At 73.0% G+C, this 57,671-nt stretch carries 44 protein-coding genes and 1 other RNA gene (1 of these 45 running past the window's edge); 12 read left to right on the top strand and 33 right to left on the bottom strand.

Annotation, left to right across the window (positions count from 1 at the left end; translation table 11 throughout):
* Positions 1-370, top strand: partial view of a UDP-N-acetylglucosamine 1-carboxyvinyltransferase gene (gene murA / locus ACIO5D_RS19915; RefSeq protein WP_363611649.1) — the 3' end only. The gene continues 971 nt to the left of window position 1, outside the view; 370 of the gene's 1,341 nt are visible here — the last part of the coding sequence; the start codon falls outside the window, past its left edge; its stop codon occupies positions 368-370.
* A 73-nt stretch (positions 371-443) separates the two neighbouring features.
* Here murA and ACIO5D_RS19910 read toward each other — a convergent pair whose 3' ends face one another.
* From ACIO5D_RS19910 to ftsE, 8 genes are all read right to left on the bottom strand, one after another.
* Positions 444-725: an HU family DNA-binding protein gene (locus ACIO5D_RS19910; RefSeq protein WP_030059737.1), complete on the bottom strand. Its 282-nt coding sequence runs from the start codon at positions 723-725 to the stop codon at positions 444-446.
* A 512-nt stretch (positions 726-1,237) separates the two neighbouring features.
* Entirely contained in the window at positions 1,238-2,710 is a 1,473-nt protein-coding gene (locus tag ACIO5D_RS19905; RefSeq protein ID WP_363611647.1) for an NAD-dependent malic enzyme, read from the bottom strand.
* Between the two features lie 413 nt (positions 2,711-3,123).
* Complete coding sequence (locus ACIO5D_RS19900) at positions 3,124-5,442, bottom strand: UvrD-helicase domain-containing protein (protein ID WP_363611645.1); 2,319 nt, start codon at positions 5,440-5,442, stop codon at positions 3,124-3,126.
* A gap of 269 nt (positions 5,443-5,711) precedes the next feature.
* Positions 5,712-6,093, bottom strand: a transfer-messenger RNA (tmRNA) gene (gene ssrA / locus ACIO5D_RS19895).
* Positions 6,094-6,189: 96 nt separating this feature from the next.
* Complete coding sequence (gene smpB / locus ACIO5D_RS19890) at positions 6,190-6,666, bottom strand: SsrA-binding protein SmpB (RefSeq protein ID WP_363611643.1); 477 nt, start codon at positions 6,664-6,666, stop codon at positions 6,190-6,192.
* 45 nt (positions 6,667-6,711) lie between these two features.
* Positions 6,712-7,848 (bottom strand): S41 family peptidase, encoded by a 1,137-nt coding sequence (locus ACIO5D_RS19885; protein WP_400658936.1) that lies wholly within the window; start codon positions 7,846-7,848, stop codon positions 6,712-6,714.
* A gap of 124 nt (positions 7,849-7,972) precedes the next feature.
* Positions 7,973-8,884 carry a permease-like cell division protein FtsX gene (gene ftsX / locus ACIO5D_RS19880; protein ID WP_363611639.1) on the bottom strand — a complete coding sequence of 304 codons (912 nt, stop codon included), beginning with the start codon at positions 8,882-8,884 and terminating at the stop codon, positions 7,973-7,975.
* A gap of 74 nt (positions 8,885-8,958) precedes the next feature.
* Positions 8,959-9,648, bottom strand: a complete 690-nt coding sequence (ftsE, locus tag ACIO5D_RS19875) for a cell division ATP-binding protein FtsE (protein WP_030394280.1) — start codon at positions 9,646-9,648, stop codon at positions 8,959-8,961.
* Between the two features lie 348 nt (positions 9,649-9,996).
* Here ftsE and ACIO5D_RS19870 point away from each other — a divergent pair, with 348 nt between their 5' ends.
* Complete coding sequence (locus ACIO5D_RS19870) at positions 9,997-10,191, top strand: hypothetical protein (RefSeq protein ID WP_363611637.1); 195 nt, start codon at positions 9,997-9,999, stop codon at positions 10,189-10,191.
* A gap of 69 nt (positions 10,192-10,260) precedes the next feature.
* Here the strand turns inward: ACIO5D_RS19870 and prfB are convergent, their stop codons facing one another.
* The 3 genes from prfB to ACIO5D_RS19855 form a co-directional block, all read right to left on the bottom strand.
* Positions 10,261-11,373, bottom strand: coding sequence for a peptide chain release factor 2 (gene prfB, locus ACIO5D_RS19865; RefSeq protein ID WP_363611635.1), 1,113 nt, complete (start codon positions 11,371-11,373; stop codon positions 10,261-10,263).
* A gap of 57 nt (positions 11,374-11,430) precedes the next feature.
* Positions 11,431-12,690: a serine/threonine-protein kinase gene (locus ACIO5D_RS19860; protein ID WP_363611633.1), complete on the bottom strand. Its 1,260-nt coding sequence runs from the start codon at positions 12,688-12,690 to the stop codon at positions 11,431-11,433.
* 252 nt (positions 12,691-12,942) lie between these two features.
* On the bottom strand, positions 12,943-14,883 hold the full coding sequence (locus ACIO5D_RS19855; RefSeq protein WP_400796720.1) for a protein kinase: 1,941 nt from the start codon (positions 14,881-14,883) through the stop codon (positions 12,943-12,945).
* Positions 14,884-15,393: 510 nt separating this feature from the next.
* Here ACIO5D_RS19855 and ACIO5D_RS19850 point away from each other — a divergent pair.
* Positions 15,394-18,228 (top strand): FtsK/SpoIIIE domain-containing protein, encoded by a 2,835-nt coding sequence (locus ACIO5D_RS19850; RefSeq protein ID WP_400796717.1) that lies wholly within the window; start codon positions 15,394-15,396, stop codon positions 18,226-18,228.
* Between the two features lie 52 nt (positions 18,229-18,280).
* Here the strand turns inward: ACIO5D_RS19850 and ACIO5D_RS19845 are convergent, their stop codons facing one another.
* The 15 genes from ACIO5D_RS19845 to ACIO5D_RS19775 all read right to left on the bottom strand — a co-directional run bounded on the left by ACIO5D_RS19845 (position 18,281) and on the right by ACIO5D_RS19775 (position 37,705).
* Positions 18,281-19,342 (bottom strand): CU044_5270 family protein, encoded by a 1,062-nt coding sequence (locus tag ACIO5D_RS19845; protein ID WP_400796714.1) that lies wholly within the window; start codon positions 19,340-19,342, stop codon positions 18,281-18,283.
* Entirely contained in the window at positions 19,339-19,956 is a 618-nt protein-coding gene (locus tag ACIO5D_RS19840) for an RNA polymerase sigma factor (protein WP_400658983.1), read from the bottom strand. Before ACIO5D_RS19840 ends, ACIO5D_RS19845 begins: the two co-directional genes overlap by 4 nt.
* Before the next feature lie 120 nt (positions 19,957-20,076).
* Positions 20,077-20,871, bottom strand: coding sequence for a hypothetical protein (locus tag ACIO5D_RS19835; protein ID WP_400796711.1), 795 nt, complete (start codon positions 20,869-20,871; stop codon positions 20,077-20,079).
* Between the two features lie 428 nt (positions 20,872-21,299).
* Positions 21,300-22,190, bottom strand: coding sequence for an enoyl-CoA hydratase/isomerase family protein (locus ACIO5D_RS19830; RefSeq protein ID WP_363611621.1), 891 nt, complete (start codon positions 22,188-22,190; stop codon positions 21,300-21,302).
* Positions 22,187-23,320 carry a cytochrome P450 gene (locus tag ACIO5D_RS19825; RefSeq protein ID WP_363611667.1) on the bottom strand — a complete coding sequence of 378 codons (1,134 nt, stop codon included), beginning with the start codon at positions 23,318-23,320 and terminating at the stop codon, positions 22,187-22,189. The genes ACIO5D_RS19830 and ACIO5D_RS19825 overlap by 4 nt, the downstream gene beginning before the upstream one ends.
* A gap of 295 nt (positions 23,321-23,615) precedes the next feature.
* Positions 23,616-25,010 (bottom strand): cytochrome P450, encoded by a 1,395-nt coding sequence (locus ACIO5D_RS19820; protein ID WP_400762131.1) that lies wholly within the window; start codon positions 25,008-25,010, stop codon positions 23,616-23,618.
* A 65-nt stretch (positions 25,011-25,075) separates the two neighbouring features.
* The gene (locus ACIO5D_RS19815; RefSeq protein WP_363611617.1) at positions 25,076-25,666 is read right to left on the bottom strand and encodes an ATP/GTP-binding protein; all 591 of its coding nucleotides are present in this window, start codon (positions 25,664-25,666) and stop codon (positions 25,076-25,078) included.
* Positions 25,641-26,015, bottom strand: coding sequence for a DUF742 domain-containing protein (locus ACIO5D_RS19810; protein ID WP_363611615.1), 375 nt, complete (start codon positions 26,013-26,015; stop codon positions 25,641-25,643). Before ACIO5D_RS19810 ends, ACIO5D_RS19815 begins: the two co-directional genes overlap by 26 nt.
* Positions 26,012-26,413 carry a roadblock/LC7 domain-containing protein gene (locus ACIO5D_RS19805; protein WP_363611613.1) on the bottom strand — a complete coding sequence of 134 codons (402 nt, stop codon included), beginning with the start codon at positions 26,411-26,413 and terminating at the stop codon, positions 26,012-26,014. Before ACIO5D_RS19805 ends, ACIO5D_RS19810 begins: the two co-directional genes overlap by 4 nt.
* Positions 26,410-27,705 carry an ATP-binding protein gene (locus tag ACIO5D_RS19800; protein ID WP_363611611.1) on the bottom strand — a complete coding sequence of 432 codons (1,296 nt, stop codon included), beginning with the start codon at positions 27,703-27,705 and terminating at the stop codon, positions 26,410-26,412. The genes ACIO5D_RS19805 and ACIO5D_RS19800 overlap by 4 nt, the downstream gene beginning before the upstream one ends.
* Positions 27,706-28,136: 431 nt before the next feature.
* Entirely contained in the window at positions 28,137-33,086 is a 4,950-nt protein-coding gene (locus ACIO5D_RS19795; RefSeq protein ID WP_400796708.1) for an NAD-glutamate dehydrogenase, read from the bottom strand.
* Between the two features lie 287 nt (positions 33,087-33,373).
* Complete coding sequence (pruA, locus tag ACIO5D_RS19790) at positions 33,374-34,999, bottom strand: L-glutamate gamma-semialdehyde dehydrogenase (RefSeq protein WP_363611665.1); 1,626 nt, start codon at positions 34,997-34,999, stop codon at positions 33,374-33,376.
* A gap of 151 nt (positions 35,000-35,150) precedes the next feature.
* Complete coding sequence (locus ACIO5D_RS19785) at positions 35,151-35,807, bottom strand: HAD family hydrolase (RefSeq protein ID WP_363611607.1); 657 nt, start codon at positions 35,805-35,807, stop codon at positions 35,151-35,153.
* 82 nt (positions 35,808-35,889) lie between these two features.
* Positions 35,890-36,399 (bottom strand): DUF6912 family protein, encoded by a 510-nt coding sequence (locus ACIO5D_RS19780; RefSeq protein ID WP_363611606.1) that lies wholly within the window; start codon positions 36,397-36,399, stop codon positions 35,890-35,892.
* 121 nt (positions 36,400-36,520) lie between these two features.
* Entirely contained in the window at positions 36,521-37,705 is a 1,185-nt protein-coding gene (locus ACIO5D_RS19775) for a patatin-like phospholipase family protein (RefSeq protein ID WP_400796705.1), read from the bottom strand.
* Positions 37,706-38,055: 350 nt separating this feature from the next.
* On the opposite strand from ACIO5D_RS19775, the gene ACIO5D_RS19770 reads away from it, so the two are divergent.
* Positions 38,056-38,646 (top strand): Rv3235 family protein, encoded by a 591-nt coding sequence (locus ACIO5D_RS19770; RefSeq protein ID WP_400796702.1) that lies wholly within the window; start codon positions 38,056-38,058, stop codon positions 38,644-38,646.
* 92 nt (positions 38,647-38,738) lie between these two features.
* Here ACIO5D_RS19770 and secA read toward each other — a convergent pair whose 3' ends face one another.
* On the bottom strand, positions 38,739-41,501 hold the full coding sequence (secA, locus tag ACIO5D_RS19765; protein ID WP_363611600.1) for a preprotein translocase subunit SecA: 2,763 nt from the start codon (positions 41,499-41,501) through the stop codon (positions 38,739-38,741).
* A gap of 242 nt (positions 41,502-41,743) precedes the next feature.
* On the opposite strand from secA, the gene ACIO5D_RS19760 reads away from it, so the two are divergent.
* Together ACIO5D_RS19760 and ACIO5D_RS19755 are read left to right on the top strand one after the other, a co-directional pair.
* Entirely contained in the window at positions 41,744-42,325 is a 582-nt protein-coding gene (locus tag ACIO5D_RS19760; RefSeq protein WP_363611598.1) for a GNAT family N-acetyltransferase, read from the top strand.
* Positions 42,326-42,377: 52 nt separating this feature from the next.
* Entirely contained in the window at positions 42,378-43,559 is a 1,182-nt protein-coding gene (locus ACIO5D_RS19755; protein ID WP_400796700.1) for a winged helix-turn-helix domain-containing protein, read from the top strand.
* Between the two features lie 37 nt (positions 43,560-43,596).
* Here ACIO5D_RS19755 and ACIO5D_RS19750 read toward each other — a convergent pair whose 3' ends face one another.
* Both ACIO5D_RS19750 and hpf read right to left on the bottom strand, forming a co-directional pair.
* Positions 43,597-44,355: a response regulator gene (locus ACIO5D_RS19750; RefSeq protein ID WP_400796697.1), complete on the bottom strand. Its 759-nt coding sequence runs from the start codon at positions 44,353-44,355 to the stop codon at positions 43,597-43,599.
* 216 nt (positions 44,356-44,571) lie between these two features.
* On the bottom strand, positions 44,572-45,264 hold the full coding sequence (hpf, locus tag ACIO5D_RS19745) for a ribosome hibernation-promoting factor, HPF/YfiA family (RefSeq protein WP_363611592.1): 693 nt from the start codon (positions 45,262-45,264) through the stop codon (positions 44,572-44,574).
* Positions 45,265-45,711: 447 nt separating this feature from the next.
* Between hpf and ACIO5D_RS19740 the strand changes: the two genes are divergently transcribed.
* Positions 45,712-46,386, top strand: a complete 675-nt coding sequence (locus ACIO5D_RS19740; RefSeq protein WP_363611664.1) for a ComF family protein — start codon at positions 45,712-45,714, stop codon at positions 46,384-46,386.
* On the opposite strand, the gene ACIO5D_RS19735 is transcribed toward ACIO5D_RS19740, so the two are convergent.
* Genes ACIO5D_RS19735 through mtrA form a run of 3 tightly spaced genes read right to left on the bottom strand, consistent with a single transcriptional unit; the run spans position 46,370 to position 51,054 of the window.
* Entirely contained in the window at positions 46,370-48,247 is a 1,878-nt protein-coding gene (locus tag ACIO5D_RS19735) for an LpqB family beta-propeller domain-containing protein (RefSeq protein WP_363611590.1), read from the bottom strand. The two genes, ACIO5D_RS19740 and ACIO5D_RS19735, sit on opposite strands and share 17 nt — an antisense overlap.
* The gene (gene mtrB / locus ACIO5D_RS19730) at positions 48,222-50,318 is read right to left on the bottom strand and encodes an MtrAB system histidine kinase MtrB (protein WP_400762117.1); all 2,097 of its coding nucleotides are present in this window, start codon (positions 50,316-50,318) and stop codon (positions 48,222-48,224) included. Before mtrB ends, ACIO5D_RS19735 begins: the two co-directional genes overlap by 26 nt.
* Positions 50,319-50,376: 58 nt before the next feature.
* Positions 50,377-51,054, bottom strand: a complete 678-nt coding sequence (gene mtrA / locus ACIO5D_RS19725) for an MtrAB system response regulator MtrA (protein WP_030247322.1) — start codon at positions 51,052-51,054, stop codon at positions 50,377-50,379.
* 287 nt (positions 51,055-51,341) lie between these two features.
* Here mtrA and ACIO5D_RS19720 point away from each other — a divergent pair, with 287 nt between their 5' ends.
* The 5 genes from ACIO5D_RS19720 (at position 51,342) to ACIO5D_RS19700 (ending at position 56,859) form a co-directional block, all read left to right on the top strand.
* Positions 51,342-52,553, top strand: a complete 1,212-nt coding sequence (locus ACIO5D_RS19720) for a hypothetical protein (RefSeq protein WP_400796694.1) — start codon at positions 51,342-51,344, stop codon at positions 52,551-52,553.
* A 5-nt stretch (positions 52,554-52,558) separates the two neighbouring features.
* Complete coding sequence (locus tag ACIO5D_RS19715) at positions 52,559-53,230, top strand: DUF4129 domain-containing protein (protein ID WP_400796691.1); 672 nt, start codon at positions 52,559-52,561, stop codon at positions 53,228-53,230.
* Positions 53,227-54,489: a DUF4350 domain-containing protein gene (locus ACIO5D_RS19710; protein ID WP_400796688.1), complete on the top strand. Its 1,263-nt coding sequence runs from the start codon at positions 53,227-53,229 to the stop codon at positions 54,487-54,489. Before ACIO5D_RS19715 ends, ACIO5D_RS19710 begins: the two co-directional genes overlap by 4 nt.
* 101 nt (positions 54,490-54,590) lie before the next feature.
* Positions 54,591-55,511 carry a MoxR family ATPase gene (locus ACIO5D_RS19705; RefSeq protein ID WP_363611662.1) on the top strand — a complete coding sequence of 307 codons (921 nt, stop codon included), beginning with the start codon at positions 54,591-54,593 and terminating at the stop codon, positions 55,509-55,511.
* Between the two features lie 37 nt (positions 55,512-55,548).
* Positions 55,549-56,859: a DUF58 domain-containing protein gene (locus ACIO5D_RS19700; protein WP_400796685.1), complete on the top strand. Its 1,311-nt coding sequence runs from the start codon at positions 55,549-55,551 to the stop codon at positions 56,857-56,859.
* Between the two features lie 42 nt (positions 56,860-56,901).
* On the opposite strand, the gene ACIO5D_RS19695 is transcribed toward ACIO5D_RS19700, so the two are convergent.
* Positions 56,902-57,558, bottom strand: a complete 657-nt coding sequence (locus tag ACIO5D_RS19695; protein WP_400658979.1) for a transposase — start codon at positions 57,556-57,558, stop codon at positions 56,902-56,904.
* Positions 57,559-57,671 lie beyond the last annotated feature (113 nt).

Here is a 57,671-nt window from a genome sequence, read left to right as displayed (position 1 = left end):
GGCCGGCCTGTCCATCGTGCACGAGACGGTGTACGAGTCGCGGCTCGGCTTCACCGGCGCGCTCAACCAGATGGGCGCCCACATCCAGCTCTACCGCGAGTGCCTGGGCGCCACCCCGTGCCGCTTCGGCGCCCGCAACTTCCTGCACTCCGCGGTCGTCTCCGGCCCGTCCAAGCTGATCGGCGCCGAGCTGGTCATCCCGGACCTGCGCGGCGGCTTCTCGTACCTGATCGCGGCGCTGGCGGCCCAGGGCACCTCGACGGTGCACGGCATCGACCTGATCAACCGCGGCTACGAGAACTTCATGGAGAAGCTGCGCGACCTCGGCGCCCACGTCGAGCTGCCCAACGAGCAGCTGGTCGACGCCTGACCGGCCCGCACCACGGCGAGAGGCCGGGCCCCCCTCACGGGGAGCCCGGCCTCTCGGGCGTTCAAGGGGTTGCTCAGGCGCCCTTGGCGGCTTCCTTGAGCTTGGAGCCCGCGCTCACCTTGGCGCTGTAGCCGGCCGCGATCTGGATCGGCTCACCGGTCTGCGGGTTGCGGGCGGTGCGGGCAGCGCGGTGGGTGCGCTCGAAGGTCAGGAAACCGGGGATGGTGACCTTCTCGTCGCCCTTGGCGACGACCTCGCCGACGATCTCGGCGAAGGCGGCCAGAACGGCGTCGGCGTCCTTGCGGGTCACCTCGGCGCGCTCGGACAGCGCGGCCACCAGCTCACTGCGGTTCATGTGTACTCCTGTGGTCTGTTCGCTTGCGGTGTGCGGGGGCCCACACGGTGCTCCCTCCGGGGGCATCCGGATGGGCCGCAGGTCCGCACACTGTGCTCATTCAGGCAATGCGTGGTCGCAGGCCGGGTTCGTACCCCGTGCCGCGCGCCGGTGCCGTCGAAAAGGCCCGCCTGCCTGCCTGGATACGAATCCTGCCCCGACCTGCCCCGAGAAAGCCAATCGGGCCCCCGGCTCCACCGCCCGAACAACGCCCGCCCGCCGGAGGTATGACGCTCCGTCGGCTCCGGCGGACCGGGCGCGGGCGGCGGTCGGGACGACGCGCCGGAAGACCAGGGGGACGTTCCGTACTTGTCGGACACGCCTGCCCCGTGCAGGGCTACCGTACGCCCTAGGCACGACAAGCCCAAACACACCCCTCGCCCTTGTGTCGCAAGGGTTCGGGGCGGGCTTGGGTGGGTAAGGCCGCTAATCGGTCATTTGACCGATCCGCGACACCTCCGGCGCGCTCCCGGTCAGAGCTTGACGACCGGGAAGGACGCGGTGTCCAGCGTGCCGACGATGCCCGGGGTGGGACGGGACGGCGCTGGGTCCTCCTGGGCCCCGGCCAGCGCGGCGTCGCGCACGGCGGCGGCGACCGTCTTGGCGACGTCCTTGTGGAAGACGCTCGGGATGATGTAGTTGGCGTTGAGCTCGTCGTCCGCGACGGTGGTGGCCAGCGCCCGGGCGGCGGCGATCATCATCTCGGTGTTGACCGTCCGGCTCTGGGCGTCCAGCAGGCCGCGGAAGACGCCCGGGAAGACCAGCACGTTGTTGATCTGGTTCGGGAAGTCGCTGCGGCCGGTGGCGACCACGGCGGCGGTCTGCCGGGCGACCGCCGGGTCCACCTCCGGGTCCGGGTTGGCCAGCGCGAACACGATCGCGTCCGTCGCCATGGTGGCCAGGTCGTCGCCGTCCAGCACGTTCGGGGCCGAGACGCCGATGAACACGTCGGCGCCCGCCACGGCCTCCTTGAGGGTGCCGGTGCGGCCCGAGCGGTTGGTGTGCTCGGCGATCCAGCGCAGCGAGTCGTTGAGGTCGTCACGGCCCTGGTGGACCACGCCGTGCACGTCCGCCACGGTGGCGTGCTCGACGCCGGCCGCCAGCAGCAGCTTGAGGATCGCGGTACCGGCGGCGCCGGCGCCCGACATCACCACCCGGATGTCGCCGATCTCCTTGCCGACCACCTTGAGCGCGTTGGTGAGCGCCGCCAGCACCACGATCGCGGTACCGTGCTGGTCGTCGTGGAAGACCGGGATGTCCAGGGCCTCGCGCAGCCGGGCCTCGATCTCGAAGCAGCGCGGCGCGGAGATGTCCTCCAGGTTGATGCCGGCGAAGCCCGGGGCGATCGCCCTGACGATGGCCACGATCTCGTCGGTGTCCTGGGTGTCCAGGCAGATCGGCCAGGCGTCGATGCCGGCGAAGCGCTTGAACAGGGCCGCCTTGCCCTCCATCACCGGCAGCGCGGCCGCCGGGCCGATGTTGCCCAGGCCCAGCACCGCCGAGCCGTCCGTGACCACCGCGACGCTGTTGCGCTTGATGGTCAGGCGGCGGGCGTCCTCGGGGTTCTCGGCGATCGCCATGCAGACCCGGGCGACACCCGGGGTGTAGATCATGCTGAGGTCGTCACGGTTGCGGATCGGCAGCTTGGACGACATCTCGATCTTGCCACCGAGGTGCATCAGGAAGGTACGGTCCGAGACCTTGCCGATCGACACGCCGTCGATCGCGCGGAGCTTCTCGACGATCTCCTCGCCGTGCGCGACCGAGGAGGCGGCCACCGTCACGTCGATCCGCAGGGCCTCCAGGCCGGAGGCCGTCACGTCGAGACCGGTGACCGATCCACCGGAGGACTCGACCGCCGTGGTGATCGCACTGACAGCACTGCCGCTGGCCGGGACCTCCAGCCGCACCGTGATCGAGTTGGAGACACTGGGCACCGTCGCCATCGACGTCCTTCTTCCGTCCACTGAGGGTGGCTGCGGGCCGAACGCAGTTCAACACGGTGTCGGGTTTCAACAAGATGTTGAATCGGCACGCAGCGCATGTTAGACCTCGATCGTCGCACCTGCCAGGGAGAAGTCAGAAATAACGTGCATTGAGTGTGCGGACCCGACAAGCGGACACCGGACCCGGCGGAACGCGCCGCGAGAAGACCGGCCGCTCTTCTTGCCCGTGGCGGCCGATGCGTTACATTGGACGGGACACCGGCTCGATCCAAGCCCCCGGGCCCAACCTTAGTCGCTTCGAGCGACCACTTGCCGCGAGGCGAGCATGGCGGGTCGGTGTCATCAACGTACGAGCGGGGCCCCCACCGGTGGTGGGGGCCCCGCTCGTTGAGCGGCCGTCAGGGCAGGCCGGCTCAGTCGTGCAGCAGCGCGGGCACGCCCGCCGCGTCCGGCAGGTCGTCCGGGCCGGAGAGCACGGTCAGCCGCTGGGTCGCCCGGGTCAGCGCCACGTAGAGCACCCGCAGGCCGGCCTCCGACTCGCCGGCGATCCCGGTCGGGTCGGCCACCACCGTCGCGTCGTACTCCAGACCCTTGGCCTCCAGACTGCCCAGCGCCACCGCGCGGCCGCCCAGCCCCTCGATCCACCCGGCCGCCTCGGCCCGGCGGTCCATCGGCACGACGACGGCCACGGTGCCGTCGACCTCGGCGAGCAGCCGCTCCAGCTCGGCCCGGGCCGCCGCCCCGAAGGCCTCCGGGGACGGGTCGGTGACCGCCGCGAAGCGCGGCTCGACCCCGACCTCGCGCACCGCGCTCGGCGAGGGCGTCCCGGGCGCCGCCAGCGCCAGCACCTTGGCCGCCACCTCGGCGATCTCGGCCGGGTTGCGGTAGTTCACGGTCAGCGTGTACCGGCGGCGCGGCTTGCCGGACAGCACCTCGTCCAGCGCGGACTGCGCCTCCTGCGGGAACGGCCACGAGGACTGCGCCGGATCCCCGACGATCGTCCAGGTGGCCGTCCGGGCCCGGCGGCCGATCATGCGCCACTGCATCGGGGTGAGGTCCTGGGCCTCGTCCACGATGATGTGCGCGTACTCGGTCCGCTCGACCGGCACGCGCTCGCGCTGGCGGGAGTTGCGGTCGGCGAAGGTGGTGACCTCGTCCAGGCCGCTCAGCAGGTCCACCGCGTCCACCTCACGGACCTTCGGGCGGGCCGCCTCGCCGAGCAGCACCCGGAGCTCGTCCACCAGCGCCACGTCGTGCGCGGACAGCGCGCCCTCGCCGCGGTCCGAGAGGTGCCGCCAGGACGCGGCCAGCACCTTCGCCTCCTCCGGGGTCACGGCGCGGCGGGCGGTCCGGTTGATGTGCCGGGGCTGCCGGAGCGTGCCGAGCACCCGGCGCGGGGTCAGCGCGGGCCACCAGGCGTCCAGGAAGTCCAGGAACGGCGCCTCGTCCGAGACGTAGTCGTCGAACGACTCCTTCTCCTCCTGGCGCTGCTCGCGCGCGTAGTGGTCGGCGGGCCTGGGCAGGTGGCGGGTGGCCTCCTGCCAGAGCGCGTCCAGCAGCAGCCGGCGGGCGCGCGGGCGCAGCAGGTTCAGCGGGGTGCCGCCGGAGCCGATGACGTTCCCGCGCACCCCCTTGAGCCTGCCCGCGTCCAGCCGCAGCACCTCGCCGCGGGCGACCACCTTCAGCTCCTGCGGCGCGCCCAGCTCCAGCGCGGCCCGGGCGGCCCGGCGCAGCAGCTGCGTCATCCGGGCCGAGCCCTTGACCCGGGCCGCCTCCGGGGTGTCGTAGGTGTCCGCCTCGATGCCGTCCACCAGCGAGCCGACCGCGCGGATGGCGACCTGGCCCTCCTCGCCGAGCGAGGGCAGCACGCCCTCGGTGTACGAGACCAGCAGCGGCGTCGGGCTGACCACCAGGATGCCCCCGGCGTAGCGGCGGCGGTCCTGGTAGAGCAGGAAGGCGGCGCGGTGCAGGGCGACGGCGGTCTTGCCGGTGCCGGGGCCGCCGGTGACCAGGGTGGCACCGGCCGCGGCGGCGCGGATCACCTCGTCCTGTTCCTTCTGGATGGACGAGACGATGTCGCGCATCGAGTGGCTGCGGGCCCGGCCCAGCGAGGCCATCAGCGCGCCGTCGCCGACCACCGCCAGCTCGTGGCCGTCCAGGGTGGGGGTGAGGTCGGGGCGCAGCAGGTCGTCCTCGACGCCGATCACCTTGCGGCCCTTGGAGCGGATCACCCGGCGGCGGATGACCCGGCCGGGCTCCAGGGGGGTGGAGCGGTAGAACGGCGCGGCGGCGGGAGCCCGCCAGTCGATCACCAGCGGGCCGTACTCGGCGTCCAGCACGCCGAGCCGGCCGATGTGCAGGGTCTCGGCGACGGCCGGGTCGGCCGGGTCGAAGGGGGTGTTGGAGGGGATGCCGTGTTCCTCCGGGGCGTCGGGCCGCTGGAGGTCGATCCGGCCGAAGAGGAAGTCCTCGAACTCGTTGTTGAGCCGCTGGAGGTGGGCGCCGGCCCGGTAGACCTGGGCGTCGCGCTCGGCGAGCGCGCCGGGGGTGCCGACGTGGACCCGCTTGGCGGCGTCCTCCAGGATGTACTCGGCTTCGGCGAGCTTCTCCTCCAGGCGGTGGTAGACGGTGTCGAGGTGGCGCTGTTCGCCGGCGATCTCGCGTTCGCGGATGGTGTCCCCATCGGTGGCGGCGCCGGTGGTGGCGGTGGCGGTGTCCGTGTTGCTCTGCATGGCCTCGGTGGTTGCGGCGGAGTACTGGGTTGAGCCGTGCGCGCCCAAGAAGCCCCCTGACGTACGTCCTGCGGTGGGTGGATCCGGCTCGGAGAAATGAGCGGACGGAAAATCCTACGCCGCCGACCCTTGTCCGCGCTGCACCGCCTGCCGCGGCGCCGGCGGGCAGGGCGTCGGGTGGGGTACTGGTGGGGCGCCGGCGGACGGGCCGGGCACGACGAAGGCCGCCCTCCGGCTGGAGGGCGGCCTTCATGGTGTCAAACATGGGGTGGTGGAGATGCCGGGAATCGAACCCGGGTCCAGTGGAGTGGATTCAGGACTTCTCCGAGCGCAGTCCGCTGTGATTTTCTCGGCCCTGGCGGTCACGCGGACAAGCCGCCAACAGGCCCAGCTGCTGTTTGATTTCCCATCCGCCCTCGCAGCCCGGGCGGACGGTTGAGTTCCCTAGATTATGCCAGGGTCCGGGTCGGGAACTCCCCGGTCTGACACCCAAGCGCTATCGGTGCTTATTAGGCAGCGAGAGCGAACTGCTGGGAATCGCGCTTAGTGTTGGCGATTATTTTTTTGCGACAGATGGTTAACGAGATCATTGCCGCGTTCCTCGGCTCGCTTCTCCTGTTTCGACGTCCCCTGTCGAAACCGATCATCCCCATGTTTTGTTGAGAAACAGCTCGGCGGGCGGTGACCCGACCCGTACCGTGTTGCTGGCGCCATAGTACGCGAGACGACCAGCGGGGGTCCAGCGGATTAACCCTGGCGTCGCCGGGCCGCCGCCACCGCGCGGGCCGTCTCGCGGGTGTCCTGCTTCTCGCGCAGCGTCTGCCGCTTGTCGTACAGCTTCTTGCCGACGGCGAGCGCGAGTTCGAGCTTCACCCGGCCGTCCTTGAAGTAGAGCGAGAGCGGGATCAGGGTGTGGCCGGCGTCCCGCACCTTGGCCTCGATCTTGTGGATCTCCAGCTTGTGCAGCAGCAGCTTGCGCTTGCGCCGTGCCGCGTGGTTGGTCCACGTCCCCTGGGTGTACTCGGGGATGAAGACGTTGTCGATCCACGCCTCGTGGTTCTGGACGTAGGCGTAGCCGTCGACCAGGTTGGCCCGACCCTCGCGCAGTGATTTGACCTCGGTGCCGGTGAGCACGAGACCGCACTCGTAGGTGTCGAGGATGGTGTACTCGTGTCGCGCCTTCTTGTTCTGCGCGATCAGCTTCTGTCCGGTTTCCTTTGCCATAACGCCGATTATTCTCGCATCCCGACCCGGTGTCGGGCAGCCCCTTTACGTCCGCGTCCCCAGACCCGCCAGCACCCGCAGGGCCAGCGCGCCGGCGTCCTCGGAGCCGGCCGCGGGCACGTCGGGGGTCAGGCCGGTGCCGTCCGGGGAGCGGCCCGCCGGGGTGTAGTAGCGGCCGACGGTCAGTTCCAGCACCGCGCCGTCGGCGAGCCGGCTGGGCTGCTGGACGGTTCCCTTGCCGAAGGTGCGCCCGCCCACCACCACCGCCCGGCTGCGGTCCTGGAGGGCGCCGGTGAGCAGTTCGGCGGCGCTCATCGTGCCGCCGTCCACCAGCACCACCAGCGGGGTGCGCTGGTCGCCGCCGGGCGGCGCGGTCAGTTCTCGGGTCCCGCCGCGCTCCTGGTAGGAGCCGACCGGGCCGCCGTCGAGGAAGACGGCGGCGGTGCCGGCGGCCTCCTCGACCAGGCCGCCGGAGTTCCCGCGCAGGTCGAGCACCACCCCGGCGTGCGCGGTGCGCACCGCGGCGCGCACCTGTTCGGCCACCCCGCTGGTGAAGGCCCGTACGGTGATCCGGACGACGCCCTTGTCCAGCCGCTCCACCGTGACCTGCTGGGTGTCCAGCAGGGCCCGGCGCAGCCGCAGTTCGCGGACCTCGCCGTCGCCGCGCCGGACGGCGAGGGTGACCTCCGAGCCGGCCTGGCGCTCGCCCTCGCGCCCGCGCAGCCGGGCGACCACCTCGGTGACCGGCAGCCGGTCGGCCGGGTCGGCGTCGATCCGCAGCAGCCGGTCGCCGGGGGCGATCCCGGCCGCGGCGGCCGGGCCGGCCGGCTGCACCTGGGAGACGACGGTGACGCCGTCCTGACCGCGGCCGACCGAGAGGCCCACCCCGAGGTAGCGGCCGTCCAGGCCCTGGCTGAACTCGGCGTACTCCTGCGCGCTGTAATAGGCGCCCCAGCGGTCGCCGTTGACGCCGATCAGATGCTCGGCCTGCTGCTCGGAGAGGGTCGTGCCGGCCGGGTCCTGGCCGGTCGCGAAGCCCGCCCCGGCCGGGGCGGCTGCCGGGCGGTGCGGCGGCGCGCCCGGGTCGCCCCAGGCACCGGTGGCGGCCCCGGCCAGCAGCACGGCGCCGAACACCAGGCTGAGGGTGACCGCCTGACGTGCCCTTCGCGGAGTTTCTGGCATGGCATCGGAGTCTAGACACCGCGCGGAGCCCGCCGTACCGGAACGGCTGACGGTGAAACGGCGGCGGCCCCGGACGGCGCGGTGCCGTCCGGGGCCGCCGGGAGGCCGGCCGGTGGGAGCCGGGTCAGACCTTCAGGTACTTGCGCAGCGTGAAGAACGCCGCGATACCGGCCATGCCCATACCGACCACGACCAGCAGCGGTATCACCGCCAGCACCGAGCTCAGGCCGATGAAGTGGATGAACTGCACCCGGTCGGCCAGCCAGCTGTGGACGAAGAAGTGCCCGCCGAGCAGCAGTCCGGAGGCCATCACGGCGCCGAGCAGGGCGGCGAACGCGGCCTCGGCGATGAACGGCATCTGGACGTAGAAGTTCGAGGCACCGACCAGGCGCATGATGCCGGTCTCACGCCTGCGGCTGAACGCCGACACCCGGACGGTGTTGACGATCAGCAACAGGGCGACGAAGAGCATCAGCACCATGATGACGAAGGCCGCCGTCTGGAGGCCGTTGAGCAGCCCGAAGAGGTTCTCCAGGATCTTCCGCTGGTCCTCGACCGACTTGACGCCGGGCTTGCCGGCGAAGGCGCTCTGGATGACGTCGTACTTGGTCGGGTCCTTGAGCTTCACCCGCCAGGACTGCGGGATGGCCTCCGGGCCGAGGACGGAGATGAGCGGGTTGTCCGGGTTCATCTCCTTCCAGTGCTTGTACGCCTCCGCGGAGTTCTCGAAGGTCGCCGACTGGACCACCGAATCCATCTTGTCCAGCTGGGTCTTGATGTCGGCGACCTGCTGGTCGGTGGCCGCGCCCTTGTCGCACTGCGGCGAGTTGCGGGCGTCCGACTTGGTACAGAAGTAGATGCTCACCTCGACCTTGTCGTACCAGTACCCCTTCATGGAGTTCACCTGGTCACGGACCAGGAGCGAGGCACCGGCGAGGGCGAGGGAGAGCGCGACACTGACGACGACCGCGATGGTCATCGTCAGGTTGCGGCGGAGACCCACACCGATCTCCGACAGGACGAACTGGGCGCGCATGCGTGTAACAACTCCAGGGTCGGGACCGGTCCGGCAGCGTGGGCCGGCGGCCTACGGAAATCAGTGCTGGTGAATCAGTGCTGGTATCCGTAGACGCCGCGGGCCTGGTCGCGGACCAGCAGCCCCTTGTCGAGCTCGATGACGCGCTTGCGCATCTGGTCGACGATGGCCTGGTCGTGGGTGGCCATCAGCACCGTGGTGCCGGTGCGGTTGATCCGGTCGAGCAGCTTCATGATGCCGACCGAGTTCTGCGGGTCGAGGTTACCGGTGGGCTCGTCCGCGATCAGCAGCATCGGGCGGTTCACGAACGCCCGGGCGATGGCCACACGCTGCTGCTCACCACCGGAGAGCTCGCCCGGCATGCGGTCCTCCTTGCCGCCGAGGCCGACCAGGTCCAGCACCTCGGGCACCACCTTGCCGATGGCGCTCTTGGGCTTGCCGATCACCTCGAGCGCGAAGGCCACGTTCTGCGCGACCGTCTTGTTCGGCAGCAGGCGGAAGTCCTGGAAGACGGTGCCCAGCTGGCGGCGCATGTGCGGCACCTTCCAGTTGGACAGCTTGCCCAGGTCCTTGCCCAGCACGTGCACCTCACCGGTGCTGGGGCGCTCCTCGCGCAGGCACAGGCGCAGGAAGGTGGACTTGCCCGAGCCGGACGAGCCGACCAGGAAGACGAACTCGCCCTTCTCGATCTCCAGCGAGACGTTGTCCAGGGCGGGACGATTCTGCTTGGGATAGGTCTTGGAGACGTTGTCGAATCTGATCACGGCTGCATCACGGAGGCCATCCTAGGCGGCGCCAGTCCTCGGTCGGTCCACCCCGGGCGCCCGGCCCTGGGGCGGCGGAAGGAGCGGAAGAGGCCGCTCCCGGCTTGGGACCATACGCGAAGCGGCACCCGGCTCGCAGGACCGGCCGGTGACAGCCGGCGAAAGTTGGGGGACAATGTCCGCTTATGCCCCGAAAATTGCGAGGCATCTCACAGCCCGGGGGCCGGAACCCGCAGAACCTGGCAGAGTGGAGAGAGCGGCCGGGGTCGGCCGCTCCCCCGCACAGGGCAACCAGAGGAACCAAAGCCCCGTCCGGTGCGTTGGCTGTAGCAGCGAGGAGGAGATCGCATGACCTGCGACCATCTGGTGTGCGCCAACTGCAACGGCCGCGTGAGCGAGGGCCGCTGCCCGGTGTGCCGCGCCAACCGGGCCCGCCTGCAGGAGCAGCAGGGTCCGTTCGCCGCGCTCTCCCCCGCCCTGCTGCTGGCCCTGCTGGCCGGACTGCTCGCGGTGGCGCTGATCGCCCGGCAGGCACTGGCCTGATTCCCGGCTCCCGAACGTCACGAAGAAGGCCCCGACGGAGAACCGTCGGGGCCTTCTTCGTGTCACCGCTTACTGCGCGGCGGTCTCCCGCTGCTTGCGCCACCGGATGCCGGCCTCGATGAAGCCGTCGATGTCACCGTCCAGCACGCCCTGCGGGTTGCCGACCTCGTACTCGGTGCGGACGTCCTTCACCATCTGGTACGGGTGCAGCACGTAGGAGCGCATCTGGTTGCCCCAGGAGCTGCCGCTGTCCTTGAGCGCGTCCATCGCGGCCCGCTCCTCCTGGCGGCGCCGCTCCAGCAGCTTGGCCTGGAGGACGTTCATCGCGGACGCCTTGTTCTGGATCTGCGAGCGCTCGTTCTGGCAGGAGACCACCACACCGGTCGGGATGTGCGTGATGCGCACCGCCGAGTCGGTGGTGTTGACGCCCTGGCCACCCGGGCCGGAGGCGCGGTAGACGTCGATGCGCAGCTCGGACTCGTCGATGTCGACGTGGTCGGACTGCTCGACGACGGGGAGCACCTCGACCCCGGCGAAGGAGGTCTGCCGGCGGCCCTGGTTGTCGAACGGCGAGATGCGGACCAGGCGGTGGGTGCCCTGCTCGACCGAGAGGGTGCCGTAGGCGTACGGCGCCTTGACGGTGAAGGTCGCGGACTTGATGCCGGCCTCCTCCGCGTACGAGGTGTCGTACACCTCGGTGGGGTAGTTGTGCCGCTCGGCCCAGCGCAGGTACATGCGCATCAGCTGCTCGGCGAAGTCGGCGGCGTCCACGCCACCGGCCTCGGCCCGGATGTTGATCAGCGCCTCACGGGCGTCGTACTCGCCGGACAGGAGGGTGCGGACCTCCAGCTCCTCGACCGCCTTCTTGACGGCCGTGAGCTCGTTCTCGGCCTCCACGCGGGTGTCCGCGTCGTCCTCGGCCTCGGCGAGCTCGAACAGGACGCCGAGGTCCTCGACCCGGCTGCGCAGGCTCTGCACCCGGCGCAGTTCGCCCTGGAGGAAGGAGAGCCGGCTGGTCACCTTCTGCGCGTTCGCGACGTCGTCCCACAGGTCGGGGGCGGCTGCCTCCTCCTCCAGACGCGCGATGTCGGCCCGGATCTTGTCCAGGTCGAGGACGGCCTCGATCGACCCCATGGTCGTCTCGAGGTTCTTGAGCTCTTCGGAAGGATCGACGGCTGCCACGCACCCAGGGTAATGGTTCCGGGGGGGCATCCGGCGACACCGGGGGCCTTCGGCCCTTTACGGGGCCCTCGGTGCGCTGGTGACGGCGCCCGGACGGGGCGGGTTCCCGGTGTCCGGGACGTCCGCCGCGAAGGCCGTCCAGGCCGCGGCGGCGCCCGCCAGGAGCAGGACCACGGCCAGCAGGACGGCCAGCACCCGGCGGCGGCGCAGCAGCGCCTGGCGGTCCCGTCGGTGGCCGGTGCCCGGGGCGGTGCGCTGGGCACGGGACTCGGCCGCGTAGGAGGCCAGCTCGTGGGCGGAGGGGCGGCGCAGGCTGGTGTGGGTGTCGCGGGTGGAGTCGGGGACGGCGCCGGGCACCAGCGGGACGGCCGGGCCGCGGCGGCGCTTGTGGGTGCCCGGGGCGGCGTCCACCTCGGCGTACACGGCCTCGCCGGGGGTCAGCGGCTCCTCGGCCGGGGTGCGGCCCTGCGCGGGCACGGCCAGCACCGGCAGGCCGGTGAGCGCGGGCAGCTGCTCGCGCAGCCGCTCGGCCAGCTCGGCGGCGCGCAGCCGGGAGGCCGGGGCCTTGGCCAGGCACTCGGCGATGATCCGCCAGAGGCCGTCCGGCAGACCGGGCACCGGCGGCACCTGCTCGGTGACGTGCCGGCGCAGCACCGCGCCGGTGTGGCCGCCGCCGAACGGTGTGAAGCCGGCCAGCAGCTCGTACAGCACGGTGGCGAGGGCGTAGATGTCGACGGCGGCCCGCGGCTCCAGGCCCTCGATGATCTCCGGGGCGAGGTAGTCGGGGGTGCCGATGATCCGGGTGGCGCGGGTCCGGCGCGGGGCGTCGACCAGGCGGGCCACGCCGAAGTCGGTGAGCTTGGCGCGCGGGGCGCCGCCGGGGCCGGGGGCGGCGGCGAGGTCGAGCAGGACGTTCTCGGGCTTGACGTCGCGGTGGACGATGCCGGCCGCGTGTGCGGCGGCCAGGCCGTCGGCCACGTCGGCGATGATCGAGACGGCGGTCTGCGGGGCGAGCGCGCCGTCGCGCTCCAGCCGGGAGCGCAGGTCGGTGCCCTGGACGAGTTCCATGACGAGGGCGAGGTCGCTGCCGTCGACGACCATGTCGCGCACGCCGACCACCCGGGGGTGGTCGAGGCTGGTCAGCGCGGCGCGTTCCTGGACGAAGCGGCCGACCAGTATCTGGTCGGCGGCCAGGTCCTCGCGCAGCAGCTTGACCGCGACCGGGCCGTCCGGCCCCTCGCCGAGCCAGACCGTCCCGGCCGAGCCCCGGCCGATCACCTGGTGGACGGTGTACCGGCTGCCGATCTTGCGTGCCAATGCTGCTCCGTGGGCGGCGGGAGCGCGCCGGGGGTCCGGTGCGCTCGGTGGGGCGGGACAACAGCGACCAACCTACGCGCCCGAACACCCTTCCCGGGTCGCCTGAGGGCGCCGGACAGGCAGCGGCGGGCGAGAAATCTTGTGAATTGTCGACAAAGCGTCAATGTTGCCGCCGGGGCGGGGTGTTCGACCGGGCGGCCGGGCCCGGCGCGGTCCCGCGGCCGCGTCCGGCGCCCCGGCGCCCGTCCCCGGTCAGTTCTTCGAACTGCCGACCAGGTTGCCCACCCAGTCGCTCGCGCCGCTGAACCAGTCCTGGACGTTGGTCCAGTACTGCGGCAGCGGCGTGAAGTTCCACAGCGCCAGCGCCGCGACGGCCAGCACCAGCAGCACCATCAGGCAGCCCTTGAAGCAGCCGAGGCCCGGGATGTACATCCGGTTGCGGCTGCGCGGACGCGGCTCACGGGCGGGCGCGGGCTCCCGGCGGGCCGGCTCGCGCGGCGGCGCCTCCCGGCGCTGCGGGGGCTCCCGGCGCTGCGGGGGCTCACGGTGCTGCGGGGGCTCGCGGTGCTGGGGCGCCGGCGGCTCGGCCCGGCGCGGGACGGCCGGCGGGGCCGGCTGCGGGTAGCCGCCCTGCGGGCCGGCCGGGGGCTGCCCGGGGCGGCCCTGCCCCTGGCCGTACCCCTGCGGGGCCTGCTGGTGGCCGTGCGGGGGCTGGTTGTAGCCACCGGGCGGCTGCGGGCGGCCGCCACCGGGCGCCTGGTACGGCGGCGGGGCCACCGGCGGGCGCTGGGCGTAGCCGGGCGGCGGCGGCGGGCCCTGGCGGCGCGGGTCCTGCCCGTAGCCGGGCGGGGGCGGCTGCTGCTGGTAGCCCTGCGGACGGCCGGGCCCGCCGGCCTGGTACGGCGGCGGGGCCACCGGCGGGGCCTCGAACTCCGCCGGGTCGAAGTAACCGACCTCGGTCTGCTGGTTGCGGTCGCGCGCGGCGCGCAGCTGGGTCTGCCACGGGTGCGGCGCCTCGGGCTGCGGCGGGCCGGGCGGGACCGGCGGACCGGCGGTCGGCGGCATCACCTGGGTGCGGTCCGCGGCGCCGTACGGGGCGGCGGGCGGCGGCTGGGTGCCCATGAGGCGGGTCGCGGCCGCCGGGTCGTACTGCTGGCCGGGCGGACCGGCCGGCAGCACCTGGGTCCGGTCCTCGGCGCCGGGCAGGCCGGCCATCGGGCCGCCGGGGCCGGTGGGACCGCCGAGGCCTCCGGGGGCCGCCGTCGGCACCGCGGCCGGCTGCGGGTCGGGCAGCAGCAGCGCGCCGACCGCGAGCGCGGCGTCCACCGCGGCCGGGGAGGCGTGCACGCCGACGCCCGCCGCGACCACCCGCAGCGCGCGGGCCAGCGAGACCGCGCCCGGCCGCTGCGCCGGGTCCTTGCGCAGACAGCGCTCGATCACCGTCCAGAGCGGCTCGGGCAGGTTGGCCGGGCGCTGCGGCTCCTGGGCGAGGTGCGCCTGGAGGACCGCCAGCGGGCCGTCGCCCTGGAACGGCTGCCGGCCGGTGACCAGCTCGTACAGCATGATCCCGGCGCCGTAGACGTCCACCGCGGAGGTCTGCGGACGGCCCTCGGCGGACTCCGGCGCGACGTACGCCGGCGTGCCGACGAACTCGTGGGTGCGGGTGATGCCCGGGGAGTCGGCGAGCCGGGCGATGCCGAAGTCGGTCAGCATCGGGTGCATCTGCTCGGTGCCGTCCACGACCGTGGAGGCGAGCAGCACGTTGGCGGGCTTGAGGTCGCGGTGGACCACGCCGTCGGCGTGGCTGGCCGCCAGCGCGTCGGCCACCTGGGCCATCAGCAGGGCGCCGGCGATCGGGCTGAACGGGCCGTTGCCGCGCAGGTAGCGGGCCAGGTCGGGGCCGTCGATCAGGTCCATCACCAGGGCCAGCAGCTCGCCCTCGACGACCAGGTCGCGGACCTTGACGATATTGGGGTGGGTCAGCCGCAGCAGCAGCGAGCGCTCGCGCAGGAAGCGCATCACCACGTCCGGGTCGGCCGCCAGCTCCTCGCGCAGCACCTTGATCGCCACCGACTGCCCGGGCTCACTGCCGGGCACCGCGACATCCGCGCGCACCCGGCCCCGCCAGACGGTGCCGGTGGCCCCCCGTCCGAGGGTCTCCTCAAGCAGATACTTGCTGCCGACTGGCCGCACCTGTCGCACTCCTCGCCGTGCCGCCCGCGCGGGGCGCTCCTCCGCCGGTGCGGTGAGCCTGCCGGGCCCGTGTCCGGGCCACTCTAACGGTGTCCGTTCACGTTTCTGAGGCGACCGGCGAGGGCATCCGGGCGGCCCTGGGGGTCATCCCCTAGGGGATGACCCCGGGTGCCCCTCAGGCCTCCTCCCCGCGGTACGGACGGGCCTCGCCGAGGCCTTCCCCCGGGTACTCGCCGGGGTTCCTCCCCGGGTACCCGCCGGGGTTCCTCCCGAGGTCGGGGCGGACGGCCGCCCCCGGGGCGGTTGACCTGACCCTCCGTCGCCTCCACCATGGCGATGATCGCAAGATCGTCAAATCCGGTACCGTGCGCGGACTGTCCGTGACGGATGGCAGGATGACACTCGCCACTCTTGTGGCCCAAGGGTCGTCGCGACTGCCCCGGCAGCCTCCGCGGTGGCACGAGGCAGCGGTACCAAGCGTCACACCAGCAGAAGGGACCCGCGGGCGAGATGCAGATCCGGCTGACCGTCCTCCGACCGCGCAGCGGCCCGGCCGCCGCCGGCTCCGCCATCCCCTACGTGGACGTGCTGGTCACCGCGCCCGTCGGCACCGCGCTCGGCTCGCTCGCGGGCGCCCTCGCGGGCGCCGTGGGCGTGCGCGGCCCACGGGCCGCCACCCATGTGCACCTGTACGCCGGGGCGCACCGGGTCGACGAGCACACCCTGCTCGGCCACCCCCCGCTGCTCGACGGCGCCGTCCTCAGCCTCAACGAGCCCGACCCGACCGCCGACGACCCCGACGACGGGCCCGCCGCCGCCGAGCTGCGGGTCGTCGGCGGCCCCGACGCCGGCGGCGTGCACCGCCTGCACGGCCGGGAGATCCGGGTCGGCCGCTCCGGCGAGGCCGACGTCCCGCTCGACGACCCGGACGTCTCCCGGCTGCACCTCGCCCTGCACCTCACCGACGACGGCCGGGTCACCGTCCGCGACCTCGGCTCCACCAACGGCACCGCCCTGGACGGCCGGCTCGTGCCGCCCGGCCCGCCCGAGGAGGCCGTCCCGCTCGACGGCGGCGCCCTGCTGCGGATCGGCGAGTCCACCCTCCAGATCACCGTGCCGGATCTCGGGGACGCCTCAGGGGCGCCCGCCCGCGCGGCGCTCCCCGACGGCCACGGCCACCTCCAGCTCGCCGCGCCCGCCCCGGTCAGGCACGCCCCGCCCGTGTTCGAACCACCCGCCGCCCCGGAGCCCGCCGCCGGCCGCACCAGGGGCCTGCTCTCGCTGCGCCTCGGCCGCACCGTCGAACCGCCCGGCCAGGAGAGCGCCGAGCGCCACCACGCCGCCGTCCGCGTCCGGCAGGCCGCCGCCCAGCGCGAACGCTGGCCCGACCTCGCCACCGTGCTGCTCAACGCGCTCGGTCCCGGCCCCCGCCTCTGGGAGCGCGGCCCCGGCCACCCCGACGCGCTCACCCTGCGCCTGGGCACCGCCGACCGGCCCGGCGGGGCGGGCACCTCGCCCGGCACTATGCTGCCCGCCGTCCCCGTCACCCTCGACCTCCAGACCGCCGGCAGCCTCGGCCTCAGCGGCCCGCGCGAGCGCCTCGACGCCCTCACCAGGGCCGTCGTCGCCCAGCTCGCCGCGCTGCACCCGCCCACCGGCCTCAGCCTGGTCGTGGTCGACGCCGACCCCGCCCGGCCCGCGCAGGACCGCGTCGACACCTGGGCCTGGGCCCTCTGGCTGCCCCACCTGCGCCCCGCCGACGGCCAGGACTGCCGGCTGCTGCTCGGCCTCGACGACGACCAGGCCACCGCCCGCCTCACCGAACTCACCGCCCGCCTCACCGGCCCGACCGGCCTCGGCGGACACCCCGCCACCGTGGTCGTGGTCGACGGCCGCCCAGCCACCGCGGCCGCCCGCCAGGCGCTCGACCTGCTGCTGCGCCAGGGCCCCGCCGTCGGCATCTTCCCGATCTGCCTCGCCGAGCAGCCCGAGCTGCTGCCGCGCGGCCTCGGCGCCACCGCCCTGATCACCGGCGAGGTCGGCACCCAGCTCTCCATCGACCGGCCGGTCGCCCGCGGCCGCGAGACCCTGCACGAGGTCTCGCTGGACGCCGTCTCCGACGCCTGGGCCGAGCGGCTGGCCCGGGTCCTCGCCCCGCTGCGCGAGGCCGTGCCCGCCGCCCGCGGGCCACTGCCCGACGCGCTGCGCCTGCTCGACCTGCTCCAGCTCGACACCGTCACCCCCGCCAAGCTCTCCGCCCGCTGGGACGCCCACGCCGGAGGCATCGGCGCGGCCGTCGCACTGCTCGGCACCACCCGTGACGAGCTCTGCACCCTCGACCTCGCCGACCCCGAGCTCACTGTCCCCTCCCCCGACCCGGGCGGCCCGCACCTGCTCATCGGCGGCGCCCGGGGCAGCGGCAAGACGGAACTGCTGCGGACCCTGGTCGCCTCGCTGGCGGTCTCCGAGCGGCCCGAGCGGCTCACCGTGACGATCGTCGAGGGCCGGGCGGCCGAGGGCGACGGCGGTCTGGACGGCTGCACCGAACTGCCGCACGTCACCGGCCGGGTCAACGCCGCCGACGAACCCCGGCAGGCACTGCTCACCGCGGAGGCCCTGCAGGACGAACTGGCGCTGCGCGAGCGGCTCTTCGACGGGCTGGACTTCGCCTCCTGGCAGGCGGCCCGCATTCTCGACGGGGAGCAGGGCCTGGACGCGGACCGGCCCGAGGTGCCGGTGCCCGCCGCGGTCGGAGCGGGCGGACACCCCAGCGCCCCCAGGGTCGTCCAGCCGCGCAGCGGCGACACCCCCCGGCCGGCCGCCGCCCCGGCCGGACCGGCCCCCGCCCGGCTGGTCGTGGTGGTGGACGACTACGACGCCCTGCTCGCCCCCACCTCACCCGCCGGCCGCCCGCTCGCCCGCGCCCTGGCCGCCATCGCCCGGCGCGGCGGCCCGCTCGGCATCCACCTCGCCGTCACCACCGGCCGCCCCGAGGAGAGCGCCGGCACCGAGGTCGACGAGGCCGCCCTGCTCCGGATCGCCCTGCGCACGGACGACCCCGCCGACTCCGACCTGCTCATCCATCTCGGCGACGCCGCCGCCCTCGGCGAGGACACCCCCGGCCGCGGCTACCTCCGGCTGCCCGACGGCGGCGTCACCGCCTTCCAGACCGCCCGGATCAGCGGCCGGATCCCCCGCACCGCGACCCTGCGCCCCACCGTCGTCGCCATCGACCCGCTCCAGCTCGGCGCCCCGCCGGCCCGCCGCCCGGTCCGCGAACTGGGCAACGGCCCGACCGACCTCGCCCTGCTGGCCAGCGCCCTCCAGCGGGCGGCCGGGCGGTAAAACGGCTGTGGGGCCCGCTTCCACCGGGCCCCACAGCGCTCTGCCGGGCCCGCTACGGCCGGTCGCCCACCTGGTCGACCACCGCCCGGCCGAGGATCGTTGTCTGTCCGGTGACCTCCCCCTTCCTCCAGGAGCCGTCGTCCTTGACCGCCACCGTGCGCTCACCAAGGAACTCGAAGCTGCTCCGGTCGAAGATCCACTGCGTCTCGACCACCCCCCGGGAGTCCAGCCGAGCGACCGCGACACCCTGCCGACCGACCGCGTCGGTCACCTCGTCCACCACGGTGACCCCGGGGATCCGCGCGGCGGCCCGGTAGAGGGCCGCCCGCACCGGCGACGGCACCAGCTGCTCGCGCAGGATGTCACCGATGGTGGCGAAGGCCTCCTGGTCCGGGCCCGGCCCCTGCCCCTTGGTGTCCGCCTTGAGCTTCGCCAGCAGCTGGTCCGGGTCGGTCGGCAGCGCGGCGGCGTAGGCGTAGCCACTCGGTCCGGTGTTGCCTGGCGTCGGCTCCAGCCAGCCACCGCCCAGCGGGTGCGGCGCGGGCTCGTCCGGCCGCGCGTGCGGGTCCTTCAGGTCCTGCCCGGTGGGCCGCCGCTGGCCGTCCATGACCAGCAGGCCCCAGCGGCTGCCGTCGACGGAGCGCCAGATCTCCCGGTTCTGCGGCGTGCCCTTCGTCGCCTCGCCGGTCGCCTCGTCGGTCGAGGGGTACGTCTGGACGCTCTTCACATAGACGAACTGGTCCCCTCTCGGGGTGGTGTCCTGCGCCCGGTCCGCCGCGTCCGCCGCCTGGTTCAGCAGCCGTACCGCCGCGACCGGCGCCGCGTTCAGCGGGGCGGACCCGGCCGACGGCTGGGCCTGCGTTGCCTGCGGTGCCTGCGATCGGTCCGGTCCACTGGCGGATCCCCCGCCGGTCAGCACCAGCGCCAGCGCCAGGCCGCCCGCCAGGGCGGGCACGACCACCCGGCCGGGCCGGCCGCGCCGCACGCGGACCGGTTGTTCCCGCAGCTCGCTCATCAGATGTCCCCTCAACAGCCGGTGGCGGTCGGCGGAGAGCTCGGGCCGCGCGGGCGGCGGCAGCAGCCGGACCAGCTCGACGCGTTCGTCCTCGTTCATCGGTTCGTCTCCCGTATCGACCGGGCCACGTCAGCGCGGCCACCCGGTACCTGTCCGCCACCCGCATCGGGTTCCCGCCCACCGCACAGTTCCTCGTCCGCCAGCGCGCGCAGCCTGACGCGGGCGCGCGAGAGCCGCGAACGCACCGTGCCGACCGGCACCCCCAGCGCCTCCGCGGCGCTCACGTAGTCCAGCCCCGCCCAGACGCAGAGCGTGAAGACGTCCCGCTCCGCCTTCCGGAGCCTGCGCAGCGCCCGCTTCGCCGCCGCGAGCTGCGCGCCGTCGTCGAGTCGGCCCACCAACTCGTCGGCGAAGTCCGGCACCACCTCCCGGGCCGGCATCCGCGCCAACGCCTCACGGTGCCGCCGGGCCGCCCGGGCGGTGTTGCGCAGCACGTTCGCCGTGATCCCGAACAGCCAGGGCCGGACCGGGCCGCCTTCCTCGCGCAGGGTGCCGCGCAGCCGCCACGCTTCCAGGAACGTCAACTGGACGACGTCCTCGGCCACCGCCCAGTCCCCCGACACCCGCACCGCGTACCGGTACAGGTCCCCCGCCGCCTCGTCGAACACCTCCCTGAAAGCCCACTGGTCCCCACTTCGCAACCGACCCCGCAGTGACAGCTCCACACTCCCACCTGTCCGCACCGGCCCGGGGGTTCCCGAAGGCACGGTGCCAGACAGAAACGGTTCTGCCCCGGCCGAGGCCGGGGCAGAACCGCTTTCCCGCTCGGCCGCTCAGGAGCAGTACGCGCTCCGGTTGACCAGCGACATGCCGCCGACCTTCTCCCCCTCGACGGTGAACTCGTACTTCCAGCCCTTGGCTGCCTGGGCACCCTCGGCCGGCATCTCGTACCTGCCGGTCTTTCCCAGCTCCAGGCCCTTGTCGCCGTACACCCGCTTGAGGTCGTCCAGCGTCGAGCCGGCCCCGAGCCCCTCGGCGGTTCGGGCCTCTGCCGGGGCGGCCAGCTCGCGCAGACCGTCCAGGCCGAACTGCACCCGGCCGGTGGTCAGGAACGCCTTGTCCCGGGTCGCCTTCGCCGCCTTCAGCTCGTCAGCGGCCTTGCTCAGCTGGTCGAGCGTCGTCTGAGCGGCCTTCATCCGCTCGACCTGGGCCACCATCCGGTCGGCGCGCTCCTTGAGCTGCTCCACGGACGCGTTGGGCGGCAGCGGCTCCACCGTACCCACGGCGCGCTTCGCCGTCTGCTCATTGGCGTCCGCTTCCGCGAACCTCGCCTGGACGGCCGCCTCGGCCGCCAACCGGGCCTGGTCCGGCGCCGGGCCGCCCTTGAACGCGAAGTCGGTGCAGCCGTTGAGCAGCGACACCGGTGCCGTCTCCAGCGCGCCGGTCGCCAGCGCCACGTCCTTCGCCATCCCGAGGGCCAGGCCCCGGTAGCCCCCGGCGCCGAACACCTCCGGGACGGCCGTGGTGGTGGGCGCGGCCTTCGCCGCCGCCTTGTTCTCGTTTCCGTCGGAGTCGCAGGCCGCCGCCCCCGTGACGACCAGCGCCACGGACAGTACGGTTCCCGCCATGCGCCTGGTGCGCGTCTTCCCCAAGGTGATCTTCCCCCCTCTTTCCGCAGGCCACCGTACCGAACCCGGGCGGCCGGCCTCCACCGGGTTCACGCATACGAACGGGCCGTGCCGACAAGGCGTCAGTGCGCTGAACCACTGCCCAACCCACCCTCGTTCGCCCGCCCAAGGCGCGCCCCCGGCCACCGCCGGCCGGGGGCGCGCGAAACGAAGCCGTGGCGCGTCAGCAGCCTCCGGACAACTCCCCGGCACGGCCCCCGCGGCCAACGCCGACCAGGCGTCGGCGGTGAAGGGTTCGGTCTCCTCCGCCCGATACGCCCGAGGGCGGGGCCGCGGTGGTCACCACGGCCCCGCCCTCGTCCGTCACCACGCGAGTGGTCGGTCTCCGCTCGCACAAGGACGCGGAGCGAAGCGGAAGCGACGGTGGGTCAGGCGGTCGGGGGCGCGGTGGCGAGCCCGCGGGTGTAGTGCGCGGCGGCGAGGACCGAGGCCATCAGCTCGGCGTCGAGGACGGAGGTGTCGGCCAGCCGGGTCGCCGCCGCATGGGAGTTGAGCAGGGTCTTGGTGACCCGCAGGGCGGCTTCGGGGCGGCGCGCGATGGGCCTGGCCCACTCGGCCACGGCCTGGTCCAGGTCCTGCTCGGGGACGACCCGCTGCAGGATGGAGAGGCCGTGGGCCTCCGCGGCACCGACCGGGCGGCCGGTGAAGATGATCTCGCGGGCGCGGGCCGCGCCGACCTCGTGGAGGAGCCGGGGCAGCAGACCGCCCCAGGCGACGGGCAGGCCGAGGGCGAGTTCGGGCAGCCGGAAGCCGGCGGTGTCGGCACCGACCCGCAGATCGCAGGCGAGGGCCAGGGCGAAGCCGGCGCCGATCGCCCGGCCCTGGACCCGCGCGATGGTGACGGCGGGGCTGTTGGTGATGGCCTCGCAGACCCGGCGGGCCTTGCTGCCGTAGCTCCGGATGCCGCCGCCGGTGGGGTCCTCGCCGAGGGTGGCGCCGAGCTCTTCGCGGTCGCCGCCGAGGCAGAAGTCCGGGCCGGCGCCGGACAGGACGACGACGCGTACCGCCGGGTCCGGTGCGGCGAGGAGGGCGAGGAGTTCGTCCAGCATGGCCGAGGTGACGGCGTTTCCGGTCTCGGGGCTGTCCAGCTCGACGTACAGCACCGGCCCCTGGAGTTCGGCGCGGACCGTACGGGGCGCCACCGGGACGGGGGCGGCACCGGGCTGCGGATACCAGGCCCCGAACGCCGGAGGGTGCGAGGGGTACGGGGGGTGCTGCGTGTACGGGGGGTGCTGAGCCGCGTGCGGAGAAACGTTCATGCGGCAACTCTCAGGGACGTCACCCGATGGAAGACCATCCGGGGCGCGTACTCGGGAGGGCTCACCGCCCGCAGGGTCGGGAAGCGCTCCAGCAACTGGCCGAGCAGGGTGCGCGCCTCCAGCCTGGCCAGACCCGCGCCGAGGCAGTAGTGGGCGCCGCCGCCGAAGGCGATGTGGGAGCCCTTGCGGAGGATGTCGAAGGTGTGCGGGTCCGGGTTGCGGCGCGGATCGTGGTTGGCCGCGCCGTACATCACGTGGACCATGGTGTCCTTGGGGACGAGCACCCCGGACAGCACGGTGTCCTCGCCCGCGACGCGGCTGTTGAGGCGGATCGGCGGATCGTAGCGCAGCGCCTCCTCGATCGCGTCGTCGATGTGCTCCGGCCGGGCCCGCAGCCAGTCCCACGAGCCGGGGGACCGGAGCAGCGACCACACCAGCGAGGAGAGCAGCGTCGCCGTGGTCTCCAGTGAGGCGATGGTGACGAACATGGTGAGCTGGTAGATGATCCGGTCGGTGGCCTCGCGGTCGGACTCCAGCGCGTCCCAGGTGCGGATCCAGCCGGAGATCACGTCGTCGCCCGGGTTGTCGCGGCGCTCCCGGACGAGGCCGTTGAAGTACCGGCGCAGCTGGAGGGTCGCCGCCTCGGAGATCGCCAGCTGGCTCTTGGTGGGCAGGAGTTCCTGGGCGTGCACCTGGTTGTGGGTCATCTCCAGGATGTGCGCGTAGTCCTCCGGCGCGATGTCCAGCCAGCGCCCGACGGTGTTGATCGGCAGCCGCTCGCTGACCACGGCGGCCAGGTCCGCCTCACCGTCCACACGTATTCGCTCGGCCAGGCGGTCGAGCAACCCGGCGACGTCGGCCTCGATGTGCGGCGCCATGGCCTGGATGGTCTGCCGGTCGAAGAGGTTCCCGAGGCTGTGCCGCTGCCGGGTGTGGTCGGGGGCGTTGAGCCGGGAGAGGGTCCCGCTCATCTCCTGGGTGGCGACGGCGTGCCAGCGCTCGCTGTCGGTCTGCCGCTCCTGCCAGGCGAAGTCGGGGACGAGCCAGGTCCTGCCGCGCAGGACCTGGTTGCACGCGTCGTAGCCGGTGACGAGGTACCCGCCCCAGGGCGCCGGGACGAGATCGCCCATCGCCCGCAGCTCGTCGTAGACCGGGACCGGGCAGGCGAGCCCCTCGGCCGACCGCAGCCGCCGCAGCAGCGGCACCGCGGCGCGGCGGTCGACGGTTCCAGCGCGGCACTCCGGGTTCCCGGGGCGGGCTTCCAACATGGCGGTCACACGGGGCTCCTTGCACGGGCGGGCAGTACGGCGGCGATCTACCCAGCCCCAGCGCGCTCAAGCGTCGATCCGTGTTGCTCCCGTCACGTGCTCCGGAGGCGCCGGATTCCGTTCGCCTCACGGCGGTTGCCCGGAATCCGGCCCCCGGTCAGAGCCGGAAGACGTCCAGGAAGGAGCTCCACCACCCCTTGTGCTTGCCCGGGGCCCGGCCGGCGGCGGGTGCGGCGGCCTGCTGGTGCGGCGTCTCGGGGGCGGCGGTCGGCCAGGCGGCCGGCCCGTTCGGGGCGGCGCCCGTGCCCGGCCCCGGGGTACGGGCGGACGTCGGGCTGAACCGCACCGGCAGCGAGACCAGTCCGCGCTGGAAGGGGCCCGGCCGCCACTCCAGGCTCTGCGCGGGCACGGCGAGCGTGACGTCCGGGAGCGCGTTGAGCAGGCACTCGATCGCGGTCAGGGCGATCAGCTGGGCCGGGGACTTGGCCGGGCAGGCGTGCGGGCCGGCGCCCCAGGCCAGGTGGGCGCCCTTGCTGAGGGTCAGCCGGGCGTCCGTCAGCACGGGGTCGCTGTTGGCGGCGGCGAAGCTGATCACCACCGGGCTGTCCGCGGCCATCCGGACCCCGCCCACCTCGACGTCCTGCATCGGGAAGTGCGTCGCGTAGTTGGCGATCGGCGGGTTGTTCCACAGCACGTCGTCGAGGGCGTCCTCGATGCGCAGACCGGAGCCGCCGTCCGCGTTCTCACCGGACAGCAGCAGGAGCAGCGCGTTGCCTATCAGGTTGCGCTCGGGCTCGACGCCGGCGCCCATCAGCATGACCAGCTGGTCCTTGAGCTCCTCGTCGCGCAGGCCGGCCGGGTGCTGGACGAGCCACGAGGTGATGTCGTCGCCCGGCTGACGGCGCTTCAGCGCGACCAGGTCCATCAGGCAGGCGTTCAGCTCCTCGTTGGCCTGGATCACGTCCAGGCCGTCGAAGAGCGCGGACATGCTGCGGGTCAGCCGGTCGCCGATGTCGGCCGGGCAGCCGAAGAGCTGGTTGAACAGCAGCAGCGGCAGCAGCTTGGCGTAGTCGTTGAGCAGGTCGGCCCGGCCCAGCGGGCTGAACTGGTCGATCAGGTAGCCGGCGATCCGCTCGACGTGCCGGTTGAGCCGGTTGTCGTTGAGCCGCTCCAGGCTCTCGATGACGGCCTTGCGGAGCCGCAGGTGCTCGGTGCCGTCCGTGAAGAGGCAGTTGGGCCGGTAGAACATCATCGGCAGGACGGGGCTGTCCAGCGGCACCCGTCCTTCGTTCAGCGCCGCCCATCGCCGGGAGTCCCGGGCGAACAGCCCCGGGTTCTGCAGCACCCGCAGGGCGGCCTCGTGCGAGGTGACCAGGGTGGCCTCCACGCCCGGGGACAGCTCCACCGGGGCGGCGGGACCGTGGGCGCGCAGCTGGTCGTAGACCACGCCGGGGTCGGACGAGAACATCTCCCCGTACAGCGGTGTGCGCCCACCGTGCATCGGGCAGCCCGGGGGAGGCGACTGCGGGGCGGGTCGCTGCGGAGATTCCATGGGTCGTTCCTTGGAAGTGGCCCCGGGCGGGTGCGGCCCCGGGGGACGGTGGCGGGAGGAGAAGGTCAGGAGGCGCGTTCGAGCAGGTGCCGAACGAGGGTCAGCAGGGCGTCGGCCGACGACCGCTGGTCCCGCGCGTCGCAGAACACCACCGGCGTGTGCGGCAGCAGGTCGAGCGCCTCGCGCAGTTCGTCCTCGGTGTAGTCGCTCTGCCGGTCGAAGCTGTTGACCGCCACGGCGTACTCCAGGCCGTACTGCTCGATCAGGTCGATGACCGGGAACGTGTCCGAGAGGCGGGTCGGGTCGGCCAGCAGCAGCGCGCCCAGCGCCCCCCGCGCCATGTCCTCCCAGAGCTGCATGAAGCGCTGCTGGCCCGGCGTGCCGAACAGGTACAGCACCAGGTCGTCGCCGAGCGTCAGCCGGCCGAAGTCCAGGGCGACGGTCGTGGTCTTCTTGTCCGGCACCCCCCGGAGGTCGTCGACGCGGGTGGACGCCTGCGTCATCTTCTCCTCGGTGCTCAGCGGGGCGATCTCCGACAGGGCGCCGATCAGCGTGGTCTTGCCGACCGCGAAGTGCCCCACGACCAGGATTTTGACAGCGGTCGTCACCGCGCCCGGGACGTAGATGTCCTCAGGCGAACCGGCGTTGAAGTCCATGCAGTACCTTCTCTAGGAGTCTCGGATCCGGGGCCTGGGCCGGCGGCGGGGTCGCCCGGCGCAGCAGCCGTCCCTCGCGGATCAGGTCCGTCAGCAGCAGCCTCACCACCCCCACCGGCAGCCCCAGACGGGCCGAGACCTCCGCCACCGAGAGGTAGCCGCCGGAACACAGTTCCCAGATCGCCACGGTCTCCGGGCTCGGCAGGGCCGGGAGTTCCTGCTCGGGAGCGACGGTGACCAGGGTGATCAGGGAGAGATCGTCCGCACTCGGTAACTCACGGCCGCCGGTGATGACATAGGAGCGTATGAAACCGCCGGCCACCCGCTGCTCCTCGCCGGGCACCGTCATGACCCGCTGTGCGTACTCTGGCGCGGCGCCGCGGTCATCGCCCGGCCGAGCGCGCCCACCTGCTGCTGCATCCGGAAGGACATCGCCTCCATGTCGACGTCGGAGGCGGTGGAGGCCGCGAGGTAGGCTCCGCTGCCGGCCGCGATCAGGAAGATCCAGCCGTGGTCGTACTCCAGGAGGGTCTGGCGCCAGGTCCCGCCACTGCCGCCGACGAACGGGGCGACCGCCCGGCTCAGCGACTGCATCGAGCTCATCGCGGCGGCGTTGGTCTCCGCCTCGTCACGGCCGATCCCGCTGGACCGTTCGAGCAGGAGGCCGTCGGCGGAGACCAGAATGGCGTGCCGGGCACCGGGCACCTGGAGTACATCGTTGAGCACCCAGGACAGATCAGGGCTCACTGGTTCTCGGTTCCTTCCGTGGTCATGGTGTTGCGCCCGGAGAGCGTCCCGCGCTGGAACGCGCCGAGGCGGGACGCCGTCTCCTGGCCGGTGGTCCGCACCGGCTCGTCGACGCGGCCGGAGTCCTGCGGGTGCGGGACCACCGAGACGGTGCGCTGGCGGCGGCGCCGGGGCAGCCGTCCGTCCGCCGTCATCTCCGGTTCCGCCGGCTCCGGGGCCGCGGCGACCGGGGACAGGGTGGCCGGGGCGACCGGGGCGAGGGTGGCCGGGGCCGGCTCGGGCAACGATGCGAGCCGCTGCCCGGGGGCCTGACCCCGGACCGGCAGGGGCTGCTCCGCGGGCTCGCCCTGGTACTCGCCGCGCTCGGGGGCCGCCATGGGCGCGACCTCGCTGCTGAGCAGCTCGGTCGGCAGGAGCACCACGGCCCGCACGCCGCCGTACGGGGAGACCGAGTCGACGGAGACGCGGAAGCCGTAGCGGGCGGCCAGCATGCCGGAGACGGCGAAGCCGAACTTCGGGGGGTTGCCCAGGCTGGTGAGGCTGATCGGCGCGCCCGGGTTCAGCAGCGCGGCCGCGCGGTCCTTCTCCTCCTGCCCCATCCCGAGGCCCGCGTCGTCGATGATCAGGCAGACGCCGGTCGGGACGGCCTGGACGCTGATCTCCACCGGGGTGTCCGGGGCGGAGTAGTTGGTGGCGTTGGCCAGCAGCTCGGCCAGCACGACGGCGACCGGCTCGACCACCTTGCTGGCGAGCGAGACGCTGACCCGGGAGTGGATCCGCACCCGGTCGAAGTGCCGGATCCGGCCCTGGGCGCTGCGGGCCACGTCGTAGACCGAGGCGACGCTCTCCCTGCGGCCCAGCCAGCCGCCGCAGAGCACCGCGATGCCCTGGGAGCGACGGCCGAACTGGCTGTTCGCGTGGTCGACCAGCATCAGGTCGGCCAGGATCTGCGGGCTGTTGCCGTACTTCCGCTGCACCTTCTCGATGACGATCTGCTGCTCGTCGGCCAGGCCCTGCAGCGTCCGCATCGCCGCCTTGAGGACGGCCTTGGTGTCCTCCTCGGCGTCCCGGCGGACCTCCGCCAGCTCGGCCGCGTACTGGCCCTGCAGACGTGCGTTCAGTGCGCTCAGGTCGTCGCGCTGACGCTGCGCCAGGGAGCTCGCCTCCTCTAGGGAAACGTTTCTCCTACGCAGGGCGAGGTTCGTCCTGCGGGCCTGGAGGGCGGCCCCGACGGCTGCGAGCACCACCACGATAAAGACCCAGAAAAAGGGTTCCTGCACAAATGACGTCATGAAACTCTCTTCAGGTGGCATCGCGTCAGGAACGGCTCCGGACCGCCCTGCGCGAATGGGACTGGCGGCCTAGCCCCTTCGAAAGACACCTGTTGTTTCATCACGTCGGTGGAGCTCTTCCGGTACGAGACCTGCGGCAACGCCTATCGCGGAGTTAGCCTACTGCAACTCCCGGCATGCCAGAACAGCTGTCAAACAGGGCAGTTGGGGCAAAACTCCGCCCCCTGCCGCCACCCCGGCAGAGAAATGCCGAACATTGTGACACGGCGTCAACCCGCACGTCACACCCAGGCCACGAACCGGTTCACGCGCAGGGTGGTCGCGCGATCACCCTGCGGCCCCGGCTCCGCCGCCGCCTCCGGCCGCCAGGGCCCCGCATACGGCGGCGGGCCCGCGTCCGAAGACGCGGGCCCGCCGTTCCACCGGTTCCGTCAGCGCATCGAACCCGTGCGGAGCAGGGTGCGGATGACGCGCATGGCCACCGACAGGCTGGACAGCTCGTAGTTGTCCGAACCCCTTATGTCGTCGAGGGTGCTCTTCGCCCGGTTCAGCAGCGTGCCGTTGAGCTCCGCCCAGGCGCTGTAGCGCTCCTCGGGGGTGGCGCCCTCGGGGCCGCAGGCCAGGATGTCGGCGGCCAGCGCCGCGTGGGCCGCGAAGAGGTCCTCGCGGATGGCGGCCCGGGCCATCGACGACCAGCGGTCGGTGCGCGGCAGTTCGATGATGCGGTCGAGCAGGTGGGTGATCTGGAGGCGGTCGGCGAGGTCGTAGTAGAGCTCGGCGACCTCGGCGACGTCCTTGCCGGAACGGTCCGCGACCTCGGTGATGTCCAGGGTCGGGAAGGTCGAGGAGAGACCCGCGACCCGGGTGGCGAGCGCCTCCGGCACGCCGGCTCCGACGAGCTCGTTGTAGACGGACTCGTACCAGGCCAGGTCGTCGCCGCGGAGCGGCTTGGGCAGCGCGCCCCAGACCTGGTTGACCCGGTCGTGGAAGAACTCGATGGTGCCGGCGATGTCGAGCGGCTGGCGGCGGTTGTTGAGCATCCACCGGGTGGCGCGCTCGACGAGGCGCCGCGAGTGCAGCCGCATCTTGGTCTGGGCGTGAGCGGAGACCTGGTTGTCCAGGCCCTCGATCTCGGACCAGATCTCCTCCAGGCCGAAGACGGCGCGCGCGGCGGTGTGCGTGCGGGCGATCTCCTCGTACGTGGCGCCGGTCTCCTCCTTCAGCCTGAAGGCGAAGGTGCAGCCGCCGCGGTTGATCGTGTCGTTGACGATCAGCGTGGTGATGATCTCGCGGCGCAGCGCGTGGTTGTCGATCGCCTCGGCGAACCGGGCCCGCAGCGCGCTGGGGAAGTACTCGTGCAGCGCGGTGCGGAAGAACGGGTCGTCGGGCAGCTCGGTGGCGAGCAGCTCCTCGGCCAGGGTGATCTTGGTGTAGGCGAGCAGGACGGCCATCTCGGGCTGCGACAGGCCGCGGCCGCTCTGCTGGCGCTCGCGGATCTGGCGCTCGGCGGGCAGGAACTCCAGGGCCCGGTCGAGCTGGCCCTGGCGCTCCAGCCGGTTGATCATCCGGGAGTGGACGTTGACCATACTGGTCGCCTGGGCGACGGCGTTGGCCAGCACCACGTTCTGCGCGTAGTTGTTGCGCAGCACCAGGCGGCCGACCTCGTCGGTCATCTCGGCGAGCAGCGCGTTCCGCTGCTTGACCGTCATGTCGCCGTCGGCGACGACCTGGTTGAGCAGGATCTTGATGTTGACCTCGTGGTCCGAGGTGTCCACGCCGGCCGAGTTGTCGATGGCGTCGGTGTCGATCCAGCCGCCGGTGCCCGCGGGCCCGCCGGACGCGGCGTACTCGATGCGGCCGAGCTGGGTGCAGCCGAGGTTGCCGCCCTCGCCGACGACCCGGGCGCGGACCTGCTCGCCGTTGACCCGGATGGAGTCGTTGGCCTTGTCGCCGACCTCGGCGTTGGTCTCGGCCGAGGCCTTGACGTAGGTGCCGATGCCGCCGTTCCAGAACAGGTCGACGGGCGCCTGCAGCACGGCCTTCATCAGCTCGGCCGGGGTGAGCCGGGACTGCTCGATGCCCAGCACGGCCCGGGCCTGCGGGCTGAGCTGGATCGACTTGGCGCTGCGCGGGAAGACGCCGCCGCCCGCCGAGATCAGCGACTTGTCGTAGTCGTCCCAGGAGCTGCGCGGCAGCTCGAAGAGGCGGCGGCGCTCGGCGTACGAGGCGGCCGCGTCCGGGTTCGGGTCGAGGAAGATGTGCCGGTGGTCGAAGGCGGCGACCAGGCGGATGTGCTCACTGAGCAGCATGCCGTTGCCGAAGACGTCGCCGGACATGTCGCCGATGCCGACGACGGTGAAGTCCTCGGTCTGGGTGTCGACGCCGAGCTCGCGGAAGTTGCGCTTGACCGACTCCCAGGCGCCGCGGGCGGTGATGCCCATGCCCTTGTGGTCGTAGCCGGCCGAGCCGCCGGAGGCGAACGCGTCGCCCAGCCAGAAGCCGTACGACTCCGCGACGCCGTTGGCGATGTCGGAGAAGCTCGCGGTGCCCTTGTCGGCGGCGACGACCAGGTAGGTGTCGTCCTCGTCGTGGCGGACCACGTCGGCCGGGTGGACGACCTCGCCGCCGACCAGGTTGTCGGTGACATCCAGCAGCGCCGAGATGAACGTCTTGTAGGACGAGATGCCCTCGGCCATCCAGGCGTCCCGGTCCACCGACGGGTCCGGCAGCTGCTTGGCGACGAAGCCGCCCTTGGCGCCGACCGGCACGATGACGGTGTTCTTCACCATCTGCGCCTTGACCAGGCCGAGGATCTCGGTCCGGAAGTCCTCACGCCGGTCGGACCAGCGCAGGCCGCCGCGGGCGACCTTGCCGAAGCGCAGGTGCACGCCCTCGACCTGCGGCGAGTACACCCAGATCTCGAACGCCGGGCGCGGGGCCGGCAGGTCCGGGATGGCCTTCGGGTCGAACTTCATCGACACGTACGCGTGCCACTCGCCGTGCTCACCGGCGTGCTGGAAGAAGTTGGTGCGCAGGGTGGCCTTGATGAGGTGCAGGAAGGAGCGCAGGATGCGGTCCTCGTCCAGCGAGACGACCTCGTCCAGCGCGCCGGACAGCTCCTCCAGGATGCCCTCGGTCAGCTCGGCGGAGCCCTGCTGGTGGCTGGGGCTCAGCCGGGCCTCGAAGAGGTTCACCAGCAGGCGGGTGGTGTGGGTGTTGTTGCGGAGCGCGTCCTCCATGTAGTCCTGGGAGAACGTGGAACCCGCCTGGCGCAGGTACTTGGCGTACGCGCGCAGCATCATCGCCTGGCGCCAGGTCAGCCCGGCGGTGAGGACCAGCTCGTTGAAGCCGTCGTTCTCGGCCAGGCCGGTCCAGGTGGCGGCGAAGGTCTCCTGGAAGCGCTCGCGAGCCTCGTCGGTCAGCTCGACGGCCTCGCGCAGCCGCAGGCCGAAGTCGTAGACCCAGGCGGTGGTGTGGTCCGAGCGGGTCAGCGCGTACGGGTGCTCGTCGAGCACCTCGACGCCCAGCCGCTGGAGGACCGGCAGGACCTCGGTGAGCGAGATCGGGCCGCCGACCCGGTAGATCTTGAAGCGGCGCTCGTCGTCGCCCGCGCCGACCGGCTGGTACAGGTTGAGGCGGAAGTCGCCCTCGCCGTGCAGCGACTCGATCTGCTTGAGGTCGGCGACGGCGGTGCGCGCGGTGAAGTCGGCGCGGTAGCCGTCGGGGAAGGCGTTGGCGTACTTGCGGGAGAGCTCGGCGGCCTTCTCCTCGCCCAGCTCGATGTGCAGCTGGTCGTTGAAGCCGTCCATCCAGAAGCGGGCGGCCTCGGCGAGCTTGCCCTCGATCCGCTCGATCTCGGCGTCGGTGAGCTGCGGCAGTTCGCTGCCCGGGGTGACCCGGACGACGAAGTGCAGCCGGGTCAGCACCGACTCCGTCGACCAGACCGTGTAGTCGATCGAGGCGCCGTTGAGCTCCTGCATCAGGATGTCCATCAGGCGCAGCCGGATGCGGGTGGTGTAGCGGTCGCGCGGCAGGTAGACCATCGCGGAGAAGTAGCGCCCGTACTCGTCCTGGCGCAGGAACAGCCGCAGCCGGCGGCGCTCCTGCAGGTAGAGCACGCTGGTGGCGATCTGGAGCAGCTCGGCGGCCGGGGTCTGGAAGATCTCGTCCCGGGGGAAGGTCTCCAGGATCTGCAGCAGGTCGCGGCCGTCGTGGCTCTCGGTGGAGAAGCCGGAGCTGGCGATGACGTCCTGGACCTTGCGGCGCACCACCGGGATGCGGCTGACCGACTCGGTGTACGCGGCGGCCGAGAACAGGCCGAGGAAGCGGCGCTCGCCGATGACCTCGCCGTTGGCGTCGAACTTCTTCACGCCGACGTAGTCGAGGTAGGACGGGCGGTGCACGGTGGCGCGGCTGTTGGCCTTGGTGAGGACGAGCAGCTTCTTCTCGTGGGCCTTGGCGCGCACCGGCGCGGAGAGCCGGCCGAAGGCCTCGCTGACCGGGTGGTGGTCCTCGTCGCGGGTGAACGGGTCGGAGCGCAGGATGCCGAGGCCGGTGCCGGCGACGGCCCGCAGGACCTCCTCGCCGTCGTGCTCGACCAGGTCGTACTCGCGGTAGCCGAGGAAGGTGAAGTGGTCGTCGGCGAGCCAGCGCATCAGCTCCCAGGCCTCGCCGACCTCCTGCTCGGGCAGCCCGGTCGGGGGCTCCTCGGCCAGCTCGTCGGCCAGCCGCAGCGCGGAGTCGCGCATCTTGGACCAGTCCTCGACGACCTCGCGGACGTCGCCGAGCACGCGGCGCAGGTCGGCCTCGATCGCGCGCAGGTCCTCGCGGTCGGTCTCGCGGTCGACCTCGATGTGCATCCACGACTCGACCACCGCGTCGGCGGGCCACCCGGTGCCGGCGGCCTGGCTGCGGGCGCAGGCGTCGATGTCGAGGATCTCCAGCAGCTTGCCGGTGATGTCACGGCGGACCACGAGCTGCGGGTGGATCACGACGTGGATCGCGCGGTCCTGGCGGGAGAGCTCGTTGGTGACCGAGTCGACCAGGAACGGCATGTCGTCGGTGACGACCTCGACCACGGTGTGGCCGCAGGACCAGCCGTTCTCCTCCACCGAGGGGGTGTGCACCCGGACCTCGGCGGTGCCCTGGGGGCGCTTGAGACCGAGGCGGTAGTGGGAGGCGGCCGCGCCGTACACGTCGACCGGGTCGCGGTCGACCAGGTCCTCGGGCGCGGTGTGGAGGTAGTAGTGGTGCAGGTACGCGGTCAGAGCGCCGTTGCTCAGACCCTCCCCCGGCGCCGCTCCCCCCACCTGGCTGTTCTCAGCGGCTGCTGCTGCCTTCTTGAGCAGTTCGGCCTTGGCTGCGTCCAGCTTGGTCTGCATGACTTCTTGGCTCCTGTCGCGCGCCGTTGCGTGACTCGGTGGTGTATGGACACGCACCGCCGGGTCACTCGCAATCCTGCCCCACCACCCGGCTGAAAGGCCTCCATGGCACGCATGAAACACCTTTACAGCGGGTAGGACGAGACGTTCGGCCTGCGGAACCACCCGACGACGCCAGCCAGCCTAACGGGCTGAAACGAAGGTGTCAGGGGACAGGGAGGCGCAAACCCGCAGGAAGATCCGTCCGTCCTGGACAGCATGTCCAAACCGGTCCGTCATGTTCGCCATCAGCCCATATGCGGGTAGCCGTGGGCGGTCGGCGGGACGAAGGTCTCCTTGATGGAGCGTGCCGAGGTCCATCGCAGCAGGTTCTGCGCGGCGCCCGCCTTGTCGTTGGTGCCCGAGGCCCGGCCGCCACCGAACGGCTGCTGGCCGACCACCGCGCCGGTCGGCTTGTCGTTGATGTAGAAGTTGCCCGCGGTGAAGCGCAGTTCCTCCACCGCGCGGGCGATCGCGTAGCGGTCCTGGGCGATCACCGCGCCGGTCAGCCCGTACGGCGCGCCGCCGTCGACCCGCTTGAGGACGTCGTCCCAGCGGGCGTCCTCGTAGACGTGGACGGCGAGGACCGGACCGAAGTACTCGGTCCGGAACATCTCGTTGCGGTGGTCGGAGGAGACCAGCACGGTCGGGCGGACGAACCAGCCGATGGCGTCGTCGTACTGGCCGCCGGCCGCCAGCTCCACGGTCGGGTCGCTCTTGGCCCGGTCGATCGCGTCGCGGTTCTTGTCGAAGGCCCGCTGGTCGATCAGCGCGCCCATGAAGTTGGACAGGTCGGTGACATCGCCGACGGCCAGCGCGTCCACCTCGGCCAGGAAGTCGTCCTTGATCTTCTGCCAGAGGCTGCGCGGCAGGTAGGCGCGGGACAGCGCGGAGCACTTCTGGCCCTGGTACTCGAAGGCGCCGCGGATCAGCGCGGTCTTCAGGATCTCCGGGTCGGCCGAGCGGTGGGCGAGCAGGAAGTCCTTGCCGCCGGTCTCGCCGACGATCCGCGGGTACGTCCGGTAGGTGCCGATGTTGGCGCCGATGGTCTGCCAGAGCGACTGGAAGGTGGCGGTGGAGCCGGTGAAGTGCAGACCGGCGAGGGCCGGGTCGGTGAGCGCCACCGGGGAGAGCTGCTGCCCGTCACCGGTCACCATGTTGATCACCCCGGGCGGCAGCCCGGCCGCCTCCAGCAGCCGCATCAGGTAGTACGCGGCCAGCGTCTGGGTCGGGGCCGGCTTCCAGACCACGGTGTTGCCCATCAGCGCGGGCGCGGTCGGCAGGTTGCCCGCGATGGCGGTGAAGTTGAACGGGGTGATCGCGTAGACGAAGCCCTCCAGCGGGCGGTGGTCGGTGCGGTTCCACACCCCCGGTGAGGAGAGCGGCTGCTCGGCCAGGATCCGGCGGGCGAAGTCGACGTTGAACCGCCAGAAGTCGATCAGCTCGCAGGCGGAGTCGATCTCGGCCTGCTGCACGGTCTTGGACTGGCCCAGCATGGTCGCCGCGTTGAGGGTGTCCCGCCAGGGCCCGGCCAGCAGGTCGGCGGCGCGCAGGAAGACCGCCGCCCGGTCGTCGAAGGAGAGCGAACGCCACTGCCGCCCGGCGGCGAGCGCGGCGTCCACCGCGGCCCGGGCGTCCTCCCGGGTGGCGTTGCCGAGCACGCCGAGCTTGGCGGCGTGGTGGTGCGGCTGGACGACGTCGATCCGCTCGCCGCCGCCGAACCGCTGCTCGCCGCCGATGGTCATCGGCAGCGGGATCTGCTCGGCCGCCAGCTCGTCCAGCCGGCGCACCAGCCCGGCCCGCTCCGGGCTGCCGGGCGCGTAGCCCCGCACCGGCTCGTTGCCCGGGGTCGGGACCTGGGTGACTGCGTCGATGGGCATGGCGGCTCCGCTCGTCGTACTGATTGACCTGGCGTCAATCCAGACTGACGAGGGACGGGCCGGTTCGCCCGCTCAGACACGCCACCGGTGGACGTGGTTCACGCCACGCCCACCGCACCGGGCCCGCGCGGGTGCCGGACCCGCCTCAGCCGGCCAGCCGCCCGGCCAGCTCAACCGCCTCCGCGAGGCTGTCCACCACCGGCACCCCGACCGGCTCCAGCTTCGCCCGGGTGTGCGAGCCACCCGTGTACAGCACCGCGTGGGCACCCACGCCCAGCGCCGCCAGCGCGTCGTCCGCCGCGTCGCCGATCAGCACCGTACGGGCCGGGTCCACATGCTCCCCGAGCGCGGCCAGATGCCTGGTCAGGTGCTGCGCCTTCTGGCCGCCGGACGGGCCGCTGCGGCCGTCCACCCGCAGGAACTGGCCGGTCAGGCCGAACGTGTCGACCACCGGCAGCAGCCGCTCGTGGTTGTACATCGACAGCAGCGACTGGCTGTGCCCGGCCTCCCGCCAGCCGCTCAGCAGCTCCAGCGCGCCCTCGGTCAGGCCGCAGGCCGGGCTCAGCTCCACGTACCGGTCGTGGAACACGTCGTCCAGCCGTAGCCACTCGGCCTCGGAGGGCATCCGGCCGAGCAGCCGCTGGTAGAAGCGGGGGATCGGGATCTCGTACTGCTCGCGGTACTCCTCCATGGTCATCGGCCCGATGCCGATGGTCGCGAACGCGGCGTTGCTCGCGCCGAGCACCGCCTCCATGTCGTGGAAGAGCGTGCCGTTCCAGTCCCAGACGATATGAGTGCGCACGCAGGGAACGGTAACGCCGGTCACCGCCGCACCGGTAGGCCGGGGCTCGCCCCAGGGGCTCCCCCGGCCAGGCCCTCGCCGGTCAGGCCAGCAGGGCGGGGATCTCCTGGGTCGCGAACCAGAGCAGGTCGTGGTCCTCGGCGCCGTCCACGGTGAACTGGGCGTCCTGGTCACCCGCGTCGGCCGCCGCCACGGCCGCCACCGCCGCCTCGACGTCCGCGACCACCTCCTGGTCGGCCACGTCCGCGTGCACCGCGGCCGCCTTCGCCAGCCGGACCGGACCGGCCAGCACCACCCGGCCGAGCGAGGCCTGGTCCTGGTACTCGTCACCGGGGAACGGCTTCACCGCCGAGTCGGCGACGTCGAGCGCCACCACCACCCGGCGGCGCGGCGCGTCCGGCTCCGCGGCCAGCAGCCGCAGCGAGGACTGGGCGGCCCGGTTCAGCGCCGCGTACTCCAGCTCCTCGATGTCGTCGCTGACGTACCACTCGCGCAGCGCGGGGGTCACGGCGTACGCCACGGACTGCTCCAGGGCGCCGCCCGGGTGCGCCGCCGCCAGGCCGTTCAGGGTGGTGGGCACGTACACGCGCATCGGTGGCACTCTCCGGTTCGTCCAGCGGCACAGCTTCCAGCGCCCCCAGAATAAGCGCCGGAGCACGCCCGTGATCACCGGTCGGCGGCGCGCGCCCCCGGTCCGGTCCGGGCCGGGCGTCTCACCGCACGCCCGCCAGGGCCGCCCGGCTGGTGCACAGCGCGCTCTCCAGCACCGCGCCGCGGCGGGCCGGGTCCATCATGTTCGGGCCCATCACCGTCAGATCCGCCAGGGTCGGCGCGAGCACCCGCACCCGGACGCCCTCCGCCCGCAGCAGCCGGGTCTCGCGCAGCAGCTGCCGGGTCACCGCCCGCCGGTAGCGGCTGACCAGCTGGGCCAGCACACCACGCGGACGGTCCCGCGCGCGCCACTCGCGCAGCGCCGCCAGGGTGCCCCGGCCGGGTTCGGCCCGCCCGCGCGGGTGCAGCCGCAGCGCCATCGGGGCGAGCACGTAGACCTCGTCCAGGGCGCGGCCGAGCAGCAGGTCCGCGTTGGTGGCCGACCAGCAGCCGCCGTCCACGTACGCGGAGCCGTTCAGCCGCACCGGCGCGAACCAGCCGGGGATCGCGCAGGAGGCCATCACCGCCTCGGCGACCTCGGCGGGCGGCGCGCCCGGGTCGCCGAAGACCACCCGGTGGCCGTTGCGGTAGTCCACCGCCGCCACCCGCAGGGCCGAGCCGTCCGGCCAGCCGCCCGGGCCGTGCAGCCCGTGCACCAGCTCGCCGACCGACGCCAGTGAGCCGCGGCCGTGCGGCGCCATCGCCGACACCATGGTCAGCAGCGGGTACTCGCGCGGGTGCCGGACGGCGTCCCGCAGCAGGCCGGGCGAGCCGATACCGGCCCGTGGGCGCGGCGGCAGCGCGCCGCCGACCGCCGTGTCGTAGTCGAACGCCGCGCCGGCCAGCGGGCCGCTGGTGACCGGCAGGCCCCGCTGGTGGTCCCGGAGCTGTTCGGCGCCCACACCGCCGGCGAGCATCGCGCCGAGGATCGCACCGGCCGACGTTCCCAGGAGCACGTCGGCGCTGCCCGGCCGCCAGCCGGTGGCCTCCTCGACGGCGCAGAGCGCCCCGACCGTCCAGGCGGCGCCCAGCATCCCGCCGCCGCCCAGGACCAGGCCGCGCCGGGGCACGCCCTCGGCGGGCGGGGCCGTCGCGCCGTCGTCCGTCCCGGTCCGCCTCTCCGGAGCCTCCGCCTGGGCCTCCGCGGCGGCCGCCGCGGCCGCTGTCGCCGGGGTCCGGGCCCCCGTGGCCGCTGCCTCAGGGGCCCCCGCGGTGGAGGCCCCTGTCGCCGATGCCCGTGTCGCCATGTCGGCCGCCTGTCGTCGTCGGGGCGCTGTCGTCCTCTCTCCGCGGTACCCGGTCCGGCTCCGATCCTGCGCACCGACCGCCGGACGGCGCAACGGCGCACCCCGGGTGACCGCCACCCGGTCCGGCGTACCGGACCGTCCCCTTTCGTGCCTTCCCGGCTGCCCCCGCACGTCAACCGCGTGCCCGTCCGATTGGGCCGGTCACCCGTCGTCCCATTGGCCAGTTCACCCGGATAGGTGAACTTTCGGGCGGGCCGACGGGCAGCGGCGAACCCGGTTGCCGCCACGCGCGGGGCGCCGCTACCAAGGACCCGTCCACAGCCGCCCCCACCCCCCACGAGGACCGGACCATGATCCACCGCACCACCCCGGCGACCCCCGTCCCCCCGACGGCCCTACCGGCCCCCGAGGCCCCCGCCACCACTACCGCCGCCACGACCGGCACCACCACCACGGGCACCGCCACCGCCCCGAGGACCGGCCTCCAGACCCGTCCTCACCACCATCTGCGCTCCACCGGCCGGTCCGCCTGCGCCGCCCGGACCGGCCACCACCCGCCCGCGGACCGGCGCCCGCGCCACCCCCGCGCCGCCTGCTCGGCCGCCGCCGGCCACGATCCCCGCGCCGCGCTGACCACCCGCTTCGCCCACCAGCTGGTCGAGGTGCTGACCGGCGCCCGGCCGTCCGGCCAGTTGCTGCGCCACACCACCCTGGACGGTTACGGCCAGCTCGCCGCCCTCGTCCGCACCGGCGCCCTGCGTCGCGGCGGCGCCACCGGCCGGCCCCGCCTCGGACCGGTGCACGACCGATCGCCCTCCCCCGACGCGGTCGAGGCCTGCGTCCGGGTCGATCTCGGCAACCGGCACCACATGGTCGCGTTCCGGCTGGAGCAGCGCGGGCCGGCCGGACAGTGGCAGTGCACCGCCGTGGAGACCCGGTGAGCACCCTGACGGCGCCGCCGCCCGCGCCAACGGCGCAGGGCGCCACCCCCGTACGGGAGCGGCGCCCTGCGTGGCGTCGAAGCGGCCTGCGATCAGGCCTTGCGGCGACGGCCCTTGGCCGACTTGGCGGCCTTGCGGCGCTCGGCGCGGGTGAGCCCGTCGCCCTCGTCCTCCGGCGCGAGGTCCTCGAAGTCGCCCTCGACGACACCGCCGCCGACCTCGTCCGAGGGGGCCGTGTAGTGCAGCCGCTGCGGCTTGGGGGCCTCCAGGCCCTTGGCCTTGATCTCGGGACGGGCGGCGTCCTTCTCCAGCTTGTCGAGCACCACCGCGGCGTCCTCGACCGGCACCTCCTCGACCTGCTGCTCGACCTGGACCTCCAGGTTGAACAGGTAGCCGACGGACTCCTCCTTGATGCCCTCCATCATCGCGGTGAACATGTCGAAGCCCTCGCGCTGGTACTCGACCAGCGGGTCGCGCTGCGCCATGGCCCGCAGGCCGATGCCCTCCTGGAGGTAGTCCATCTCGTAGAGGTGCTCGCGCCAGCGGCGGTCCAGCACCGAGAGGACGACCCGGCGCTCCAGCTCACGCATGATCTCCGCGCCGAGCTGGTCCTCGCGGGCGCCGTACTGCGCCTGGATGTCCTCCTGGACGGCCTTGGTGAGGAACTCCGAGGTCAGCCCTGCGACGCCGCCGGCCTCCTCCTCCAGCTCCTCCAGGTCAAGGGTGACCGGGTAGAGCTGCTTGAGCGCGGTCCAGAGCTTGTCGAGGTCCCAGTCGTCCTCGAAGCCCTCGCCGGTGGCGGCCTTGACGTACGCCTCGACGGTGTCGTCCATGAAGTGGCCGACCTGCTCCTGCAGGTCCTCGCCCTCCAGCACGCGGCGGCGCTCGCCGTAGATGACCTCGCGCTGGCGGTTCAGCACCTCGTCGTACTTGAGGACGTTCTTGCGGATCTCGAAGTTCTGCTGCTCGACCTGGGTCTGCGCGGAGGCGATGGCGCGGGTGACCATCTTGGACTCGATCGGCACGTCCTCGGGAACGTTGGCCATCGAGAGCACGCGCTCGACCATGCCGGCCTTGAACAGGCGCATCAGGTCGTCGCCGAGCGAGAGGTAGAAGCGGGACTCGCCCGGGTCGCCCTGACGGCCGGAACGGCCGCGCAGCTGGTTGTCGATCCGGCGGGACTCGTGCCGCTCGGTGCCGAGGACGTAGAGGCCACCGGCCTCCTTGACCTCGTCCTGCTCGGCCTTGACGGACGCCTTGGCCTTCTCCAGCGCGGCCGGGAACGCGCTCTCGTACTCCTCCGGGGTGTCGACCGGGGTGATCCCGCGCTGCGCCAGCTCGGCCGCCGCGAGGTGGTCGGCGTTGCCGCCGAGCATGATGTCGGTACCGCGGCCCGCCATGTTGGTGGCGACGGTGACGGCGCCCTTGCGGCCGGCCTGCGCGACGATCTGCGCCTCGCGCTCGTGGTGCTTGGCGTTCAGCACCTCGTGCGGGATGCCGCGCTTGCGCAGCTCCTGCGACAGGTACTCGGACTTCTGCACCGACACGGTGCCGACCAGCACCGGCTGGCCCTTCTCGTGCTTCTCGGCGATGTCCTCGACCACGGCGGCGAACTTGGCCGGCTCCGACTTGTAGATCAGGTCGGGCTGGTCGATGCGCAGCGGCGTCCGGTTGGTCGGGATCGGCACCACGCCGAGCTTGTAGATCTGGTGGAACTCGGCCGCCTCGGTGGTGCCGGTACCGGTCATGCCGGACAGCTTGTCGTAGAGGCGGAAGAAGTTCTGCAGGGTGATGGTGGCCAGCGTCTGGTTCTCGTTCTGGACCTCCACCCCCTCCTTGGCCTCGATCGCCTGGTGCATGCCCTCGTTGTAGCGGCGGCCGGCGAGGATACGGCCGGTGTGCTCGTCGACGATCATGACCTCGCCGTTCATCACGACGTAGTCCTTGTCCGCCTTGTACAGCTCCTTCGCCTTGATGGCGTTGTTCAGGAAGCCGACCAGCGGGGTGTTCACCGACTCGTAGAGGTTGTCGATGCCGAGGTAGTCCTCGACCCGGGAGACGCCCTCCTCCAGCACGCCGACGGTGCGCTTCTTCTCGTCGACCTCGTAGTCGCGGTCGATCTTGAGGCGCTGCACCAGCTTGGCGAAGTCGGCGTACCACTTGGTCGCCTGGTCCGCCGGGCCGGAGATGATCAGCGGGGTACGGGCCTCGTCGATGAGGATCGAGTCGACCTCGTCGACCACCGCGAAGTTGTGGCCGCGCTGGACGAGTTCGTCCTTCGACCAGGCCATGTTGTCGCGCAGGTAGTCGAAGCCGAACTCGTTGTTGGTGCCGTACGTGATGTCCATCCCGTACTGGCGCTTGCGCTCGGCGGGCGTCATGTTGCCCAGGATCACGCCGACTTCGAGGCCCAGGAAGCGGTGCACCCGGCCCATCCACTCCGAGTCGCGCTCGGCGAGGTAGTCGTTGACCGTGATCAGGTGCACGCCCTTGCCGGTCAGCGCGTTGAGGTAGGTCGGGAGGGTACCGACCAGGGTCTTGCCCTCACCGGTCCGCATCTCGGCGACGTACCCGTGGTGCAGGGCCGCGCCACCCATGATCTGGACGTCGTAGTGCCGCTGGCCGAGCACGCGCTTGGCGGCCTCACGGACGGTGGCGAACGCCTCGGGGAGGATGTCGTCCAGGGTCTCGCCGTCAGCGAGCCGCTGCTTGTACTCGTCGGTCAGCGCGCGCAGCTCGGCGTCGGTGAGGTTGACGAAGTCCTCTTCGATGGAGTTGACCTGGGCAGCAATCCGCTGCAGCTTGCGAAGGATCTTGCCTTCGCCGGCGCGCAGGATCTTGTCGAAGACGGACACTTGAGCGGGCTCCTTGCCTGTATTGGCACTGGACGACTGCACGGCGGGTTCACCCCACCGCACGGGCCATCGTATGCGAGGAGTCCAATGCCCCGGGAGGTGCGTCAGCACGCTATTCCCGTGTCACCCGCGCGAGCACATGCCCCGATAGCGCCGCCCACCGGGGCAAAACGGTCAACCACCCCGGCGACCGGGCCTTTAATCGGATGCACGGATTCCTCTCTGCACGGAATAATCCGGCCATGGCAGAGACCACAGAACCCCGGGAAGAGCCCGCCGTCGAGCCCGTCACCCTGACCACCGCGCGGCTGGTGCTCAGGCCCCCGCGGGAGGCCGACGTGGACGCGGTCTTCGCGGCCTGCCAGGACGCGGACATCCAGCGCTGGACGGTCGTGCCGAGCCCCTACCGCCGCGAGGACGCCGAGTACTTCGTCAACGACCTCGGCACGAACGGCTGGCGCACCGGTGCGGCCCTCGTCTGGTGCGTCTTCGAACGCGGGTCGGACGCCCTGGTGGGTACCCAGGGGCTGGTCCGCCGGCCCGGTGACGCGGGCGCCGCCGAGGTCGGCTGGTGGACGGTCAAGGAGTACCGCGGCCGCGGCTACGCCGTCGAGGGCGCCCGCGCGGTGGCCCGTTACGGGCTCACCGAGCTGGGTCTGCGCCGTCTGGAGTGGCAGGCGTACGTGGGCAACGACGGCTCCCGCGCGGTGGCCGAGAAGGTCGGCTACCGCTTCGAGGGCACCCTGCGCTCGTACGCCGAGCAGCGCGGCGTGTTCCACGACGCCTGGGTCGCCTCGCTGCTCGCCACCGACCTCGACGACTGACGCCTCCCCGCCCCGGCCGGGGCTGTCGGTGCCCCCGTCTACGCTCGCCGACATGACCGTCACGACTCCCGTCACGACCCTCAGCGCCGACGACGCCCGCCGGATCGCCCTGCGCGCGCAGGGCCTGCTCGGCGCGCCGGACCGCCGGTCCGGCGTCCGCGGGGTGCTGCGGCACCTGGGCGCCGTCCAGCTCGACACCATCTCGGTGCTGGCCCGCTCGCACGAACTGGTGCCGTACGCGCGCCTCGGCGCGGTCGGGCGGCCGGCGGTCGAGGCGGCGTACTGGGGCGCGGGGGCGAGCTTCGAGTACTGGTCCCACGCGGCCTGCGTCCTGCCGGTCGAGGAGTGGCCGCTGTTCGCGTTCCGGCGCCGCCGGTACCGCGACCGCGGCCACCTCTGGGGCCACCAGGTCACCCCGGAGACGTACCGGCACGTGCTGGACAAGCTGCGCGCCGAGGGGCCGCTCACCTCCACCGAGCTGGGCGGCGCCAAGAAGACGGCCGAGTGGTGGGACTGGTCCGACACCAAGATCGCGGTGGAGCGGGCGCTGGCCTTCGGCGACGTGGTCTGCACCGAGCGCCGGAGCTGGAAGCGGGTCTACGCGCTGGCCGAACAGGCGATCCCCGCCGAGTTGTTCGGCTCGGACCCGACCGACCGGGAGTGCCTGCGCACCCTGGTCGCCCAGGCCGGCGCCGCGCTCGGCGTGGCCACCAGGGCCGATCTCCAGGACTACCACCGGCTGCGCGCCGAGGAGTTGGACCCGGTGCTCGCCGACTCCGGCCTCGTCCCGGTGGAGGTCGCGGGCTGGGGCCCGGCCGGCGCGCCGGCCGCGGCCTGGGCCGACCCGGCCGCACTCGCCGCCCCGCCGCGCGGGCGGCACCGCACCACGCTGCTCTCGCCGTTCGACTCATTGGTCTGGGACCGCCCGCGCACCGAACGGATCTTCGGCATGACGCACCGGCTGGAGGCCTACACGCCCCGGCACAAGCGGGTGCACGGCTACTTCGCGATGCCGCTGCTGGCCGGCGGCAGGCTGGTCGGCCGGGTCGATCCGGCCCGCGAGGGAAGGACCCTGGTGGCGCGTCAGGTGTCCCTGGAGGCGCCGCGCCACGTCGAGGCGCTGGCGGTCGCGCTGCGCGAGGCCGCCGACTGGGTGGGCTGCGACACCGTCCGGGTGGAGGCGCTGCACGACGAGGCGCTGCGCCCGGCCCTGGAGAAGCGGCTCGACGGCTGAGGACCGACGACGGAGGCCCCCGCCCCCCGCTCGGCCGTCAGCCTATCTCGAGGATCTTCTCCCGCATCGCGTAGACCACGGCCTCCATCCTGGAGTGCAGTTGGAGCTTCTCCAGGATGTTGCGCACATGGTTCTTCACGGTGTTCTCGCTGATGAACAGCTCCTTGGCGATCTCCCGGTTGTTCATCCCGGTGGCCACCAGCTTCAGCACCTCCAGCTCCCGGTCGGTCAGCCGGGGCGCCGGCACCAGGTCCCGGTCGTCGGAGCGGCGCTGGATCATCGACTTGAACTCGGTGAGCAGCTTGGAGGCCATCGACGGGCTGATCTGCGACTGCCCGTCGGCGACCGCCCGGATCGCGGTGGCGACCTCGTCGGTGGAGATCTCCTTCAGCAGGTAGCCGGTGGCGCCGGCCTTGATCGCCTCGTAGAGGTCGGCCTCCTCATCGCTTATCGTCAGCATGATGATCTTGGTGCTGGGCGCCACGTCCTTGATCGCGGTACACGCCTCGATCCCGCTGCGCCGGGGCATCCGGACGTCCATCAGGATGATGTCGGGCAGCAGGTCCGCCGCCTTCAGCACGGCCTCGGCCCCGTCCCCCGCCTCGCCGATGACCTTGATGTCCTCTTCCTCCGCGAGCACGATCTCCAGGCCCCGGCGGAACAGGGCGTGGTCGTCCACCACCAGGACGCGGATCGGCTCCCCTCGGTGCGGGGCGTACTCGGGCTGCCCCCCAGGCCCCGGTGACACCCCCCTGACCGGCCCTGTGGCGGGCCCCAGCCCGAAGTGATCCCCCATCCGCTCCTCCCCCGTCGCCGGTCGTCGTGCGCCAATCATTCCACGCCGCGGGCCCCCTCCGGTCACCCTCCGCCGCCGATTCCCCCGCACAGGGTGACCCCGCCGAACCCCCTGCCCGCCGCCCGCCCGGCGCGCGGTGCCGCCACGGCCCCCGAAACGCCGGTGACCCCGGCGGCCACGGCCGCCGGGGTCACCTCTCCAACACTGCCCGGACGGTCAGTCCTCGTCGTCGGACCCACCGATCGCACCACCGGCGCCGGCCCCCGCCCCGGCCGAGCCGTCGGCCTTCAGGTGGATGACACCGTAGTTGTAACCGTGCCGGCGGTAGACGACGCTCGGCAGGCCGCTGTCCTTCTCCACGAAGAGGTAGAAGTCGTGGCCGACCAGTTCCATCTCGTAGAGCGCCTGGTCCAGCGCCATGGGGGCGGCCGGGTGGGTCTTCTCCCGGACCACCAGCGGGCCTTCGCCCTCCACTTCCAGGGATCCCATCATGGTCTTGCGGACGGCTCCGTTGGTCTCGCCCTCGTGCCGCGTCGTGTCGGGCAGCGCGGCCAGGGCCGCGGTCGCCTCGGCGACGCTGATGGGGGTGCGGCCGTTGCCGCCCTTGTGCACCCGGCGCCGGTCTGCGGACTTGCGCAGCTGCGCGTCGAGCTTCGCCGAAGCCAGGTCGAGCGCCGCGTACGGGTCCCCGGCGGCGGCCTCGGCCCGGATCACCGGTCCACGAGTACGGAGAGTGATCTCCACCCGCTCGGACCGGTCGGCCTGACGCGGGTTGTGCTCCTTGGACACCTCGACGTCGAGGCTGATCACCTTGCCGTCGAACTTCTGGACCTTCTCCAGCTTCTCGGCCACGTGCTCGCGGAACCTCTTGGGCACCTCGGTCTTGCGGCCCTTGACGACGATGTCCACGCAGAACTCCGATCCCTCGTGCTGACGCCGATCCGGGTGCTACCGGATCGGGCTGAGACCCAGCTGGACCAGCCAATCCACTGCCGGCCCCCCGTCTCCACCGCCAGCGGCGGAAACGACTGGCCCTCACCTCACTTCCTCCCCACCAGGGACGGTTGAAACCCCCTGGAGCCTTATCGAACACCTCACACGGGGTTTCCGCCTCCCCAGGCGGAAAAGTGGGTATGACCCGATGCTGTGGGCTAGCGGTCAAGCTGTTGCACCCTGTCTACCCTCATGCGAGTGAAGTATGGGTAAATACCTGGACAACACCCCCCGTACGGCGCATTCTTTGCTCACTCTTCGTGCCTGCCGCCAGGAGCAGCCGTGCCGCCCACCACCGCTCCCGCCCGTCCCCGGCCCGCCCGGGGGCCGTTCGCCCACGCACTGGCCGGGCTGCTGGGCCTGCTGCTGCCGGCCCGCTGTGCGGGCTGCGGCGCCGATCGCGTCCGGCTCTGCCCGTCCTGCCGGCGCGCCCTGGCCACCGCCCGGCCCGGCCCCACCGTGCTGCCCCGGGTGCACGCCGCCGCCCCCTACGCCGGCCCGGTACGGCAACTGCTGCTCGCCCACAAGGAGCGCGGCGCGCTGTGGCTGGCCGACCCGCTCGGCGACGCGCTCGCCCGGGCCGTGTGCTCCGCCCTCGGGCCGCGCGCCGGGCTCACCCCGCTGCTGCTCGTCCCGATGCCCTCCGCCCGCACCGCCGTCCGTGCCCGTGGCCACGACCCGACGCTGCGGCTGGCCCGCGCCGCCGCCAGGTCCCTGCGCCGGAGCGGCCTGAACGCCCGGGCCGCGCCACTGCTGCGACACACCCGCCCGGTCGCCGACCAGGCCGGTCTGACCGCCGCCGAGCGCAGGCGCAACCTGCACGGCGCGCTCGCCGTCCTGCCCCGCGCGCACCGGCTGCTGGACGGCCGCCTGCCCGTCCTGGTGGACGACCTGGTGACCACCGGCGCCAGCCTCGCCGAGGCGGCCCGGGCGCTGGCCGCCGCCGGCCTCCCGGCGAGCGCGGCCGGCACCGTCGCGGCCGTCGTCCCGCACCGGCCCGGCCGGTTCCCCCCGGCCGGCCTCAGCCCGGGTAGATGAACGAGCCGGCCCGGTGCGTCAGGACGAGTTCGCGCCACTGGCTGTTGACCAGCCGGTAGATCTTGCCGTCGGCGCCCTGGAGCGCGAGCACCGGCGGCGGCACCTGGGCCGAGCTCTCCGCCCGGGACTCGGCCGCCTCCACGGTGGCCATCCCCTCGCCGCCCTGCAGGGAGCCGTCGGAGCTCTGCGAGCCGTCCGTGCTGATGTAGTACAGCTGCTGCAGCCGGTCCCGCTCCTTGCCCAGCACCAGCAGCTGGTCCGCCTCCGCCCAGGACACCGAGGAGACCTCGGTGAGAAGCGGGGCGATGGTGCGCAGCCCGATGATCCTCGCGGTGGGCGCGTTCGGGGTGCCGCCGTGCTGCACCAGGCCGACCGCCAGCCGCTGCGAGCCCTTCTCGGTCCTGAGCACCATGGCCGCCCGGACCCCGTCCGAGGAGATCTTGAGGCTCTGTACGGTGCTCTTCTGCAGGCCGTCGACCGGCACGGTGACGGGCTTGTTGCCGCGCACCAGCAGCACCTTGGGGTTCTGCGGGTCGCGGTCCACCACCCAGAGGTCGCCGCGGCCGTCCCAGCTGGGCGACGCGAGACCGTCCTCGCTCTTCTCGGTGGACCGGGCCGTGGAGGTGGCCACCGGCTCGGGCAGGGCCTGGGCCGTGTCCGCCAGCGGTACCGAGTAGAGCTGCTGGCCGTCCTTGCTGATGACGGCGGCCTGCAAGCCGTCGCGCCGCACCGCCACGGTGCCGAGCGGGCGCTTCGACTGGGGCTTGCCGAGCGGCCCGCGGACGGGACTGCCGTCGCCCGCGTCGTGGGCGTCCATCAGCACGCCGTCGTCGGCGCGCTGGTAGTACTGCTGGCCGGCCAGCGGTCCGGCCAGCGCGCCGGGGCCGTTGGCCGACACGTCGCTGCGGATCACCTGGCAGTTGTTGCCGTGCGGGCCCTTCAGCTCCAGCCGCTCCACCTGCCCCTTGCCCTGGTCGGCGAGGGTGTAGAAGAGCTGGGCCGCCATCCTCCGGCAGAGCAGGGTGCCGCCGAGGTCGGGGCCGGCGAGTTCGACGCGGGCGATACGGCCGTCGTCGACCGTCACCTTCTGGACGGTGACACCGGCCGGGAAGGCGGTCCGGGCCACCGGCGCGAGCCAGTCGGAGGGCCCGGCGACCACGGCCTTGGCGGCCGAGGTCAGCGGGTCTATTCGGCGCCGCAGGTAGATCGGGTCGGCGATCAGCACCTCCTGGGCGCCGGTCCCGGAGGTGGCGGACGAGGACGGATCGGGGACCGTGTAGAAGAACCGGTCCACCTGGCGGTAGCTGTTGCGGAAGTTGGTCTCGTTGATGATCAGACCGTCGGGCAGCTTGCCGATCCGCCACTCGCCGGACTTCTCCCGGACGAACGCGAATTCGAGGTAGACGCTCTCCGGGGTCTCCAGAAGGGTGTACGAGTGCTTGCCGTCGACCCGGGCGACGACCGTACCGGGGACGGAGGCGGTCATCGCGGTGTCGGTATCGGCCACGTTCTGGGCGACGGGCACGGTGGGGTTGGCGGAGAGCACCTGGATACCCGCCTCCGGGCTCCACTTGGCGGCGGCCTCGTCCGTGAGGTACTTGCGCGCGGTGTCGTAGCCCTCGTCGGCGGTGAGGGTGTCCAGGAAGCCCGTCAGCAGGTCACGCGGCTTGGCCCCCTTGGCGGGCTCCACCGGAAAGACCCTGACCTGGAGGTTCTTGTCCACGGCGCCCTGCGACGGCTCGACCCTGCCGATGCTGCCGGAGTCCGGCATCCCGGCGCAGCCGCCCGCCAGCAGGGCGCCCAGCACCGCACCGGCCACCGCGGCCAGCCTCGGCTCAGTCCTGCTGCTCGTCCCTCGCACGCCGCGACCCCTCCGTGTCCGTCCAGCCCGTGCCATGCGCGGCGGCCGCCGTGCCCGTCGTCCCCGGCTCCGCCGTCCGCTGTGCCACCGACGGCCGACCGGGCGTCGGGTCCACCATGACCTGGGCGCCGGTGGCACCGTACCCGGCCCCGACCGTCCGCACGTCCGAGGGATCGGCGCGCGGCCCCTCGGGCAGCCGGCGGGTACCCAGACCGGGGCCGAGGTTCAGCACCCCGCCCAGCCCGCTGCCGAAGCCGTTGCCGGTGCCCTCCGGCGTCTCCGGGACGGCCTGCTCCTCGGCGGCGGCCAGCGCGGTGGCACCGGCCGGCCGGATCGCCCGCCGGTACGGCGTCCCGTACGAACCGAGGCCCCGGTTGCTGCGGGAGTCCTCCGGCTCCAGCCGGAACGGCGCCCGGCTGATCTCGCCGCCGCGGGTGCGCGGCAGCGTGAGCCGGAAGTGCGAGCCGCCGCCGGGCTCGCCCCAGGCCTGCAGCCAGCCGCCGTGCAGGTGCGCGTCCTCGACCGCGATGGACAGGCCGAGGCCGGTGCCGCCGGTGGTCCGCACCCGGGACGGGTCGGCCCGCCAGAAGCGGTGGAACACCCGGGACGCCTCGCCCGGCTTGAGGCCGATGCCGTAGTCCCGCACGCCCACCGCGACCGCGCCGTCGGCCGAGCCCAGCCGGACCACGACGTCCCGGCCCTCGCCGTGCTCCAGCGCGTTGACCACCAGGTTGCGCAGGATGCGCTCGATCCGCCGGGAGTCGACCTCCGCCACCACCGGTTCGCCGTCACCGCGGATCACCACCGCGCTGCCCTTGGCCTGCGCCAGCGGGTCGGCGGCCTCGACCACCCGGCCGACGATGTCGCGCAGGTCGACCGGCTCGGCGTCCAGGATCGCGGCGCCCGCGTCGAACCGGCTGATCTCCAGCAGGTCGGCCAGCAGCGACTCGAAGCGGTCCAGCTGGCCCTGGAGCAGTTCGGCCGAACGGGCCGCCATCGGGTCCAGGTCCTCGCGGCTGTCGTAGATCAGGTCGGCGGCCATCCGGACGGTGGTCAGCGGGGTGCGCAGCTCGTGCGAGACGTCCGAGACGAAGCGCCGCTGCACCCGGGAGAGCTCCTCCAGCTGACGGATCTGGGCCTGCAGCGCGTTGGCCATCCGGTTGAACGATTCTCCGAGGCGGGCGATGTCGTCCGTCCCGGTGACCTTCATCCGCTCCTCCAGGTGCCCGGCGGCCAGCCGCTCGGAGATCCCGGCGGCCATCCGCACCGGTGTGACCACCTGGCGCACCACCAGCCAGGCGATACCGCCGAGCAGGATCACCACGAACACCCCGGCGGTCGCCAGGGTGCCGGTGACCATGCCCAGGGTGTCGGTCTCCTGGCCGAAGGAGAAGACGTAGTACAGCTGGTAGCTGGTGGCGTTGGTCGGGCCGACGAACTGCATGCCGACCGCGAGGCCGGGCTCGGGGTGGCGGCCGTTGTCGCTGGCCCGGCGGATCGAGGTCGGCTGGTCGAACGCCAGGCCCGGTTCCGCCGAGACCTTCGCCCGCAGCGTCTCGGGGATGCTGATCGGCAGGATGTCGCCGGAGTAGCGCGGGCCCACGCTGGTGTTCTCCGGCGAGACCGTCTGACCGCTGGGCAGGACGGCGATCACCGAGTAGACGCTCTGCCCGCTGGCCGCGAGGTCACCGACCTGCTTGAGCAGCCAGGTGCCCAGTTCCTCGGTGGTCGGATCGGGGGTGGCCCCGACCTTGAAGCGCAGGTCCTTCGCCTCGTCGATCTTCTTCAGCTCGGTCGCGAAGCCGTCGCTGGCCTGGTTCCGCGCCGAGGTCCTCTTGGTGTCCAGCAGCCCGGTGCGCACCTGGGCCACCACCACCACGCCCAGCACCAGCACCACCACGACGGACAGCATCAGGGTGGCCGCGACCACCCGCAGCTGGATGGAGCGGTGGTACAGCGCCGTCACCCGGTGCAGGGGGCGGCGCAGCTGACGGGTCACCGGCGCGAGCAGGGCACCCGGGCCGCGTCGGCGGCGGCTCCTGGTGGTCGAGCTCAGGACGTCCCCGCGCACGGCGGCGCCCCCCTCGGTCGCGGAACCCGAAGGGGTGTCGTCAGCCTGGTACGCCACGTCAGCTGGGCCCGGCCTTGTAGCCGACGCCACGGACGGTCACCACGATCTCGGGGCGCTCCGGGTCCTTCTCGATCTTGGAGCGCAGGCGCTGGACATGCACGTTGACCAGCCGGGTGTCCGCCGCGTGGCGGTAGCCCCAGACCTGCTCCAGCAGCACCTCACGGGTGAACACCTGCCAGGGCTTGCGGGCCAGCGCGACCAGCAGGTCGAACTCCAGCGGGGTCAGCGGGATGCCCCGGCCGTCCCGCTTCACCGAGTGGCCGGCCACGTCGATCACCAGATCGCCGATGGTCAGCTGCTCGGGCGTCGGCTCCTCGGCACGACGCAGCCGGGCCCGTACCCGGGCCACCAGCTCCTTGGGCTTGAACGGCTTGGTGACGTAGTCGTCGGCGCCCGACTCCAGGCCCACCACCACGTCCACCGTGTCCGTCTTCGCGGTCAGCATGACGATCGGAATGCCGGACTCCGCCCGGATCTGCCGGCAGACGTCGATACCGTCCCGTCCGGGCAGCATCAGGTCCAGCAGAACCAGATCCGGCTTGGTCTCCCTGAACGCGGCTAGCGCCCTGTCTCCATCCGCGACGAAAAACGGCTCAAAACCCTCACCACGCAGCACAATGCCGAGCATCTCGGCCAGTGCGGAGTCGTCATCAACGACGAGGACGCGTCCCTTCATGGGTCCATCCTCTCATTACCGGATTGTGACCTGCCGCACAGCAGTCCCATTGCTCCAGAACGGCCAACTGGCGACCCGGCGAATTCCGGCCATACCGGACGAATATCCTCCGGCTTCCCGCCCGGGAACCGTCCGGACCGGCCCGCCGTCCCCGCTCGGCGGCCCCGTCGCCGTTCAGCAACCGGATACCCATGAGAGGCGTCCGACCACCATGGCACGATGGGCGCTGCGCACGGGTGAAGATCCACCCGCCTCCGCGAACCCTGACGCCCCTCCGAGGAGCAGTGATGACCGACACTCCGGGCTGGGCCTCGCCCGGCTCGTCCGAGCGACCCCGCGACGACGCCCGGCCCCCGGCCGACGCGCCCGCCGCCGTGCCCGGACAGTCGGCACCACCCCACGGCGCACCCACCGCACCCCCCGCCTGGGGCGCCGGCTACGGCGGCCCGCAGTACGGTCCCGGGCCCCAGTACGGCCCCGGCGGCCCGTACGGGCAGGGCGGCCCGCAGTACGGCTGGGGGGCGCCGCAGAGCCCCAAGCCCGGCATCATCCCGCTGCGCCCGCTCGGCCTCGGCGAGATCCTCGACGGCGCCGTCTCCACCATCCGCAAGCACTGGCGCACCACGCTCGGCCTCTCGCTGGGCGTCGCCGTGGTCCAGCAGGCCGTGGGCACCGCCCTGGAGCTGTCCGTCAGCGGCGACACCGGCGACTTCACACCCGTGCTGTCCGCCCTGGCCAGCCTGCCGGTGACGCTGCTGCTCAGCGTGGTCGCCGCCGCCCTGCTGACCATGGTGGTCAGCCGCGCCATCCTCGGACAGTCCGCCACCATCCGCGACGCCTGGCGCGACGCCCGGCCCCGGGTGTTCCAGCTGCTCGGACTGACCCTGCTGACCGCCCTGATCAGCCTCGGCATCGTGCTGCTCGGCTTCGCCCCGATGATCGGCTACCTGCTGGCCGGCGCCGACGAACCCGTCATCGCGGCCCTGCTGTTCATCGTCGGCCTGCTCAGCCTCCCGGTCGCGGTCTGGGTCTGGATCCAGCTCAGCCTGGCCGCCCCCGCCCTGATGCTGGAGAAGCAGGGCGTGCTGACCGCGCTCTCCCGCTCCCGCCGCCTGGTCCGCGGCTCCTGGTGGCGGATGTTCGGCATCAACCTGCTCAGCCAGCTGCTGGCCGGCATCGTCGCCGGCGTGATCGCGATGCCGTTCATGATGGTCGGCCTGGTCCTCGGCTTCGACGACCTCAGCAGCCAGGTCGACTCCGGCGACCCGGCGAGCCTGCCCACCGCGATGCTGATCACCAGCGCGATCGCCGGTGTGATCTCCTCCACCATCACCATCCCGTTCACCGCCACCATCGGTGTGCTGCTCTACGTCGACCAGCGGATCCGCCGCGAGGCCCTCGACATCGAGCTCGCCCGCGCCGCAGGCCTGCCCGAGCACGGCGGCACCGGCGGCCCCGGCTGGGGCGGCCAGGGCGGTCCCGCCCCCGCGAGGCTCTGAACCGCATGCCGAACTGGGGGGACAGAATGTCGGCGGCGGGCGGCGCCCCGGTCACCGTCGGGCGGGACCCGGCCCGCGACGCGGCCCGCGACGAACTGCTCAACGCCGACTACCACCGCCACGACCCGAGCCTCCAGCAGCGGATCCTGGACTGGATCACCGACCGGATCGGCGACGCGCTCGACGCCATCTCGGGCAACGGCACCACCGGTACCACCGGGCTGGTCCTCTTCCTGGTGGTCGCCGTCCTGATCGGCGCGGCCCTGTGGTGGCGCCTCGGCGCGCCCAAGCGGGCCGTCCGCACCACCCTCGGCGTCTACGGCACCGCCGGGCCGCGCACCGCCGCCCAGCACCGGGCCGACGCCGAACGGCACGCCGCCGCCGGGCAGTGGGCCGAGGCCGTCCGCGAGCGGATGCGCGCCCTGGTCCGGGCCCTGGAGGAACGCGCCCTCCTCGACGCCCGCCCCGGCCGCACCGCCGACGAGGCCGCCGCCGAGGCCGGCCGGGCGCTGCCCGAGCACGCCGCCGCCCTCACCGCGGCCGCCGTCGTCTTCGACGACATCGCCTACGGCGAGCGCACCGCCGACCAGGCCGCGTACCGGCTGCTGCGCGACCTCGACCAGTCCCTGGAACGCGCCCGCCCGGCGCTCGCCCCGGCCCCGGAAGGAGCGGCATGACGACCAGCGCCACCCCCGCGTCGGCCGCCCCGCCGGCCACCGCCGCGCCTGCGACCGCCCCGCAGGCCGCCGGACCACCGCCGCCCGCCGCCCCCAGCAGCCTCGCGCCCACCGGCCGCGGCCTCTGGCACCGCTCGCGCTGGTACCTGCTCACGGTGGCGGTCCTGCTGCTCGCCGCCACCGTGCTGGCCGGCCTCAACCAGGAGCGCCGCTACGCCCCGCTCGACCCGCGCTCCTACGACGCCTCCGGCAGCCACGCCGTGGTCGCCCTGCTCCAGCGCGAGGGCCTCAAGGTCGACATCACCACCGACCTGGCCACCCACACCACCGGCGCCGACACCCTCGTCGTCCCCGAACCCGACCTGCTGGGCCCGGAGCAGCTGCGCGCCCTCGCCGCCGCCCGGCACACCCGGCTGGTCCTGATCTCCCCCGGCCCGGCCGCCCTCAGCGCGCTGGCCCCAGGCGTCCGCCCCTCCGACGAAGGCAGCGGCCCGCCCTACGCCTCCGTCCGCAGCACCCCCGCCCAGTGCTCGCTCACCGAGGCCGTCCGGGCCGGCAGCGCCCACCTCGGCGGCCTGCTGTACACCGCCGGCACCCGCGGCGAGGGCTGCTACCCGCGCGGCCACGGCTACCCCCTGGTCAGCGTCCCGCTCGGCCGCGGCGGCGGCGATGTCATCGTCCTCGGCAGCGGCGAGTTCCTCAGCAACGAGCTGCTCAAGAAGGACGGCAACGCCTCCCTCGCCCTCGGCCTGCTCGGCTCCCAGCCCAGCCTCACCTGGCACCTGCCCGACTACAGCGCCCCGGTCGCCACCCACGGCGCCAAGCAGTTCACCGACTTCATCCCCGACGGCTGGCGCTGGGCCGCCTACCAGTTCGGCATCGCCGCGCTGCTCGCCGCCGTCTGGCGCGCCCGCCGGCTCGGCCCCGTCGTCGGCGAGGACCTGCCCGTGGTGGTCCGCGCCGCCGAGACCACCGAGGGCCGTGCCCGCCTCTACCGGCGGGCCAAGGCCCGCGGCCGCGCCGCCGACGCGCTGCGCCGCGCCGCCGCCCACCGCCTCGCCCCGGCCCTGGGCGTCCCGCTCAGCGCCGGCGCACCCGACTCCACCGCGCTCTGCGCGGCCGTCACCGACCGCCTCCCCGACCGCCCCGCCGGGGACGCCCGGGCCCTCCTGTACGGCCCGCCCCCGACCGACGACGCCGCACTGCTGCGGCTCGCCGACGATCTCGACGCCCTCGAAAGGCAGGTACGGAAGCCGTGACCGAACAGGCCACCGCCACCCCGCTCGACACCCCCGGCACGGCGACTGCCACCCCTGGTACCCCCGGCGGCACGGACGACCCGCGCCAGGCGCTCACCGCCCTGCGCGCCGAGATCGCCAAGGCCGTGGTCGGCCAGGACGCCGCCGTCACCGGCCTGGTCGTCGCCCTGCTCTGCGGCGGCCACGTGCTCCTGGAGGGCGTCCCCGGCGTCGCCAAGACCCTGCTGATCCGCACCCTGTCCACCGCCCTCAGCCTGGACACCAAGCGCATCCAGTTCACCCCCGACCTGATGCCCGGCGATGTCACCGGCTCCCTCGTCTACGACGCCCGCACCGCCGAGTTCTCCTTCCAGCCCGGCCCGGTCTTCACCAACCTGCTGCTCGCGGACGAGATCAACCGCACGCCGCCCAAGACCCAGGCCGCCCTGCTGGAGGCCATGGAGGAGCACCAGGTCACCGTGGACGGCGAGCCGCGCGCACTGCCCGCCCCGTTCCTGGTCGCCGCCACCCAGAACCCCGTCGAGTACGAGGGCACCTACCCGCTGCCCGAGGCCCAGCTCGACCGCTTCCTGCTCAAGCTGATCCTGCCGCTGCCCGACCGGGACCAGGAGTTCCAGATCCTCGCCCGGCACGCCGCCGGCTTCGACCCGCGCGACCTCGCCTCGGCGGGCGTGCGCCCGGTGGCCGGCCCCGAGCACATCGCCGCCGCCCGCGAGCAGATCGCCAAACTCACCGTCTCTCCCGAGGTGCTCGCCTACGTCGTCGACCTCTGCCGGGCCACCCGGCAGTCCCCGTCGCTGTCGATCGGCGTCTCCCCGCGCGGCGCCACCGCACTGCTCGGCGCCTCCCGCGCCTGGGCCTGGCTGGCCGGCCGCGACTACGTCACCCCCGACGACGTCAAGGCGCTCGCGCTGCCCACCCTGCGCCACCGCGTCGCGCTGCGCGCCGAGGCCGAGATGGAGGGTGTCACCGCGGACTCGGTCATCCAGGCCGTCCTCGCCCAGACGCCCGCCCCTCGCTGACCCCTTCCTTCCGTCCCTCCCCGTAGGAGCGCACCGCATGGCCCTCACCGGGCGAACCGCCCTGCTCGCCGCACTCGGCGCGCTCGTCGTGGGCCTGCTCCTGCCCTCCGTGACCGGGATCGCCGCCGTCACCGGCGCGGTCCTGCTCGCCGTCCTCACCGACCTGGTGCTCGCCGCCCCGGTCCGCAGTCTGCGGATCACCCGGGGTGGCGACACCAGCGTCCGGCTCGGCGAACCCGCCACCGTCGAACTGACCGTGACCAACCCTTCGGGCCGCCTGCTCAGGGGGCGCCTCCGCGACGCCTGGGCACCGTCCGCCTGGCGGCCCGGCACCGAGATCGCCGCCTCCCGGCACGTCCTGCGGATTCCCGGCGGCGAGCGGCGCCGCGTCACCACCGTGCTCACCCCGACCCGGCGCGGCGACCACCACGCCAGGAAGGTGACGGTCCGTTCCCTCGGGCCGCTCGGCCTGGCCGGCCGACAGGGATCGCACCTCGTCCCCTGGGCGGTCCGCGCCCTGCCCGCGTTCAACAGCCGCAAGCACCTGCCCTCCCGGCTCGCCCGGCTGCGCGAACTCGACGGCCGCACCTCCGTCCTGACCCGTGGCCAGGGCACCGAGTTCGACTCCCTGCGCGAGTACCTGCCGGGCGACGACGTCCGCTCGATCGACTGGCGCGCCAGCGCCCGCCGGAACACCGTCGCCATCCGTACCTGGCGCCCCGAACGCGACCGGCACATCCTGATCGTCCTCGACACCGGCCGCACCTCCGCCGGCCGGGTCGGCGACGCCCCCCGGCTGGACGCCTCCCTCGACGCCGCGCTGCTGCTCACCGCGCTCGCCACCCGGGCCGGTGACCGGGTCGACCTGCTCGCCCACGACCTGCGCAAGCGGGCCTCGGTGGCCGGCCGTTCCCCCAGCGAGATCCTGCCGGCCTTCACCAGCGCGATGGCCCTGCTGGAACCCGCCCTCTACGAGACCGACATGCGTTCCCTGGTCTCCACCGCGCTCACGATGGCACCGCACCGCTCACTGATCGTCCTGCTCACCGGCCTCGACGCGGCACCGGTCGAGGACGGCCTGCTGCCGCTGCTGCCGATGCTCACCAAGCGCCACGAGGTCGTGCTGGCCTCCGTGGCCGACCCTCGCCTCGACGAGCTGGCCACCGGACGCGGCACCGTCGAGGCCGTGTACGGCGCGGCGGCGGCCGAGCAGACCCGTGCCGACCGCCGGCTCACCGCCGACCGGCTCACCCGCCACGGCGTGACCGTCCTGGACGCCCCGCCGACCGCGGTGGCCCCGGCCCTCGCCGACGCCTACCTGGCGCTGAAGGCCGCCGGCCGGCTCTGAGCCCTCCCGAGCGCTCCGAGCCGGCTGGCTGGCTGGTGATCCCTAGTAGCGGGGCTTCACCCAGACGTGGACGCCGCGTGCGGTCCCCTCGTCCTCCTCGGACTCCTCCACCACACTGCCCTGCCACTCGGTGATCCCCGCCGACAGCGCGGCCGCCGAGGACTTGTCCCCGTGGAAACCCTCCCGGGCCGCCTGGTAGGCGAACCAGCGCTCCACGTGCGCGAGCCAGGCCGACTCGTTCGGGGCGAAGTGCATGACGAACCGCGGGTGCGCCCGAAGCCAGTTGATGACCGTCGGCGACTTGTGCGTGAAGTAGTTGTCGCAGATCAGGTGGACCTCGCCGCCCTCCGGCAGCTCCTGGTCCAGCCTCGACAGGTACTGCCGGAAGGCCACCCCCCGCCGCCTGCGGTGCAGGGTGCCGACGACCTTCTCCGAGGTGGCGTCGAGCGCCCCCAGCAGGGTCGCCACGGTGGCCGGCAGCGGCTCGTGCCGCAGCTCCTCCAGCGCGGCCCTGAGCTTCGGCCGCAACACCGTCTCGGCGTCGACGTGCAGTGCCAGCACCCGCTCCGGCGGGGCCAGGTACAGACCGGCCACCTCGTGCGAGCTCTCCATCGTGAACGGGTCCGTCGCCAGGCTGAAAGGCTCGGTGCGCGGCTTGGTTTCTTCGGGGTTGGCCTTGGGGCCAGGACGACGTGCCATACCGCGATCGTATCCTGCGTAAACGCAGAGAACCCCCACCCGGAATCGGGTGGGGGTTCTCTGGAATAATTGTTCGGCGGCGTCCTACTCTCCCACAGGGTCCCCCCTGCAGT

The organism is Kitasatospora sp. NPDC087315 (assembly GCF_044744345.1).
Lineage (GTDB): Bacteria > Actinomycetota > Actinomycetes > Streptomycetales > Streptomycetaceae > Kitasatospora.
Note: the sequence above shows the minus strand (reverse complement) of the source record. Positions and strands in the feature narration are given on the sequence as shown.

Excerpts from the sequence above, each read along its gene's own strand:
- ACIO5D_RS19770 (WP_400796702.1), top strand. The coding sequence starts at position 38,056 with ATGATCCACCGCACCACCCCGGCGACCCCCGTCCCCCCGACGGCCCTA.
- ftsX (WP_363611639.1), bottom strand. The coding sequence starts at position 8,884 with ATGCGCGCCCAGTTCGTCCTGTCGGAGATCGGTGTGGGTCTCCGCCGC.
- smpB (WP_363611643.1), bottom strand. The coding sequence starts at position 6,666 with ATGGCAAAGGAAACCGGACAGAAGCTGATCGCGCAGAACAAGAAGGCG.
- ACIO5D_RS19825 (WP_363611667.1), bottom strand. The coding sequence starts at position 23,320 with ATGGGCGATCTCGTCCCGGCGCCCTGGGGCGGGTACCTCGTCACCGGC.
- ACIO5D_RS19815 (WP_363611617.1), bottom strand. The coding sequence starts at position 25,666 with ATGGACTTCAACGCCGGTTCGCCTGAGGACATCTACGTCCCGGGCGCG.
- ACIO5D_RS19755 (WP_400796700.1), top strand. The coding sequence starts at position 42,378 with ATGACCGTCACGACTCCCGTCACGACCCTCAGCGCCGACGACGCCCGC.
- ACIO5D_RS19850 (WP_400796717.1), top strand. The coding sequence starts at position 15,394 with ATGCAGATCCGGCTGACCGTCCTCCGACCGCGCAGCGGCCCGGCCGCC.
- ACIO5D_RS19910 (WP_030059737.1), bottom strand. The coding sequence starts at position 725 with ATGAACCGCAGTGAGCTGGTGGCCGCGCTGTCCGAGCGCGCCGAGGTG.
- mtrA (WP_030247322.1), bottom strand. The coding sequence starts at position 51,054 with ATGAAGGGACGCGTCCTCGTCGTTGATGACGACTCCGCACTGGCCGAG.
- ACIO5D_RS19830 (WP_363611621.1), bottom strand. The coding sequence starts at position 22,190 with ATGAACGTTTCTCCGCACGCGGCTCAGCACCCCCCGTACACGCAGCAC.
- ACIO5D_RS19885 (WP_400658936.1), bottom strand. The coding sequence starts at position 7,848 with ATGCCAGAAACTCCGCGAAGGGCACGTCAGGCGGTCACCCTCAGCCTG.
- ACIO5D_RS19710 (WP_400796688.1), top strand. The coding sequence starts at position 53,227 with ATGACGACCAGCGCCACCCCCGCGTCGGCCGCCCCGCCGGCCACCGCC.
- ACIO5D_RS19695 (WP_400658979.1), bottom strand. The coding sequence starts at position 57,558 with ATGGCACGTCGTCCTGGCCCCAAGGCCAACCCCGAAGAAACCAAGCCG.
- ACIO5D_RS19800 (WP_363611611.1), bottom strand. The coding sequence starts at position 27,705 with ATGACGTCATTTGTGCAGGAACCCTTTTTCTGGGTCTTTATCGTGGTG.
- ACIO5D_RS19720 (WP_400796694.1), top strand. The coding sequence starts at position 51,342 with ATGACCGACACTCCGGGCTGGGCCTCGCCCGGCTCGTCCGAGCGACCC.
- ACIO5D_RS19750 (WP_400796697.1), bottom strand. The coding sequence starts at position 44,355 with ATGGGGGATCACTTCGGGCTGGGGCCCGCCACAGGGCCGGTCAGGGGG.
- ACIO5D_RS19820 (WP_400762131.1), bottom strand. The coding sequence starts at position 25,010 with ATGGAATCTCCGCAGCGACCCGCCCCGCAGTCGCCTCCCCCGGGCTGC.
- ACIO5D_RS19795 (WP_400796708.1), bottom strand. The coding sequence starts at position 33,086 with ATGCAGACCAAGCTGGACGCAGCCAAGGCCGAACTGCTCAAGAAGGCA.
- ACIO5D_RS19780 (WP_363611606.1), bottom strand. The coding sequence starts at position 36,399 with ATGCGCGTGTACGTGCCCACCACCCTGAACGGCCTGGCGGCGGCGCAC.
- ACIO5D_RS19835 (WP_400796711.1), bottom strand. The coding sequence starts at position 20,871 with ATGGCGGGAACCGTACTGTCCGTGGCGCTGGTCGTCACGGGGGCGGCG.
- ACIO5D_RS19905 (WP_363611647.1), bottom strand. The coding sequence starts at position 2,710 with ATGGCGACGGTGCCCAGTGTCTCCAACTCGATCACGGTGCGGCTGGAG.
- ACIO5D_RS19900 (WP_363611645.1), bottom strand. The coding sequence starts at position 5,442 with ATGCAGAGCAACACGGACACCGCCACCGCCACCACCGGCGCCGCCACC.
- ACIO5D_RS19775 (WP_400796705.1), bottom strand. The coding sequence starts at position 37,705 with ATGGCGACACGGGCATCGGCGACAGGGGCCTCCACCGCGGGGGCCCCT.
- ACIO5D_RS19715 (WP_400796691.1), top strand. The coding sequence starts at position 52,559 with ATGCCGAACTGGGGGGACAGAATGTCGGCGGCGGGCGGCGCCCCGGTC.
- ACIO5D_RS19870 (WP_363611637.1), top strand. The coding sequence starts at position 9,997 with ATGACCTGCGACCATCTGGTGTGCGCCAACTGCAACGGCCGCGTGAGC.
- ACIO5D_RS19700 (WP_400796685.1), top strand. The coding sequence starts at position 55,549 with ATGGCCCTCACCGGGCGAACCGCCCTGCTCGCCGCACTCGGCGCGCTC.
- ACIO5D_RS19760 (WP_363611598.1), top strand. The coding sequence starts at position 41,744 with ATGGCAGAGACCACAGAACCCCGGGAAGAGCCCGCCGTCGAGCCCGTC.
- ACIO5D_RS19845 (WP_400796714.1), bottom strand. The coding sequence starts at position 19,342 with ATGAACGAGGACGAACGCGTCGAGCTGGTCCGGCTGCTGCCGCCGCCC.
- ACIO5D_RS19810 (WP_363611615.1), bottom strand. The coding sequence starts at position 26,015 with ATGACGGTGCCCGGCGAGGAGCAGCGGGTGGCCGGCGGTTTCATACGC.